General features: G+C 70.7%; 47 protein-coding genes and 2 tRNA genes (1 of these 49 running past the window's edge). 39 read left to right on the top strand and 10 right to left on the bottom strand.

The window, feature by feature from the left end; all coding sequences use genetic code 11:
* The first annotated feature begins 158 nt into the window (after window positions 1-158).
* Window positions 159-1,283 carry a glycosyltransferase gene (locus tag ACWD5F_RS13810; RefSeq protein WP_451254133.1) on the top strand — a complete coding sequence of 375 codons (1,125 nt, stop codon included), beginning with the start codon at window positions 159-161 and terminating at the stop codon, window positions 1,281-1,283.
* A 60-nt stretch (window positions 1,284-1,343) separates the two neighbouring features.
* On the opposite strand, the gene ACWD5F_RS13805 is transcribed toward ACWD5F_RS13810, so the two are convergent.
* Both ACWD5F_RS13805 and ACWD5F_RS13800 read right to left on the bottom strand, forming a co-directional pair.
* Window positions 1,344-2,045, bottom strand: coding sequence for a DUF899 domain-containing protein (locus ACWD5F_RS13805; protein ID WP_451254026.1), 702 nt, complete (start codon window positions 2,043-2,045; stop codon window positions 1,344-1,346).
* Between the two features lie 83 nt (window positions 2,046-2,128).
* Window positions 2,129-2,785: a winged helix-turn-helix transcriptional regulator gene (locus tag ACWD5F_RS13800; RefSeq protein WP_451254024.1), complete on the bottom strand. Its 657-nt coding sequence runs from the start codon at window positions 2,783-2,785 to the stop codon at window positions 2,129-2,131.
* 172 nt (window positions 2,786-2,957) lie between these two features.
* Here ACWD5F_RS13800 and ACWD5F_RS13795 point away from each other — a divergent pair, with 172 nt between their 5' ends.
* The gene (locus ACWD5F_RS13795) at window positions 2,958-3,311 is read left to right on the top strand and encodes a VOC family protein (RefSeq protein ID WP_451254022.1); all 354 of its coding nucleotides are present in this window, start codon (window positions 2,958-2,960) and stop codon (window positions 3,309-3,311) included.
* A gap of 47 nt (window positions 3,312-3,358) precedes the next feature.
* Here ACWD5F_RS13795 and ACWD5F_RS13790 read toward each other — a convergent pair whose 3' ends face one another.
* Both ACWD5F_RS13790 and ACWD5F_RS13785 read right to left on the bottom strand, forming a co-directional pair.
* A complete protein-coding gene (locus ACWD5F_RS13790; RefSeq protein WP_401721041.1) occupies window positions 3,359-3,943 on the bottom strand; it encodes a TerD family protein in 585 nt (194 codons plus the stop codon).
* Between the two features lie 76 nt (window positions 3,944-4,019).
* On the bottom strand, window positions 4,020-4,931 hold the full coding sequence (locus tag ACWD5F_RS13785; RefSeq protein WP_451254020.1) for an alpha/beta hydrolase: 912 nt from the start codon (window positions 4,929-4,931) through the stop codon (window positions 4,020-4,022).
* Window positions 4,932-5,074: 143 nt separating this feature from the next.
* Between ACWD5F_RS13785 and ACWD5F_RS13780 the strand changes: the two genes are divergently transcribed.
* From ACWD5F_RS13780 to ACWD5F_RS13740, 9 genes are all read left to right on the top strand, one after another.
* Entirely contained in the window at window positions 5,075-5,947 is an 873-nt protein-coding gene (locus ACWD5F_RS13780) for a helix-turn-helix transcriptional regulator (protein WP_451254018.1), read from the top strand.
* Window positions 5,948-6,004: 57 nt separating this feature from the next.
* Complete coding sequence (locus ACWD5F_RS13775; RefSeq protein ID WP_451254016.1) at window positions 6,005-7,261, top strand: hypothetical protein; 1,257 nt, start codon at window positions 6,005-6,007, stop codon at window positions 7,259-7,261.
* 48 nt (window positions 7,262-7,309) lie between these two features.
* Window positions 7,310-8,074, top strand: coding sequence for a TIGR03936 family radical SAM-associated protein (locus ACWD5F_RS13770; protein ID WP_451254014.1), 765 nt, complete (start codon window positions 7,310-7,312; stop codon window positions 8,072-8,074).
* 273 nt (window positions 8,075-8,347) lie between these two features.
* On the top strand, window positions 8,348-12,535 hold the full coding sequence (locus ACWD5F_RS13765; protein ID WP_451254012.1) for an Rne/Rng family ribonuclease: 4,188 nt from the start codon (window positions 8,348-8,350) through the stop codon (window positions 12,533-12,535).
* 497 nt (window positions 12,536-13,032) lie between these two features.
* Window positions 13,033-13,281: a hypothetical protein gene (locus ACWD5F_RS13760; RefSeq protein WP_451254010.1), complete on the top strand. Its 249-nt coding sequence runs from the start codon at window positions 13,033-13,035 to the stop codon at window positions 13,279-13,281.
* A 209-nt stretch (window positions 13,282-13,490) separates the two neighbouring features.
* Window positions 13,491-14,558, top strand: coding sequence for a glucose-1-phosphate thymidylyltransferase (locus tag ACWD5F_RS13755; RefSeq protein ID WP_451254008.1), 1,068 nt, complete (start codon window positions 13,491-13,493; stop codon window positions 14,556-14,558).
* Window positions 14,555-15,550: a dTDP-glucose 4,6-dehydratase gene (rfbB, locus tag ACWD5F_RS13750; protein WP_451254006.1), complete on the top strand. Its 996-nt coding sequence runs from the start codon at window positions 14,555-14,557 to the stop codon at window positions 15,548-15,550. The genes ACWD5F_RS13755 and rfbB overlap by 4 nt, the downstream gene beginning before the upstream one ends.
* Window positions 15,547-16,446, top strand: a complete 900-nt coding sequence (gene rfbD, locus ACWD5F_RS13745) for a dTDP-4-dehydrorhamnose reductase (protein WP_451254005.1) — start codon at window positions 15,547-15,549, stop codon at window positions 16,444-16,446. The genes rfbB and rfbD overlap by 4 nt, the downstream gene beginning before the upstream one ends.
* Window positions 16,447-16,488: 42 nt before the next feature.
* A complete protein-coding gene (locus tag ACWD5F_RS13740; protein WP_451254003.1) occupies window positions 16,489-17,826 on the top strand; it encodes an FG-GAP repeat domain-containing protein in 1,338 nt (445 codons plus the stop codon).
* Between the two features lie 75 nt (window positions 17,827-17,901).
* On the opposite strand, the gene rfbC is transcribed toward ACWD5F_RS13740, so the two are convergent.
* A complete protein-coding gene (gene rfbC / locus ACWD5F_RS13735; protein WP_451254002.1) occupies window positions 17,902-18,495 on the bottom strand; it encodes a dTDP-4-dehydrorhamnose 3,5-epimerase in 594 nt (197 codons plus the stop codon).
* 56 nt (window positions 18,496-18,551) lie between these two features.
* Entirely contained in the window at window positions 18,552-20,579 is a 2,028-nt protein-coding gene (locus ACWD5F_RS13730; RefSeq protein ID WP_451254000.1) for a glycosyltransferase family 2 protein, read from the bottom strand.
* Between the two features lie 363 nt (window positions 20,580-20,942).
* Between ACWD5F_RS13730 and rplU the strand changes: the two genes are divergently transcribed.
* The 9 genes from rplU (at window position 20,943) to ACWD5F_RS13685 (ending at window position 33,109) form a co-directional block, all read left to right on the top strand.
* Window positions 20,943-21,263 (top strand): 50S ribosomal protein L21, encoded by a 321-nt coding sequence (gene rplU, locus ACWD5F_RS13725; RefSeq protein ID WP_007381993.1) that lies wholly within the window; start codon window positions 20,943-20,945, stop codon window positions 21,261-21,263.
* 14 nt (window positions 21,264-21,277) lie between these two features.
* Entirely contained in the window at window positions 21,278-21,532 is a 255-nt protein-coding gene (gene rpmA / locus ACWD5F_RS13720; protein ID WP_401720996.1) for a 50S ribosomal protein L27, read from the top strand.
* A gap of 146 nt (window positions 21,533-21,678) precedes the next feature.
* Window positions 21,679-23,118 carry a GTPase ObgE gene (gene obgE, locus ACWD5F_RS13715; RefSeq protein ID WP_451253998.1) on the top strand — a complete coding sequence of 480 codons (1,440 nt, stop codon included), beginning with the start codon at window positions 21,679-21,681 and terminating at the stop codon, window positions 23,116-23,118.
* 173 nt (window positions 23,119-23,291) lie between these two features.
* Window positions 23,292-24,782, top strand: a complete 1,491-nt coding sequence (locus ACWD5F_RS13710) for an FG-GAP and VCBS repeat-containing protein (protein ID WP_451253996.1) — start codon at window positions 23,292-23,294, stop codon at window positions 24,780-24,782.
* A gap of 139 nt (window positions 24,783-24,921) precedes the next feature.
* A complete protein-coding gene (locus ACWD5F_RS13705) occupies window positions 24,922-26,472 on the top strand; it encodes an alkaline phosphatase D family protein (RefSeq protein ID WP_451253994.1) in 1,551 nt (516 codons plus the stop codon).
* Between the two features lie 87 nt (window positions 26,473-26,559).
* A complete protein-coding gene (locus tag ACWD5F_RS13700) occupies window positions 26,560-27,774 on the top strand; it encodes a hypothetical protein (RefSeq protein WP_451253992.1) in 1,215 nt (404 codons plus the stop codon).
* Window positions 27,775-27,999: 225 nt separating this feature from the next.
* The gene (locus ACWD5F_RS13695) at window positions 28,000-29,496 is read left to right on the top strand and encodes an SDR family NAD(P)-dependent oxidoreductase (protein ID WP_401720985.1); all 1,497 of its coding nucleotides are present in this window, start codon (window positions 28,000-28,002) and stop codon (window positions 29,494-29,496) included.
* Window positions 29,497-29,663: 167 nt separating this feature from the next.
* Window positions 29,664-31,748: a hypothetical protein gene (locus tag ACWD5F_RS13690; RefSeq protein ID WP_451253990.1), complete on the top strand. Its 2,085-nt coding sequence runs from the start codon at window positions 29,664-29,666 to the stop codon at window positions 31,746-31,748.
* Window positions 31,749-31,897: 149 nt separating this feature from the next.
* Window positions 31,898-33,109, top strand: coding sequence for a glycosyltransferase family 2 protein (locus tag ACWD5F_RS13685; RefSeq protein WP_451253989.1), 1,212 nt, complete (start codon window positions 31,898-31,900; stop codon window positions 33,107-33,109).
* Window positions 33,110-33,164: 55 nt separating this feature from the next.
* Here the strand turns inward: ACWD5F_RS13685 and ACWD5F_RS13680 are convergent, their stop codons facing one another.
* Window positions 33,165-34,574 carry a polysaccharide pyruvyl transferase family protein gene (locus tag ACWD5F_RS13680; RefSeq protein WP_451253987.1) on the bottom strand — a complete coding sequence of 470 codons (1,410 nt, stop codon included), beginning with the start codon at window positions 34,572-34,574 and terminating at the stop codon, window positions 33,165-33,167.
* A 234-nt stretch (window positions 34,575-34,808) separates the two neighbouring features.
* On the opposite strand from ACWD5F_RS13680, the gene proB reads away from it, so the two are divergent.
* The 5 genes from proB to ACWD5F_RS13655 all read left to right on the top strand — a co-directional run bounded on the left by proB (window position 34,809) and on the right by ACWD5F_RS13655 (window position 39,684).
* Window positions 34,809-35,915, top strand: a complete 1,107-nt coding sequence (gene proB / locus ACWD5F_RS13675) for a glutamate 5-kinase (protein WP_451253985.1) — start codon at window positions 34,809-34,811, stop codon at window positions 35,913-35,915.
* A gap of 134 nt (window positions 35,916-36,049) precedes the next feature.
* A complete protein-coding gene (locus ACWD5F_RS13670) occupies window positions 36,050-36,490 on the top strand; it encodes a hypothetical protein (protein ID WP_401720971.1) in 441 nt (146 codons plus the stop codon).
* 61 nt (window positions 36,491-36,551) lie between these two features.
* On the top strand, window positions 36,552-37,838 hold the full coding sequence (locus ACWD5F_RS13665) for a glutamate-5-semialdehyde dehydrogenase (RefSeq protein ID WP_401720968.1): 1,287 nt from the start codon (window positions 36,552-36,554) through the stop codon (window positions 37,836-37,838).
* 96 nt (window positions 37,839-37,934) lie between these two features.
* Window positions 37,935-38,513: an SCO2584 family spore wall biosynthesis protein gene (locus ACWD5F_RS13660; RefSeq protein ID WP_451253982.1), complete on the top strand. Its 579-nt coding sequence runs from the start codon at window positions 37,935-37,937 to the stop codon at window positions 38,511-38,513.
* A 100-nt stretch (window positions 38,514-38,613) separates the two neighbouring features.
* Window positions 38,614-39,684, top strand: a complete 1,071-nt coding sequence (locus ACWD5F_RS13655; RefSeq protein ID WP_451253981.1) for an SCO2583 family membrane protein — start codon at window positions 38,614-38,616, stop codon at window positions 39,682-39,684.
* Between the two features lie 268 nt (window positions 39,685-39,952).
* Here ACWD5F_RS13655 and ACWD5F_RS13650 read toward each other — a convergent pair whose 3' ends face one another.
* A complete protein-coding gene (locus tag ACWD5F_RS13650; protein ID WP_451253979.1) occupies window positions 39,953-41,092 on the bottom strand; it encodes a M48 family metallopeptidase in 1,140 nt (379 codons plus the stop codon).
* Between the two features lie 124 nt (window positions 41,093-41,216).
* On the opposite strand from ACWD5F_RS13650, the gene ACWD5F_RS13645 reads away from it, so the two are divergent.
* The 9 genes from ACWD5F_RS13645 (at window position 41,217) to ACWD5F_RS13605 (ending at window position 46,273) form a co-directional block, all read left to right on the top strand.
* Complete coding sequence (locus tag ACWD5F_RS13645; protein ID WP_185146190.1) at window positions 41,217-41,378, top strand: hypothetical protein; 162 nt, start codon at window positions 41,217-41,219, stop codon at window positions 41,376-41,378.
* Window positions 41,379-41,488: 110 nt separating this feature from the next.
* Window positions 41,489-41,653, top strand: a complete 165-nt coding sequence (locus ACWD5F_RS13640; RefSeq protein ID WP_401720958.1) for a hypothetical protein — start codon at window positions 41,489-41,491, stop codon at window positions 41,651-41,653.
* 45 nt (window positions 41,654-41,698) lie between these two features.
* Window positions 41,699-42,337 carry a nicotinate-nucleotide adenylyltransferase gene (gene nadD / locus ACWD5F_RS13635; RefSeq protein ID WP_123999920.1) on the top strand — a complete coding sequence of 213 codons (639 nt, stop codon included), beginning with the start codon at window positions 41,699-41,701 and terminating at the stop codon, window positions 42,335-42,337.
* A gap of 16 nt (window positions 42,338-42,353) precedes the next feature.
* Window positions 42,354-44,060, top strand: coding sequence for an LCP family protein (locus ACWD5F_RS13630; RefSeq protein WP_451253976.1), 1,707 nt, complete (start codon window positions 42,354-42,356; stop codon window positions 44,058-44,060).
* Window positions 44,061-44,161: 101 nt separating this feature from the next.
* On the top strand, window positions 44,162-44,605 hold the full coding sequence (gene rsfS / locus ACWD5F_RS13625; protein ID WP_280876625.1) for a ribosome silencing factor: 444 nt from the start codon (window positions 44,162-44,164) through the stop codon (window positions 44,603-44,605).
* A complete protein-coding gene (locus tag ACWD5F_RS13620) occupies window positions 44,605-45,276 on the top strand; it encodes a histidine phosphatase family protein (protein ID WP_451253973.1) in 672 nt (223 codons plus the stop codon). Before rsfS ends, ACWD5F_RS13620 begins: the two co-directional genes overlap by 1 nt.
* Window positions 45,277-45,370: 94 nt before the next feature.
* Window positions 45,371-45,443: transfer RNA gene (locus ACWD5F_RS13615), tRNA-Ala, on the top strand.
* 398 nt (window positions 45,444-45,841) lie between these two features.
* A complete protein-coding gene (locus tag ACWD5F_RS13610) occupies window positions 45,842-46,075 on the top strand; it encodes a hypothetical protein (RefSeq protein ID WP_003976229.1) in 234 nt (77 codons plus the stop codon).
* Window positions 46,076-46,200: 125 nt separating this feature from the next.
* Window positions 46,201-46,273 (top strand) — tRNA-Ala (locus ACWD5F_RS13605).
* Between the two features lie 83 nt (window positions 46,274-46,356).
* Here the strand turns inward: ACWD5F_RS13605 and ACWD5F_RS13600 are convergent.
* Entirely contained in the window at window positions 46,357-47,970 is a 1,614-nt protein-coding gene (locus ACWD5F_RS13600; protein ID WP_401720948.1) for an NADH-ubiquinone oxidoreductase-F iron-sulfur binding region domain-containing protein, read from the bottom strand.
* Window positions 47,967-49,295 carry a cytochrome b/b6 domain-containing protein gene (locus ACWD5F_RS13595; RefSeq protein ID WP_451253970.1) on the bottom strand — a complete coding sequence of 443 codons (1,329 nt, stop codon included), beginning with the start codon at window positions 49,293-49,295 and terminating at the stop codon, window positions 47,967-47,969. The genes ACWD5F_RS13600 and ACWD5F_RS13595 overlap by 4 nt, the downstream gene beginning before the upstream one ends.
* 415 nt (window positions 49,296-49,710) lie before the next feature.
* Here ACWD5F_RS13595 and leuS point away from each other — a divergent pair, with 415 nt between their 5' ends.
* From leuS to ACWD5F_RS13570, 5 genes are all read left to right on the top strand, one after another.
* Window positions 49,711-52,593 (top strand): leucine--tRNA ligase, encoded by a 2,883-nt coding sequence (leuS, locus tag ACWD5F_RS13590; protein WP_451253968.1) that lies wholly within the window; start codon window positions 49,711-49,713, stop codon window positions 52,591-52,593.
* 186 nt (window positions 52,594-52,779) lie between these two features.
* Window positions 52,780-53,514: a hypothetical protein gene (locus ACWD5F_RS13585; RefSeq protein WP_401720940.1), complete on the top strand. Its 735-nt coding sequence runs from the start codon at window positions 52,780-52,782 to the stop codon at window positions 53,512-53,514.
* A gap of 72 nt (window positions 53,515-53,586) precedes the next feature.
* Window positions 53,587-54,432, top strand: a complete 846-nt coding sequence (locus tag ACWD5F_RS13580; RefSeq protein ID WP_401720938.1) for a DegV family protein — start codon at window positions 53,587-53,589, stop codon at window positions 54,430-54,432.
* Window positions 54,433-54,595: 163 nt separating this feature from the next.
* Window positions 54,596-55,687, top strand: a complete 1,092-nt coding sequence (locus tag ACWD5F_RS13575; protein WP_451253966.1) for a helix-hairpin-helix domain-containing protein — start codon at window positions 54,596-54,598, stop codon at window positions 55,685-55,687.
* A protein-coding gene (locus ACWD5F_RS13570) for a ComEC/Rec2 family competence protein (RefSeq protein ID WP_451253964.1) crosses the window boundary here: on the top strand, window positions 55,684-57,671 show its 5' portion. Its footprint extends 604 nt past the window's final position; only the first 1,988 of its 2,592 coding nucleotides appear in the window; the start codon lies at window positions 55,684-55,686; its stop codon lies off the right edge, out of view. The genes ACWD5F_RS13575 and ACWD5F_RS13570 overlap by 4 nt, the downstream gene beginning before the upstream one ends.

The raw sequence follows: 57,671 nt of genomic DNA, 5'->3' as shown, positions 1-57,671 counted from the left end.
ATGCGCCGCTGTTCGGGGCCTGTCCGGCTCGGCCTCCGCGTGGTGGGACGGCCGTGCGACGGGAGCGTGCGACGGTGACGCCCGTGGTTCCGACGGGACGTCAGCAGTCCGGGACGGGTGAGGCCGTGAACGTGAAGCAGCAGACCCTCTGCCTGTGCATGATCGTCAAGAACGAGTCGCTCGTGATCGAGCGCTGTCTGGAGGCCGTCCGTCCGCTCGTCGACTACTGGGTGATCTCCGACACCGGCTCGACGGACGGCACGCAGGACCTGATCCGCAAGGTCCTTGACGGCGTTCCGGGCGAGCTGCGCGAGGACCCCTGGGTCGACTTCGGGCACAACCGGACCCGGAACATCCGGCACGCCCGCGGCAAGGCCGACTACCTGCTCACTCTCGACGCAGACCATGTCCTGCGCCAGGACGCCCCGCTGCCCCGGCTGGCGGCGGGTTCGTACATGCTGCGCTACGCGGGCCCCGGCACCCAGCACCGGTTCAAGCACCTCATGCGGGGCGACTGGCTGTGGCGCTACGAGGGTGTCACGCACGAGTACCCGTGCACCGACGAGCCCGATGTCCAGGAGAACCTGGACGTGCTCGTCATCGAGGACCAGGCCGACGGCGGGTGCCGCGGCGACAAGTTCGAGCGCGACGCACGCCTGTTGAGGCGCGAGCTCGAGCGCGACCCGGACAACCCGCGCACGGTCTTCTACCTGGCCAACACCGAACGCGACCTGGGGCACGCGCAGGAGGCGATCGGTCTCTACGAGCGGCGCGCCCGGATGGGGGGCTGGGGCGAGGAGGTCTACTGCTCGCTCCTGGAGGCGGGGATTCTGCGGGCGGAGAAGACGGACGACTGGCCGGGGGCGATGGATGCGTTCTCCCGGGCCTGGGACGGGCGCCCTCAACGACTCGAAGCCTGCTACGAGTTGGCGTCCCGGCTGCGGCTCGCGGGCCGATACCGCACGGCGTACGCCCTGCTCGTCGATGTCGTGGGCAGGCCGGAACCGGATGACCTGCTGTTCACCAGGCCCTGGGTGTACCGGTGGGGGCTCCTCTTCGAGTTCTCGATCACCGCGTACTGGGTCGGCGAGTTCGCGGCCTCCGTCGAGGCGTGCGACAGACTGCTGGCGCTGCCGGATCTGCCCGCCGTGATTCGCCAACAGACCCTGACCAACCGGGAGTTCGCCGCCCCGAACGTCGTCGCGGTCGCTCGGCCGTCGAACCCCGTACGCAGGCCGAAGGCCTCCCGGGCGGGCAAGGCGGCCAGGAGGAAGAAGGGGTAGGCGGCGCTGGGCGGCGGTGGTCCGGAGGGTGGGCGCGACCACTCGTCGCCCGCCGCCCGTTCAGCTGCCGTCGGCCTCAGGGCCGTAGGACGCGGCGATGTCCTGGGAGTTGGGCCAGCCGCTGTAGGTGGGGGACTGGGGCCAGTTGTCGGGGGAGTCCTGCCATTCCTCCTGGCGGCCGTAGGGCAGGATGTCGATCAACGGGAAGGTGTGGCTGAGCTGTTCGGTGCCGCGGCCCGTGGTGTGCCAGGTGCGGTAGACGGTGTCGCCGTCGCGCAGGAAGACGTTGACCGCGAAGCCGCCGCCGGGGGGTGCGCCGACGTCGGTGCCGAAGGGGCTGTTCGCGGTCGAGTACCACGGCATCCGGTTGCCGACGCGGTGCCGGTAGGCGAGCGCCTCCTTGATCGGGCCCTGGGTGACGACGACGAAGCGGGCGTCGTAGTTGTCCAGGAACTTCAGGCGGGTGTACTGCGAGGTGAGCCCGGTGCAACCCGGGCACTGCCACTCCTTGCCGTCGAACCACATGTGGTTGTAGACGATCAGCTGGCTCTTGCCCTCGAAGACGTCCGCCAGCCGTACGGGGCCGTCCTCGCCCTCAAGGGTGTAGTCCGGCATCTCCACCATCGGCAGCCGCCGACGCTCGGCGGCGATGGCGTCGAGCTCGCGCGTCGCGGCCTTCTCGCGGGCACGCAGGGCTTCGAGGCGGTGTTCCCACGTCGCGGTGTCCACGACGGGGGGCAGTGGCAGTGCGTTGGTGGTCATGTTCCCTCACAGAGCTCGGGCACGGCTTTGGCTCGTGGAGGGGTAGACCTCGGGCGGCGGTGGAACTCATCGGTCGGCGGAGCTCATCGGTCGATGGCCGGCTGCGCGCTGGGGAACACCCGGATGAACGTGTCGAGGAGTTCGCGCGACCCGTCCAGTTCCACCAGCCCGCACTTGGCGGCCTGCATGAGTGCCACGAAGGACGGCAGGTCGTCGGGCTCGAAGGTGATCACGAGATCGGGCCGGACCGGGGGCGGGCCGCTGCCGGCTTCGAGCCGGCCGTCGGTGACGGCGGCGTGGACCACCAGGTCGCCGGCGTGGATCTCCCAGGTCGCGGTCAGTCCGGCCGCCCGGTCCGAGTCGAAGACGGCCCGCAGCGCCATGACGACCGCCGAGGCGGTGACGATCTCACCGGGCCGGGGCTCGCCGAGCTGGGTGGTTCCCCAGCGGCCGAGGGCCCATACGGCCGGTTCGAGGTCGCGGCCGGCGGGCGTGAGGGCGTAGACGACACCGCGTTGTGGCGTCGACACCGCGCGGCGCTCGACGATGCCCGCCTCCTCCAGCTCCTTGAGCCGGGTGGAGAGCACGTTCGTGGGGATGCCGGGCAGCCCGCCGAGCAGGTCGCTGTACCGCTGCGGCCGCACCGCCAGGTCCCGAATGATCAACAGCGCCCACCGCTCACCGACCAGCTCCAGGGCGCGGGAGAGACCGCAGTACTGACCGAAGGCACGACGTTTCATGCAATGAGTGTAGTCAGCTTTGAATTGTGCCTGACGTGGGCTTGTTGCAAGTTAACTTGCAAAGATGAAGTGGACGGGTTTACGGTCGTGACGTGGCCGTGAGCCGGGCTGTGGCTGGCGGCGCGTGACAAGTGACCAGTGACAAGCGCGTGACGACAGAAAGCAGGGCACCATGTCCATCTCCGTGTTGGGTGTCACCTTCGACGCCCGTGACGCCAAGACCGTCGCGACCTTCTGGGCCGAAGCCCTCGGCCGGGCCGTCGACGAGGGTGCGGACGAGGCGGGCGCGGGCGTGGCCGCCGACCCGGCCGTCCCGGGATCCCGTATCGGTTTCCGTCAGGTCCCCGAGGACAAGACGGTCAAGAACCGGATGCACTTCGACTTCGTCACCGAGGACTTCGACGCGGAGGTGACCCGGCTGACCGGCCTGGGCGCCACCCAGCTCAACGAGGTCGAGGCCGGCCGGCTCCACTACGCCACGTTCGCCGACCCCGAGGGCAACGAGTTCGACGTGATCGCCCGCTGATCGGTCAGGCAGGGGTCGAGACGGACCGGGCCCTTTCGTCGCGGGGGCTACTTGCTGGCGGCGAAGCGCATCAGCGCGTGTTCGTCACCCTGCTTGATCTTGCCCGTCGTATTGATCACTTCGAGCTTCCAGGTGGTGCCGACCCGCAGCGCCTTGGCCACGGCGCAGCCGTTGTCCTGGCTGAGCAGGCTCGGCCAGATGTCGGCGACCTGCTGGGCGGTGCCTCCGGTCGCGTCGTAGACCTTGAAGCTGATGTTGCGGGCCTTCTGGAACGAGCTGCCCTTCTTGTAAGCGGCGGCGACGAACACGATGGATGTGATGTTGGCGGGTACGCGGCCGAATTCGACGGTGACCGTCTCGTCGTCGCCGTCTCCGCGTCCGGTCTGGTTGTCGCCGCTGTGGACCAACGAGCCGTTGCCCATGGGGTCCAGCGAATCGAGGCCCGCGAGACGGACCGGGTCCGCGCCCTGCATGGCGATGGCGATCAGGTCGAGGTCGGTGCCGCTCTTGCGGCGGAGCATCCCCATCATCCCGCCGCTGCTGCCGGCGGTGGGGTCCCAGGAGACCCCGATGGACAGGTGGGTCACCCCGTCCAGATCCGCGGGACCGTCTTCCTTCGTGAGCGTGATCATGCGCGAGTCATCCTCTTGGCGATGCGACTGGGACAGGCAAAGTGTGCCTCTCCAGCCGGTACGGCAGGAGAGCGGGTCAGGACAGGTGCGCCGTGAAGAACCGCGTCAGTTCCGTGACCGCCTCGTCGACGGGGCCGTCCTTGTCGTACAGGTCGACGTGCGTGGCCCCCTCGATCCAGTGGAGTTCCTTCGGGCCGGTGGCGCGTCGGAAGGCCTCCACGCTCATCCAGGACGTCACCGCCTCGCGGCCGGTGACGAGGAGGAGGGGGCGTGGGGACAGCAGGGGGAGGGCGTGGAAGGCGTCGAAGAGGGCGAGGTGGTCGACGCTCGTCCAGGTCAGGGACTTGGCCGAGCGGGGGTGGGCGGCGCGGGGCGTGCAGTAGTACTCCCAGCCCTCGTACACGTGCGGGCCGGCCTTGCGGGCCTCCTCCTCCGTGGCCGGGAAGAGGGGGAAGGTCCGCGGGGGTTCGCCGTGGGCCTCTGCCGTACGGGCCGTTGCCGCCGCCGTCAGCATGTCCTGGAAGACCGCCGGGTCCTGCGTGCCGTCCGCGCCCAGGCGGAACTGGCGGGCGATGTCCGCGGCGCTCACCGCGGCCACCGCCCGGACGCGCCGGTCGGTCGCGGCTGCCGTCAGGGCGTAGCCGCCCGAGGCGCAGATGCCGAGGACGCCGATGCGGTCGGGGTCGACGTCGGCGCGGGTGGTGAGGTGGGAGACCGCGGCCTTGAGGTCCTCGACCCGCTGGGCAGGGTCCTCCAGGCCGCGCGGTTCGCCCTCGCTCTCGCCCTGGTGGGCCGCGTCGAAGGCCAGGGCGAGGAAGCCGTGCTCGGCCAGCCGGCGTGCGTACAGGCCCGCCGCCTGTTCCTTCACACCGCTGCCGGGGTGGCCCACGACGATCGCCGGGAGGGGGGTGGGAGCCGCGTGGTCAGGGGTGTAGAGGTGGGCTGCGATCTTCAGGCCCGCGCTGAGGAAGGTGACGTCCGTTCGCATGGAGTGTCCTGCGCTTTCGGTCGGATCGGGACGGTGGGTTCGTGATGCACCGTCGCGCCGGCCCGCACCCCCGTGCCAGGGACGACCCTGCCTATGCAGACCAGTACCAGGCACCCGGGACCGGTCGCGCGGACACTGGAGACATGGTCGACAACCCTGGCAACGAACTCGGCGCCTTTCTGCGCTCCCGTCGCGCCGCTCTCGATCCGCGCGCGGTCGGGATGCCGGACGACGGGCGGTTGCGGCGGGTGCCGGGGCTGCGGCGGGAGGAGTTGGCCCAGCTCGCGCACGTCAGTGTCGACTACGTCGTACGGCTGGAGCAGGGGCGTACCCGGCGGGTCTCGCGGCCGGTGCTCGACGCGCTCGCCGACGCCCTGCAACTCGCTCCGGACGAACGGGACTACCTGTTCGCCGTCGCGGACGTCGCCGACGTCTCCGCCGCCGGTCCCGTGCGGCGGCGGGCAGGGCGTACGGAAGTGGCGCCCCGGCTGCGCGAGTTGCTGGACACCATGTCCGACGTGTCCGCGCTGGTCCTGAGCCGGCGGATGGACGTACTGGCCTGGAACCGCGGGGCCGCCGCGCTGTTGACCGATTTCGGTGAACTGCCCCTGCCCGAGCGCAACCTGATCCGGCTGACCTTCCTCGACGGCGACTTCCGGGCCCTGTACGGGGACTGGCCGCGGGCCGCCCGCGAGTGCGTCGCCGTGCTGCGCATGGAGGCCGGACGCACCCCGCACGACCCCGCGTTGGCCGCCCTGGTCGGTGAACTCGGCGTCCGCGACCCGGACTTCCGTGTCTGGTGGGCCAGTCATCAGGTGCGCGGGCCGCGTCAACTCACCAAGGTCTACCGCCATCCCGTCGCCGGCACCCTCACCCTCGATGTCCAGCAGTTCTCCGTCGACACCCATCCCGACCAGCAGCTGGTCGCCTACACGGCGGAACCCGGCTCGCCGTCCCACGAAGCCCTGCGCTTCCTGTTGCAGTGGTCCTCGGCGCGCACCGACACCAAATCGTGAGCGGGCCGACCGGTCGGGGAGCGCATCCGTAGCGGGGGCCAATGCGTCTAGCTCGGTATGGACCTGGACAAGTTCCCCGCAGAAGGGCCCGCGCGGCAGACGCCCGAGGGGTGTCTCGTCGTGGCGATACGCCTGCCCGTGCGGATCGTCGCGCTGGTGCTGATCGTGCCGGCGCGGATGGTGTGGGACGGGCTCGTCGTCGCCGGGCGGTTCCTGACGGACAGGCTGTTCCGGCCGGTGGGACGGGCACTGGAGTGGCTCGCACGCGCCGTCTTCGTGTGGCCGTTCGTGGCGCTGTGGCGGTACGGGGTGGTGCCCCTGGGGGCGGCGCTGGGGTGGCTGTTCGGCGTGCTCGTCGTCGCGCCGGCGACGGTGGTCTGGGATGCGCTCGTCGTCGCCTGGCGATTCCTCGCGGACAGGGTGTTTCCGCCGGTGGGGCGGGCGCTGGCGTGGCTTGCGCGGGCTGTCTTCGTGTGGCCGTTCGTGGGGCTGTGGCGGTTCGGGGTGGTGCCTTTCGGGAAGGCGCTGGGGTGGCTGTTCGGCGTGCTCGTGGTCGTGCCCCTCACGTGGCTGTACGAGTACGTGCTGACGCCGGTCGGGCATGGTCTCGCCTGGCTGACGCGGAGCTTCGGGGCCGGACTGATGTGGTTCTACGCGCGCGTGCTCACGCCTGTCGGGCACGGTGTGCTGTGGGTCGCGCGGGGTGTGGTGTGGCTGGTGACGCCGGTGGGGCGGGCGGTGGTGTGGTGCGCCAAGGGGCTCGTGTGGCTCGCGAGCACGGTCGTCACCGGGATCGTCCGCGGGATCGGCATCGCGCTGTCGGCGATCGGCGTCGGGCTGTACTGGATCGCGCGCGTGCTGTTCGTCCTGCCCGCGCTCGCCCTGTGGCAGTGGGTGCTCGTGCCCGTCGGGCACCTGCTGGCCGTCGTCGGACGGGAGGTGGCGGACGCGGTCGGGCACGGGTGGCGGATCGCGTCCAGGATCTCGCTCGCCGTCGGACGGTTCCTCGGCACCCTCTTCCGGTGGATCTTCGTAGAACCCGTGCGGTGGGTGTACCAGACCGTGCTGACACCGGTCGGGCACGTCGTACGGGACGCCGTGGTGCGGCCCGTCGCCGAGGTCGCGCGCACGGTGGGACGGGCGAGCAGGGAGGCGCTGACCGCGGCCCGTGAGTCCGTGCGGCAGGCGCGGGCCGACTTCCGGCGGATGCTCTTCGGGGAGCCCGCGCCCGTCGAGATCGTCGGCGCCCGGGAACCGTCGGGGCCCGAGACACGTACTCTAGGTAGCAGTACGACCGCACTCACGAAGGACTGAACGACACTGGGCAAGCGACAGCCCGAAGGCCCGCCTCCCGCACCCGCGGTGCAGCGCATCCGACTGCGCTACACCAAGCGCGGCCGCCTCCGGTTCACCAGCCATCGTGACTTCCAGCGCGCCTTCGAGCGTGCGTTGCGCCGTGCCGAGGTGCCGATGGCCTACTCGGCGGGGTTCACGCCGCATCCGAAGGTGTCGTACGCCAATGCCGCACCCACCGGCACGGGCAGTGAGGCGGAGTACCTGGAGATCGCGCTCACCGCGGCGCGCGATCCCGAGAAACTGAGAGCGCTGCTGGACGAGTCGATGCCCACCGGGCTCGATGTCGTGGACGCGGTCGAGGCCCGGACCTCCGGGCTCGCGGACCGGCTCACGGCTTCCGTGTGGGAGCTGCGGCTGGACGGCGTGGATCCGGCGGAGGCCGAGCGGGCCGTCGGCGCGTTCAACGCCGCCGGTGCCGTCGAGGTCCAGCGCATGACCAAGAACGGCGTTCGAACCTTCGACGCGCGCTCCGCGGTCGTACACTTGGAAACGCACAGTTCGCAGGCAGATAGGCCGACGGACCAGCCCTGTGCGATACTGCGGCTGGTTGTTCGGCACGTGACGCCTGCCGTACGACCCGACGACGTCCTGTCCGGTCTCCGCGCCGTGGCCGACCTGGCGCCGCCGGTCCCCGCAGCGGTGACCAGGCTGGCGCAGGGGCTGCTCGATGAAGAGACCGGCACGGTGACCGACCCGCTCGCGCCCGACCGCGAGGCTGCGACGGCTGTAACCACGGCCGATCCCGCTGCCGCCGCGAAGGCGCCGGTGTAAGGAAGGTCCCGCGAAGGACGGACGTCGTAGCGCCGCCCTCGTACTCGGGAGCCACCTGGGTCGGGCAGTGCACTGACCACAAGACTTTCGCCAGGCCGTACGCAACATGGCGTACGGAACCGGCGAGACAGGACACTAGAGAGTTCCCGTGCGGCGCCCGCGCCCCGGACGGCGGCACCGCGCATCGCGCGAGCCGCGGACGTCAGCGGTGGTCGATGCCATCGACACCGGACCAGGTGCGGCGCCCGGGAGCCTGACGGGAGAAACGCCCGCATGCTCGAACCGACCGAACCCATCGAGGGTTCCGAACAGAACACCCCCAGCGACACACTGCCGCCGCGTCGTCGGCGCCGTGCCGCTTCCCGACCCGCAGGTCCACCGGTCGGCGGTGCCGCCGAGGCATCGGAAGACGTCGTCGCGCCGGCCATACCGGCCGAGGACGACGAGAAGGTCGACGAGACCCTTGAGGTAGCGGCGGCCGAAGAAACGGACGAGACCGAAGAGACGGACGAGGCTGCCGTGGCGGAAGTCGCCGCTGAGGAAGCCGCGCCCGCTGGTCGTCCACGGCGTCGTGCGACCCGTCGTGCCTCCGCGCCCGCCGGTGCGCCCGTGGCCGCCGAGGTGGCCGAGACCGTGGTGCCCGCGACCGCCGAGGTGCCCGCCGTGGCCGCGCCCGAGAGCGTCGAGGAGGCGGACTCCGACGAGGAGGCCGCTCCGCGCCGTACCCGCCGTCGGGCCACCCGCCGGGTGTCCGCGCCGGCCGGTGCGCCGGTGGCCGCTGAGGCTGCCGAGACCGTCCTGCCCGCCACGACCGTGGCGGCGCCCGCCGTCGACGAGATTCCCGCTGCCGCCGAGGCCGCGGTCGAAGAAGCCCCGGACGCCGGTCGTCCCCGCCGCCGCGCCTCACGTCGGGCCTCCGCGCCCGCCGGTGCGCCGAGTGCGGACGCCGCCGAGGCCGAGGTCATTGTCGAAGCGCCCGTCGCTTCCACCGAGGCTGTCGCCGAAGCACCTGCCCCCGCCTCCGCCGACGAGGACGCCGCTCCCCGTCGTACCCGCCGTCGCGCCACCCGCCGGGTGACCGCGCCCGCCGGTGAGCCCACGGAAAGCCGGGCCGACCAGGCGACCGAGTCGGTGGAGACCGCCGACGCACCCGCCGCCGCTCCCGTGAACGGGCGTGACGCCGAGGCCGCTGCCGTCGAGGCGCCCGCCGCCGAAGCCCCTGCTGCTTCCGCCCCTGCCTCCGCTGAGGAGGACGGCGGCCCGCGTCGGGCCCGTCGCCGGTCCGCCCGTAAGGCCGCCGGTGGATTTGCCGCGCCTGCCGCGGTCGCCGACGCGGCCCAGGGCGACGAGGACGGGACGCCGCGCCGGCCCGCGCGCCCCGCGGTCGCCATGTTCCAGGCGCCCGTGTTCACCGAGCCCAGGTTCCAGACGCCCGAGCGCGCCGCGGCCCAGGCCGCCGCCGAGGCCGCGGACACCGACGAGGCCGACGAGATCGACGAGCAGCCGGTGGAGCGTGTGGAGCGCGTCGAGGAGACGCCCGCCGCACCGCGCCGCCGCCGTCGCGGCCGGGGTGCCGCGTTCGCCGAGGAGACCGAGCCGCGGCCCGTCGAGCCCGTCGTCGAGGACGAGCCGGAGGAGGCCGACGAGTCGGCCGAGGACGCCGTCGACGACGACGAGTCCGAGGACACCGGTTCGCGCCGGCGCCGTCGCCGGGGCGGCCGTCGCCGTCGTCGCGGCGAGCTGGCCGAGGCCGGGGGCGAGGATGCCGTCGACGACGACGAGTCCGACGAGCCCGCCGCCGCGCAGGACACCGACCAGACCGACGAGGACGACGACGAGTCCGACGACGACGCGCAGGGCGCCGACTCCGGTGGCTCCAGCTCCAGCAGCCGTCGTCGTCGCCGGCGCCGTCGCCGCGCCGGTGACAGCGGTCCGGACAACGAGCCCACCGAGGGCGACCCGGAGCGCACGGTCGTCAAGGTGCGCGAGCCGCGCAAGCAGTCCGAGCCGTCCGACGAGGTGCAGTCCATCAAGGGCTCGACCCGTCTGGAGGCCAAGAAGCAGCGCCGCCGCGAAGGCCGTGAGCAGGGCCGCCGACGCGTCCCGATCATCACCGAGGCGGAGTTCCTGGCCCGCCGCGAGGCCGTCGAGCGCGTGATGGTGGTCCGCCAGTACGGCGACCGCACGCAGATCGGCGTCCTGGAGGACGGCGTGCTCGTCGAGCACTACGTCAACAAGGAGCAGGCCACCTCGTACGTCGGCAACGTCTACCTGGGCAAGGTCCAGAACGTGCTGCCGTCGATGGAGGCCGCCTTCATCGACATCGGCAAGGGCCGCAACGCCGTCCTGTACGCCGGTGAGGTCAACTTCGAGGCACTGGGCATGGCCAACGGGCCGCGCCGCATCGAGGCCGCCCTGAAGTCCGGCCAGTCCGTGCTCGTCCAGGTGACGAAGGACCCGATCGGACACAAGGGCGCGCGCCTGACCAGCCAGGTCTCCCTCCCCGGGCGCTACCTCGTGTACGTCCCCGAGGGCTCCATGACCGGCATCAGCCGCAAGCTGCCCGACACCGAGCGGGCCCGGCTGAAGACCATCCTCAAGAAGATCGTCCCCGAGGACGCGGGCGTCATCGTGCGCACCGCAGCCGAGGGCGCGAGCGAGGACGAGCTGCGCCGTGACGTCGAGCGGCTGCAGGGTCAGTGGGAGGACATCCAGAAGAAGTCGAAGAACGGCGGCAGCTCGAACGCGCCGACGCTGCTCTACGGCGAGCCCGACATGACGGTCCGGGTCGTCCGCGACATCTTCAACGAGGACTTCACCAAGGTCGTCGTCAGCGGTGACGAGGCGTGGGACACCATCCACGGCTACGTCTCGCACGTCGCCCCCGACCTCGCCGACCGGCTGTCGAAGTGGACCTCCGAGGTCGACGTCTTCGCCACGTACCGGATCGACGAGCAGCTCGCCAAGGCCCTGGACCGCAAGGTCTGGCTGCCCAGCGGCGGTTCGCTGGTGATCGACCGGACCGAGGCGATGGTCGTCGTCGACGTCAACACCGGCAAGTTCACCGGTCAGGGCGGCAACCTCGAAGAGACCGTCACGCGCAACAACCTGGAGGCGGCCGAGGAGATCGTCCGCCAGCTGCGGCTGCGCGACCTCGGCGGCATCATCGTCATCGACTTCATCGACATGGTCCTGGAGTCCAACCGGGACCTGGTGCTGCGGCGCCTGCTCGAATGCCTGGGCCGGGACCGTACGAAGCACCAGGTCGCCGAGGTGACCTCGCTGGGGCTCGTGCAGATGACCCGCAAGCGGGTCGGACAGGGTCTGCTGGAGTCCTTCTCCGAGACCTGCGTCCACTGCAACGGGCGCGGTGTCATCGTGCACATGGAGCAGCCGAGCTCCGCCGGTGGCGGCGGCAAGCGCAAGAAGCGCGGGCGCGGCGGCGACGGGCACACCCACGAGCACGAGCACGAGTCCGCGGGTGCCGTGGACACGCACGAGGAGACCGAGACCGAGGCCGAGGTCGCCGCCGAGGTGGCCGAGCCGATCGCGCTCGACGGACCCGCGTTCACACCCGACGAGGAGCTGTACAGCAGCGTCGCCGAGGCGGAGGCCGCGGTCCGCGGTGGCCGTTCGCGGCGCCGGGCCGGCCGGCGTGCGTCGGCCCCGGCGGGTGCGCCCCGACGGGAGAACAGGTCGGACGAGCACAGGTCTTCGGACGAGCACGGGTCCGACGAGTACGGCACGGGCGAGCAGCGGGCGGAGCAGTCCGCGCCCGAGGCACCGACGGCGCAGTCCGTGACGGCCGAGGCCGCCGCGCAGCGTCCGGTGCGCTCGGAGTCGGCCGCCGAGGCGCTCGCCGAGCCCGCCGCGGTGGCGGACCCGGTCGTCCCGGCCGAGGCTGCCGCTGTCGACGAGGCCGCGCCCAAGGGACGTACCCGCCGTCGCGCCACCCGCAAGGTGTCCGCGCCCGCCGGTTCGCCCGCGGGAGCGGAGGCCGCCGTGGTGACGGTCGCCGAGACGGCGCCCGAGCGGCAGCCGGAGGCGGCTCCGGCCGCGGCCGAGCAGCCCGAGGCGCCGGTCGAGACCGCGGCCCCGGCCCGTCCGCGCCGTCGTGCCGTCCGCAAGGCCACCGCGCCCACCGCGTCCGAGGAGGCGGCCGTCGTGGTCGTCCCGTCGGCGGAGGCGCCGGCCCAGGCCGCGCCCGAGGAGTCCGCGGAGGCGGGCACCGAGGCTCCGGCGGCGGAGAAGACGGCCCGCAAGACGGCCAAGAAGGCCACGGCGAAGAAGGCCGCGACCAAGGCGACCGCCACCAAGAAGACCGCGGCCAAGAAGACGGCCGCGAAGAAGGCGACGGTCAAGAAGGCGGCCAAGACGGCCACCGCGAAGAAGTCCGCGTCGAAGAAGACGGTGGCGGCGGAGCAGTCCCCGTCGGGTGTGTCGGTCTCGACCGAGGACTGACGCGCTTACTGCGCAGTGTGATGGACGGCCCGCCCGGTTCTTACCGGGTGGGCCGTCCTGTTTCTAGGAACTCAACACGTTCCCCAGGCTCCCTTGGAGCGGACGATGACGAGAGAATTTCCACGCCTGGAGAAGTGGCGGGTCGTCTCGGCGATCGTCGTCGAGCGGATGTCGTACGGCCTCAGGGTGCGAGTCCCGTCCGAAGAGGTCGGCGTCGTTGATCGAATTCTGATCCATGACCTTCCGGTGAGAGCCTCCGAGTGGCCCGCGCCGGGAGACGAGTTGCACGTGGTGTCGGGCGGATACACCTCCGGGGGGCAACTGCGACTCAGCGCCCGTGGATCCGACCTGGAGATGGCGAGAGTCCGGAGCGGCGACGTTTCCGACTGAGCGGTTTCCAGAGCGAGGCAGACAGCCCGAAGGATCGCGACAACACTCCGGCACGGTGTTCCGTCCGAGCCCCGGCGCCGGACAGAGATGCCGTACGGAGACGGAAGGTGGTCGTGGACGTGGCCTTCGACTCGGCAGGCCTCGCCCTGTGCTGCGCCGCCGCCGTACGGCTCGGCGGTGCCGTGCGGGTGCTCGCCGCCAGGGCCGGACTCGGCTCGCGGTACGACGTCGTCGCGGCCGGGCTGGAGCACGTCGTGGCTTTTCTCGGCGGGATGGTGATCGCGGAGGAGTGGGAGTGGCTGCGAGAGAGGCGGTCTTCCCGTGGGGTGCCGGAGCTGTCTGATTCGAACTGTTGACGGGGAGCCATGGGCGGATTCCTTGGGCCACTGGCGAAATGGCCGGATCTCACGCCTCCCGAAGCCCCCCGCTCCCCTTTCTCGTGACCTCGACCACGAATTGACCCGCAGCAGGCAACCATGTGAACGAGCGGTGAATCTAGCTTTGTATAGCGCGGCTATGATGTGACCGAGATGATGCTTAATTCAGACAAACGGGGATATATCACGTGAAGGCACTCGTGCTCTCCGGAGGAGCGGGTACCCGCCTCCGTCCCATCACCCACACCTCGGCCAAGCAACTGGTTCCGGTGGCCAACAAGCCCGTGCTGTTCTACGGCCTGGAGGCGATCGCCGAGGCCGGGATCACCGAGGTCGGGATCGTCGTCGGGGACACCGCCGAGGAGATCCGGGAGGCCGTCGGCGACGGCTCGCAGTTCGGGATCGAGGTCACCTACATTCCCCAGGACGCGCCCCTCGGGCTCGCCCACGCCGTGCTCATCTCCCAGGACTTCCTCGGTGACGACGACTTCGTGATGTACCTCGGCGACAACTTCATCGTCGGCGGCATCAAGGGCCTGGTCGAGGAGTTCCGCACCGAACGGCCCGACGCGCAGATCCTGTTGACCAAGGTTCCGAATCCCACTTCCTTCGGTGTCGCCGAACTCGACGCCGACGGGCGGGTGGTGGGCCTCGAGGAGAAGCCGAAGCAGCCCAAGAGCGATCTCGCGCTCGTCGGTGTCTATCTGTTCACCCCGGCCGTGCACGAGGCCGTCCGTTCCATCGAGCCCTCCTGGCGCGGCGAGTTGGAGATCACGCACGCCATCCAGTGGCTGATCGACGACAAGCGCGACGTCCGCTCCACCACCATCTCCGGCTACTGGAAGGACACCGGCAACGTCACCGACATGCTGGAGGTCAACCGGTCCGTCCTGGAGACCGTGCAGCCGCTGATCGAGGGCACGGTCGACGAGGAGAGCGAGATCATCGGCCGGGTACGGATCGAGGCGGGCGCCCACGTCAGCGGCAGCCGCATCGTCGGCCCCGCGATCGTCGGCGCCGGCTCGGTCGTCAAGCACGCCTACATCGGTCCCTTCACATCCGTCTCCGAGGACTGCAGGATCGAGGACAGCGAGATCGAGTACTCCATAGTCCTGCGCGGATCCTCGGTGACCGGCGTGCGCCGCGTGGAGGCCTCGCTCATCGGGCGCGACGTCGAGGTCACGCCCGCGCCCCGCAACCCGTCGGCCCACCGGCTCGTGCTCGGTGATCACAGCAAGGTGCAGATCTCTTCATGACCACCGCTCCCACCCGAATCCTGGTGACCGGCGGCGCCGGATTCATCGGCTCGCACTACGTCCGTACGCTGCTCGGCCCCGAAGGACCCGGTGACGTCGCGATCACCGTGCTGGACAAGCTGACGTACGCAGGCAACCCGGCCAACCTCGACGACGTGCGCGCGCACCCGGGGTTCGCCTTCGTGCAGGGCGACATCTGCGACCCCGAACTGGTCGGCAAGCTGATGGCCGAGCACGACCAGGTCGTGCACTTCGCCGCCGAGTCGCACGTCGACCGCTCCATCGACGGTGGCGCCGAGTTCGTCCGTACGAACGTCGTCGGCACCCACACGCTCATCGACGCCGCCCACCGCGCCGGCATCAAGACCTTCGTGCACATCTCCACTGACGAGGTCTACGGCTCGATCGACGAGGGCTCCTGGCCCGAGACGCACCCGCTGGAGCCCAACTCGCCCTATTCCTCGGCGAAGGCGTCCAGCGACCTGATCGCGCTGTCGTACCACCGCACCCACGGCCTGGACGTCCGCGTCACCCGCTGCTCCAACAACTACGGGCACCACCACTTCCCCGAGAAGGTCATCCCGCTCTTCGTGACCAACCTCCTCGACGGCAAGAAGGTCCCGCTGTACGGCGACGGCGGCAACGTCCGCGACTGGCTGCACATCGACGACCACGTCCAGGGCATCGAACTGGTGCGGACGAAGGGCCGCGCCGGCGAGGTCTACAACATCGGCGGTGGCACCGAGCTCTCCAACAAGGAGCTCACCGGGCTGCTGCTCAAGGCCTGCGGCGCCGACTGGGAGACCAGCGTCGAGTACGTCGAGGACCGCAAGGGCCACGACCGCCGCTACTCCGTCGACTGCACGAAGATCCGCGAGGAGCTCGGGTACGAGCCGCGCAAGAGCTTCGAGCAGGGCCTCGCGGAGACGGTCCAGTGGTACCGCGACAACCGCTCCTGGTGGGAGCCGCTGAAGGAGCGGGCCGCGCTGTGACCCCTCCGCTCCAGAAGCAGAACTGGCTGGTCACCGGCGCAGGCGGCATGCTCGGCCAGGACGTCCTGGCAGCACTCGCCGCCGCCGGGATCCCGGCCGTCGCCGCCGCCCGCGCCGACCTCGACCTCACCGACCCGGCCTCGGTGCGCACGGCACTCGCCGAGCACCGGCCCGCCGTAGTGGTCAACTGCGCCGCCTGGACGGCCGTCGACGACGCCGAGTCCCGCGAGGACGAGGCCCTGGCCGTCAACGGTGACGGCGCCCGGCACCTCGCCGAGGCGTGCGCGGCCGACGGTGCCGTACTCCTCCAGGTCTCCACGGACTACGTGTTCGCGGGCGACGCGGAGAAGCCGTACGCCGAGGACGCGCCCACCGGGCCGCGCGGCGCCTACGGCCGCACCAAGCTCGCGGGCGAGCGCGCGGTCCTCGACACCCTCCCGCGGACCGGCTACGTCGTGCGCACGGCCTGGCTGTACGGCGCGGGCGGCGGCAACTTCGTCCGTACGATGATCAAGCTGGAGGGCGTCAAGGACACCCTCGACGTCGTCGACGACCAGCGGGGCCAGCCCACCTGGACCGCCGACCTCGCCGACCGCCTGGTCCGCCTCGGCCAGGGCGCCCTCGCCGGCACCGCACCGGCCGGCGTCTACCACGGCACCAGCTCCGGCGAGACGACCTGGTACGGCTTCACCCGGGCCATCTTCGAGCGGCTCGGCGCCGACCCGGAGCGGGTCCGGCCCACCACGAGCGCGGCCTTCGTACGCCCCGCGCCCCGGCCCGCGTACAGCGTGCTGGGCCACGACCGGTGGGCGGCGGCCGGCATCGAGCCGATCCGCGACTGGCGCGAGGCGCTCACGGAGGCGTTCCCGGCGCTGGTGACGGCGGAGCGGGGCTGACAGCGGTACAACCCAACACCGGGGCGGAGGGTCGGAGGTGACATGAAGAGACGTCATGTCGTCGGCGCCGCCCTGGTGTTGCTGCTGGCCGCCTGCGGGTCGGACGGCGAGGCACCACCCCAACACCCCGGCGTCCGCTCCGACTTCGACGGGGACGGATACGGCGATCTGGTCGTCTCCGACACCACCGCGACCGTGAACGGGAAGTACGCCGCCGGATACGCGGCCGTCCTGCGCGGCTCCGCGCAGGGCCCCCGGCTCAAGGGAGCGCAGATCGTCACCCAGAACGAGCTCGGGCTCGGCAAGGCGGGCGAGGGCGGTGGCTTCGGCAGCTCAAGCAGCAGCCTCAGTGCCGACCTCGACGGTGACGGGCGGGCCGACTTCATCACCCAGGCGGGCTACCGCACGGTCTTCGTCGTCTGGGGGAGCGACAAGGGGCTCTCCGGTGCGGCCCGGTTGAAGGGGTCCGCGCCGCTCACCGGAGACGTCGACGGGGACGGGCACGCCGATCTGATCCTGTCCGGGGTCGCCGGGAGCCACGACAACGCCGTACGGGTGCTGCTGGGGCCGTTCGACCGCAAAGGCGTGCCGCACAGCACTGTCTCCGTCGACCTGACGCCCAGCGATCCGGCGCACTATGACGCGGTGCCCGCCGCCCTCGGGGACGTCACGGGGGACGGCAAGGACGATCTCCTGGTCTCCTGGGGGATGCTGGTGGACGAGGCACCCATCGCGGAGGCCGCCTATCTGTACCGGGGCGCCGCGGACGGGAAGTTGTCCAAGGGGCCGCGGCTCACGGACGAGCGGGGCGAGGACTTCTACGGCTCCGCGCTCACGACGGCGGACATCGACAAGGACGGGTACGCCGACGTCGTGGTGGGGCGCGACTGCGAGGCGCGGGGCGACCCCGTGACTCCGAAGGGTCGCAGCCGGCTGGGTGTGCTGTACGGAGGGCCCAAGGTGCGAAGTCAGCGGTTCACGGCGGACACGGCGGGGCTGCCGGTCCAAGGACCCTTCTCCTTCTGCTCGTTCGGCGGCCGGCCCGTGGTCGGTGACACGGACGGGGACGGGTACGCCGACGTGGTGTTCTCGGCCGAGGTCGAGAAGGGCCTGAAGCGGGAGCTCCTCGTGCTGCGAGGGAGTGCCGAGGGACTCACTCTCAAGGGGGCGCAGGCCGTGCCCGGCGACTCGGCCGTGCTGCTCGACACCGACCGCGACCGGGCGGCCGAACTGGTGGTCGAGGATCAGGGCGAGGTCCGGGTGCTGCACGGTGGACCGGACGGCGTCGACACCTCCCCGATGCTGACGATCAAGGCGGCCGACCTCGACCTCGGACCGGAGATAACGGGTCTGCGGCGCGGCCTCTGGCCCGTCGGATGACGAGAAGGGCCCTTGCGGACGGATCCGCGAGGGCCCTTCTTCGTGTGTCCCGCCTCTTCGTGCGGCTGCGTCGGCTCAGTCGCGCAGCTCGGCGTAGTACGCCTGGCAGTCCTCCCACGACGGCAGCAGCCCCCGCGCCTCAGCCTCGGCCAGGGTCGGTGCCGCCGCGTCCTTCTCGGAGAGGACCGGCTCCACCGTCGTCGGCCACTCGATGCCGAGATCGGGGTCGAGCGGGTTGATGCCGTGCTCGCGTTCGGGGGCGTAGCCCTCGGAGCACAGGTAGACCACGGTCGCGTCGTCGGTCAGCGCCATGAAGGCGTGCCCGAGCCCCTCGGAGAGGTAGACGGAGTGGTGGTCCACGTCGTCGAGGCGCACGGCCTCCCACTGCTTGTACGTGGGCGAGCCGGTGCGGATGTCGACGATGACGTCCAGGATCGCGCCGCGTACGCACTTCACGTACTTGGCCTGGCTGGGCGGTACGTCGGCGAAGTGGACGCCGCGCAGGGTGCCGCGGCTGGAGACCGAGCAGTTGGCCTGGGCCAGGTTCAGCCGGTGGCCGGTGGCCTCGGCGAAGTCCGGTCCCTTGAACCATTCGTGGAAGCTGCCGCGCGCGTCGGGAAAGACCTTCGGCTCGTGGACCCAGGCGCCGGCGATGCCGAGCTGCCTCATGTCGTTCACATCCTTGGTGTGCTGTGTCGTGCGGTGTGTCCGGGGTGGGGCGGTGGTCAGCCGACGAACTTCGCCGCCAGCCGGCGGACCTTCTTGCGGGCGGAGGACGGCAGCCGGCGCACGATCGGACCGCCGACCACGCGCAGCCTGCGGCGGACCGTCGCCTTGCGCCGCCTGGTCACCGTCGCGCGGACCAACTCCGCGTCCACGACCGGGAGTTCGTTGCCCAGCCGCAGTCGTCCGCCGCCGTTGACGGTCACCGCGCAGAGCGGGAGGGCGGGGTTCTTCTCCCCGTCCAGCCGCACGGAGGCCTGCCAGCGGCCGGCGGGCACGGTCACCCGCTCGGGCAGGAGGAGGTGGCTGCGGCCCTCTATCGGGACGACCTGGGCGGGCACCAGGTGGCTGCGGCCGCCCTCGGCGGTCAGCACCAGCTCCGTCTTCAGCGGCGCGGTCGCCGGGCGGGCGAACACGTCGAGCCGCAGCTCCGGCCGGCTGCCGGGCATCCGGAGCACCGGACGGCCCTCCAGGTACTCCGCCAGCTTCTTGCTGCGGCGGGCCACGTCGAGCGTGAGGTTGCCGTGCGGGTCGGTGAAGTACGGGATGACCGGGCGGGCCGGGGAGCCCAGCAGCGCCGGGCGGCACTCCGCGTCGACCTTCGGGTCGCGGTCGGCACCCAGCCGGGCCTTGCGGACCAGGCCGAGACCGCGCACCGGGACCCACACGTCCCAGAAGCCGCGCGAGACGGGGCCGCGGCCCTTGGCGCCCTGCGGGTTGACCTGGCCGGTGCCGCGCAGGACGACCTCGCAGGCGCCGTCGCCCAGGTCCTCGACGGCGGAGGTGAACTCCATCGCGCAGGGCCACTCGACGGCCGTCTCGCGGTTGCGCAGCGACATCTCGGCCTTGTACTCGGCCAACTCGTCGGTGACGTCGACCAGTTCGCCCTCGCCGAGCAGTCCGTCGGTGTACTCGGGGTGCAGGTAGAAGCGGTCGTCGCGGCGCAGCACCTTGAGCGGCTCACCGTCCTCGCCCTGGGTGAGCCGGGCGGTGACCGTGACGGCCAGCTTGCCGTTCGGCTGCCAGGCGACGTCCTCGAGGCGGGCCACGCCCTTGACGCCCCGGGCGAACTCGGCGAGCCGCAGCAGGGCCTCGCGGTCGTCGCGGCGCAGCAGCGTGGAGCGGATGCGGGAGATCGCCCCGAGCCCGTCGTGCACGCCGTCGCCCATGAAATCCTTGGCCAGCGGCTGGATGGCGTCGACCATCTCGTCGAGATAGGCCTGCTCGTACTTCAGAACGTTCGGTTCGCTGATCCGGCCGAGCATCTCCACCCGGTAGAAACGGCGAAGGAGCATGTCCCGGAATTCACCGGGCTCGGTGTTGGCGATGACGACGTCCAGGACCTCGCGGAGGTTTCCGTAATAGCCGGACGGAACCGGCCTGGCGGAGCCCGCGTTCTTTCCGTCGTCGCGCTTCGAGTAGTAGTAGCAGGTGTAGCTGCCGAGAATGGAGACGACCTTCGCGGGGAAGTACGTCTCCATCATGTAGAGCTGGTCCTCCAGCCGCCGCTTTCCCTCGGGATAGGCGATGTTGTTCTCGCGGAGGAATTCGGTGCGGAACATCTTGTGCGGTGTGAGGCTGTCGTACAGGGGTGCGTCGTGGATGGTGCACTTCTCCCGGTCGACCCGGAAGACCCCGTGCGGCACACCGCGGAAGTTGCTGGCCACCTTGCCGATGACGATGTCCGACCCGTTGCGGTGACCCATCTCGTACAGTCGTCGCAGCGCGTCCGAGGCCAGGTAGTCGTCCTGGTCGACGAACTGGACGTACTCGCCCTTCGCCTCGCCCACGCCGATGTTCCGCGGCTTGCCCGGCCAACCCGAATTCGGTATGTGGACGACCCGGAAATGCGGGTGCTGGGCGGCAAGGGAATCCAGTTCGGCGGGCGTTTCGTCGGTCGACCCGTCATCGACGAAAATGACTTCGAACTCGTCGACGGAGAGGGTCTGCTTCAACAGCGAGTCGATGCAGGGCTGAATGTACTTTCCCGGGTTGTACACCGGGATGATGACGCTCACCTTGGTCGGCATCTGGGGAACCTGTTCTCCTGTCGGGAAGCCCTGCGGGTAGTGACTGTCACGTGGACGTGCGGTGGCCAAGATGTGTATGGCTGGAGTCACAGACTAGCCGCAGTGCTTTGGGGTACAAGAGGAGGATTCGGACCCTCCGGTTCCATGCCGGATCCCCTGCGATTCCGGGGCGGACCAGCCCGGTTTGACCAGGCCGCGAGCGGGCCCGTAGCCTAGACCGTCGGCGTGTCAGAACAGAGACATGCCACATCCCCGTAAACCTCTTACCTTCCGGACGCCTCGGCGACCGGGAGAGGCTGTCCGTGTTCGTACCGGATCGCTGGCCTGCGGGGGTGCCGTTCTCCGAGCGAAAGAGAGATCCGCGTGTACGCCATCGTGCGCAGCGGTGGTCGCCAGCACAAGGTTGCTGTCGGCGACATCGTTGAGGTTGACAAGATTTCCACTGCCAAGGTTGGCGACACGGTCGAGCTCTCGACCCTGCTCGTTGTCGACGGCGACGCTGTGACCAGCGACCCGTGGGTGCTGGCCGGCATCAAGGTCCAGGCCGAGGTCGTGGACCACCACAAGGGCGTCAAGATCGACATCCTTCGCTACAAGAACAAGACCGGTTACCGCCGTCGTCAGGGCCACCGCCAGCAGTACACGGCGATCAAGGTCACTGAGATCCCCGCGGCTGCGAAGTAAGGGACTGAGGAGAGATGGCACACAAGAAGGGCGCATCGTCCACCCGGAACGGTCGCGACTCCAATGCCCAGCGGCTCGGCGTGAAGCGCTTCGGCGGTCAGGTCGTCAACGCGGGTGAGATCCTGGTCCGCCAGCGCGGCACCCACTTCCACCCCGGCGCGGGCGTCGGCCGTGGCGGCGACGACACGCTGTTCGCGCTGAACTCGGGCGCGGTGGAGTTCGGCACCCACCGTGGCCGCAAGGTCGTGAACATCGTTCCGGTCGCCTGACACATCAGGTAGCCGAGTCAGGTGACTGATTCGGACAACTGATCGGAAGCTTTCGCGAGGCGGACCTCACTTCCCTTCCGGGAAGCGGGTCCGCCTTTCGCGTGTTGATCTGGAAACACTGTTGTACGTAACTGGAGGCACATCCCATGACCACCTTCGTGGACCGCGTCGAGCTGCATGTCGCCGCGGGTAGCGGAGGCCACGGCTGTGCCTCCGTCCACCGTGAGAAGTTCAAGCCGCTCGGCGGCCCGGACGGCGGCAACGGCGGCAGGGGTGGGGACGTCATCCTCATCGTCGACCAGTCCGTGACCACGCTGCTCGACTACCACCACTCGCCGCACCGCAAGGCCACCAACGGCAAGCCCGGCGAGGGCGGCAACCGCTCCGGCAAGGACGGCCAGGACCTGATCCTGCCGGTGCCGGACGGCACGGTCGTGCTCGACGGCGCGGGCAACGTGCTCGCCGACCTGGTCGGCGAGGGCACCTCGTTCGTCGCCGCGCAGGGCGGCCGGGGCGGCCTCGGCAACGCGGCGCTGGCCTCGGCCCGCCGCAAGGCCCCCGGCTTCGCGCTGCTCGGCGTGCCCGGTGACTTCCGGGACATCGTCCTGGAGCTGAAGACGGTCGCCGATGTCGCTCTCGTGGGCTACCCGAGCGCCGGCAAGTCCTCGCTGATCTCCGTGCTGAGCGCGGCCAAGCCGAAGATCGCGGACTACCCCTTCACGACCCTGGTCCCGAACCTGGGTGTGGTGACGGCCGGCGAGACCGTCTACACGATCGCCGACGTCCCGGGTCTGATCCCCGGCGCCAGCCAGGGCAAGGGCCTCGGCCTGGAGTTCCTGCGCCACGTCGAGCGGTGCAGCGTCCTCGTGCACATCCTCGACACCGCGACGCTGGAGTCCGAGCGCGACCCGATCTCCGACCTCGACATCATCGAGGAGGAGCTGAAGCAGTACGGCGGTCTCGACCGGCGTCCGCGCATGGTCGTCCTGAACAAGATCGACGTACCGGACGGCAAGGACCTCGCCGAGATGGTGCGGCCCGACCTGGAGGCCCGTGGCTACCGGGTCTTCGAGGTGTCGGCGGTCGCACACACGGGCCTGCGCGAACTCTCCTTCGCGCTCGCGGAGTTGATCTCCGAGTCGCGCGCCGCCAAGCCGAAGGAGGAGGCGACCCGGATCGTCATCCGCCCGAAGGCGGTCGACGACAGCGGCTTCACCGTCGTACTGGAGGAGGACGGTCTCTTCCGCGTGCGCGGCGAGAAGCCCGAACGCTGGGTCCGCCAGACCGACTTCAGCAACGACGAGGCCGTCGGCTACCTCGCCGACCGTCTCAACCGCCTCGGTGTGGAGGACGCGCTGATGAAGGCGGGTGCCCGCTCCGGCGACGGTGTCGCCATCGGCCCCGAGGACAACGCGGTCGTCTTCGACTGGGAGCCGACCGTGATGGCCGGTGCGGAGATGCTCGGCCGACGAGGCGAGGACCACCGCTTCGAGGCGCCGCGGCCCGCGGCCCAGCGCCGTCGGGACCGGGACGCCGAGCGCGACGAAGCGCTTCAGGAGTACGGCGACTTCGACCCGTTCGAGTAGGGGTTTCCGGCGGAAGGGCGGGGTGCCCTCGGCACCCCGGAAGTAAAGACCGGGAAAACTCGCGGTGTATCCCAGGGCAACCACCCTGCCTCATGGCGAGTCGAACCGGGCAGCGTGGACGAGGGAGTTGAGCCTCTCCGCGGTCAACTGCCCTTCCGATTCCCGGAGTCGACATGGCCGAGTCCGTTCTTCCCAGCTCCCGTCGTGCCCTGGCCGTCGCGGTCGCCGTGCTCGCGGCGACCGCGACGGCCTCTCTCGTGGCGCCGTCCGCCCAGGCCGCACCGGTCGCGCCCAAGGTCACGCAGGACTTCAACCGTGACGGCTACGCCGACCTAGCCGTGGCCGCGCCCGGGGCGACCGTCGGCGGCAGGGCGCAGGCCGGGTACGTCGCCGTGCTGTACGGCTCGAAGAACGGGCTGACCACCTCGGGGCGCAAGGTGTTCACGCAGAACAGCGCCGGTGTGCCCGGCACCCCGGAGCAGGGCGACCGCTTCGGCAGCGCGCTCACCACGGCCGACATCGACCGGGACGGATACCTCGACCTGGTCGTCGGCGTCGGCGGCGAGGACACCACGAAAGGCACCGACTCCGGCCTGGTGGAGGTTCTCTGGGGCGGCGCCCACGGCCTGTCGGGCGGGACCTCGCTCATAGCCGGCGCGAGCGCGCACGACGGACTCGGCGCGCAGGGGCGGCTGATCGCGGCGGACATCGACGGCGACGGTGCGAGTGACGTCGTGACCGTACGGGACCAGCGCGACCTGTCCGTGCTGCGCGGCCCCTTCGCCCGCGACGGCTCCGGGATCTACGCCGGCCAGGTGGTGAAGGACCCGTACAACAGCCGCGTCCTCGACCTCGCCGCGGGCGACATCAACGGCGACGGCTTCACCGACCTCGTCGCCGCCGAGAACGACGCCGAGGAGTTCGACTCCCGGCGGATCGTCTACTGGCTGGGCACCGAGGACGGACTCACGCCCTTCACCCTCGTCCACGACGTCGACGGCGCCGGCCTCCAGGGCGGCGAGAACCTCGACGTCGGGGACGTGAACCGGGACGGCTACGCCGACATCGTGGTGGGCCGGGCCGTCGACGGGTACGACAGCGACCTCATGCACAACTGGGTCAAGGGCGGCCGGATCGGCTGGATCCCGGGCACCGCGGAGGGTCCCGACGGCGTGGCGGCCAAGTTCTTCTGGCAGGACACCCCCGGCGTGCCCGGCACCGCCGAGACGGGCGACCGCTTCGGCACCGACGTCCAGATCGCCGACGTCGACGGCGACGGCTATCCCGACGTCGTCACCGGAGTGCCCGGCGAGAACCTCGGGTCCGTCGCCGACGCCGGTTCGGTCGTGGTCCTGCGTGGCACGGCCGCCGGGCCGACCGGGGCCGGCGCGCGGGCGGTCTCGCAGAACACCGCCGGTGTGCCCGGGACCGGGGAGAAGGGCGACGACTTCGGGCGGGCCGTGCACCTCGGGGACGCGAACCACGACGGGAAGGCCGATCTGGTCGTCGGCTCGCCGGGGGAGAACGGCGAGGCCGGTTACGTCTGGTCGTTCCGATCGGGTGCGAGCACCGTCGTGTCGCCGGGCGGAACGATCTCCTTCGGCAACACTCTCCTCGGCACCACCGGCACGAAGGCGAAGTTCGGCTCGGGATTCGCGTACTGACCGTCTGTGGACCGATCGGCCCCGTGCCGACTGTCTGCCTGGTTGTCATGTGCACGAGTGCCTCTGTTCAACGGGTGGACCGCCCGCCTGCGTGAGCCTCTAGGTGTCCAAGAGGCCGGCTAGGCAAGGGAGTTCACCCGTGACCGGAGCAATCTCGCCTGACCGGCGCCGATTTCTGACCACGGGGGCCGCCGTTCTCGGCGCCGCCGCCTCCGCCCAGCTCTGGCTGCCCGGTACCGCCCGGGCGGCCGAAGCCGCCCTGCCCGACGGGGTGTTCAGCCTCGGGGTGGCCTCAGGGGACCCGCTGCCGGACGGGGTCGTGCTGTGGACCCGGCTCGCCCCGGACCCGCTGCACGGCGGCGGAATGCCGGACCGCGTGGTCCAGGTGGAGTGGGAGATCTCGGAGAGCAAGTGGCTCGGCAAGCCGGTGCGCCGGGGCGTCGCCCTGGCCCGGCCCGAGTACGGGCACAGCGTCCACGTGGATGTACGCGGACTGCGCCCGGGCCGCGTGTACTGGTACCGCTTCCGGGCGGGCGGCCGGCTCTCGCGCACCGGCCGCACCCGCACCGCCCCCGCGCCGAACAGCACCGGCGGCTCGCTGCGGGTCACCCTCGCCTCCTGCCAGAACTGGCAGAACGGCTACTTCACGCCGTACGCCGACATGCTCGCCCAGGATCCCGACGTCGTGCTCTTCGTCGGCGACTACATCTACGAGTCGGTGCCGGCCTCGACGGGACCGCGCCGGCACGAGGGCACGGGGGAGCCGTACACCCTGGTCGAGTACCGCAACCGGTACGCGCAGTACCGCAGCGACCCCGATCTCGCCGCGATGCACGCGAACGCCCCCTGGGTGGTCACCTTCGACGACCACGAGGTCGACAACGACTTCGCCGGCGAGATCCCGCAGGACCCCGGCAAACAGACCCACGACGCCTTCGTGGCCCGCCTCACCGCGGCCTACCAGGCCTACTACGAGCACATGCCGGTGCGCGCGAGCGCCGTACCGAGCGGGCCGCACATCCAGATGTACCGGCGCCTGGAATTCGGGCAGTTGGCCCGGCTGAACGTCCTCGACACCCGCCAGTTCCGCAGCGACCAGGCCACCAGCCAGGCCGGCGCCCAGAACCCCTCGTCGACCATGCTGGGCGCGAAGCAGAAGAAGTGGCTGCTCGACGGGCTGCACGGTTCGCCCGCGCGCTGGAACCTCATCGCCTCGCAGATCATGATGGCCGAGACCGACCTCCAGGTCGGCGAAGGCAAGCTCTGGTACTACGACGCCTGGGACGGCTACCAGACCGAACGCAACGCGCTGATGCGGGAGTTCGCGCAGATCCGCAACCCCGTCGTGCTCACCGGCGACCGCCATCTGACGATGATCAGCGACCTCAAGAAGGACTTCGCCGATCCGCGGTCCGCCGTCGTGGGCGCCGAGTTCGTGGGCACGTCCATCTCCAGCAACGGCGACCAGAACCAGGCCGCCTTCCACACCGAGTGGGACCCGCGCATGCCGGACAACCCGCACTGGAAGCTGATCGACGCCCACCGCGGCTACCACCTCTTCGACATCCGGCACGACGGCATCGACGCGCAGGTGAGAGTGGTCGACACGGTCCTGAGCCCGCGGGCGACGCCGAGCACGCTGGGCCGGCTGCGGGTGGAGGCGGGACGGCCGGGGGTCGAGCCGGTGTGACCTCCGTACGAGGGAAGCCCGGGGCTCATCGGCGTCCCAGGCGTCTCTCAGGCCAATCTCAGGTACTCCTCTTACCCTCCGTTAACCATGGAGATCGACTGTACGAGTGATGACGACAGGGTGAACGGCAGTCGCGCAGGCCTCGCCCCACAGCCCGCCCCGCTGCCCGCCGGCACCCGGCTGCTGCACATAGGTCCGCACAAGACGGGGACCACCTCGATCCAGGGCGCGTTGTTCGCCGTGAAGGAGCGACTCCCCGAGTACGGGATCGTGTTCCCGGCGAGCACCAGGCATCCGATGGAGGCGGCGCTGGCCGCCTGTGCCCGGCCGGCGATGATGGGCGACACCGCGCCGACCGACAGGCACTGGACGCGGCTGCTGGATCAGGTGGCGGCCACCAAGGGGAGCACCTCGGTGGTGAGCAGCGAGTTCTTCGCCGACGCCGAGGACGAGGCGACCGTACGCCGGATCGTGGAGCAGCTCGGCGGGGACCGCGTGCACATCCTGGTCACCCTGCGCCCGCTGGCCCGGATCATGCCCTCGCAGTGGCAGCAGTACGTGCAGAACGGGCTGCGCATGGGTTACGAGAACTGGCTGGAGCACATGCTCCGCAAGGCCCCGTACGAGAAGCCCAACCCCAGTTTCTGGCGTCGGCACCGGCACGACCGGCTGGTGGAGCGGTGGGCCGGGGTGGTCGGGCCCGAGCGGGTCACCGTCGTCGTGGTGGACGACGCGGACCGGGACGGGCTGATGCGGACCTTCGAGGCGCTGCTCGGACTGCCCGCGGGGCTGCTGCGGCCGGTTCCGGACGCGGCGAACCGTTCCCTCACCCTCGCCGAGACCGAAATGCTGCGGAATCTTAATATGGAATTCCGCGGCAATGGACTTCCCGACGAGCTGTATTCCAAGCTCGTGCGCAACGGCGCCGTCATGCATATGAAGAACTCGTGCAGCCCCTCGCCGGAGGACGTGAAGATCGCCACCCCGGGCTGGGCCCTCGACGCGGCCGCCGGGATCGGCGCCGAGATGGCCGGCCGGATCGGCGCGCTGGGCGTCCGCGTGATCGGTGATCCGGACGTTCTCTCGGCCCGGCCGAAACCGCCCGCCTGGGAGCCGCCGGCCGAGCCGCGGATCGCTCCCGAGGTGGCCGCCCAGGCGCTCTACGGCGTGCTCGCCGCGGCCGCCGAGGTGCCGGTCAGACACACCACCCCGGCGAAGGCGCGCACGGTTCACCAGACCTCTTCCAAGGAGCTGGTGAAGGTGCTCGGGCACCGCTGCCTGAACAAGCTGCGGCGTCACTGAGCCGCGCGGCCGTCACCACAGGCGTCACACTGTGTGGATTTCCGGCTCCTGTGGAGTTACTCACAGCGATAACGCGGGAACCCGGACAACGCTTCCCGCGTCACCAGCAGTGCAAGGTGAATGCCAGGTAGCGGGCACATATGCAGCGAACGGCGCTCGCCTTGCACTGCGGTTACCGCAAGTGGGACCATTTCCCCGTTCCCAATCGCCCAAGGTAGGTCCTCTGTGTCCCAGCACATAGCCAAGCCCCGTACCACCGCAGTGATCCTGGCGGGTGGCACCGGCCAGCGCGTGGGTCTGTCGATCCCCAAGCAGCTGCTGAAGATCGCCGGCAAGGCAGTCATCGAGCACACCCTCACCACCTTCGAGAGGGCCGACTCGATCGACGACATCATCGTGCTGATGGCGCCGGGATACGTGCCCGACATCGAGAAGATCGTCGCCAAGGCCGGATTCACCAAGGTCAAGAAGATCATCGAGGGCGGCTCCACGCGGAACGAGACCACCGAGCGCGCCATCGCGGCCCTCGGCGAGGGCCTGGCCGAGGGCGAGGACCTGAACGTCCTCTTCCACGACGCCGTGCGCCCCCTGCTGTCGCGGCGCGTCATCGACGACTGCGTGGTCGCCCTGGAGCGCTTCCAGGCCGTCGACGTCGCCATCCCGTCCGCGGACACGATCATCGTGACCCGCACGCACGGCGACGACGGCGAGTTCATCACCGAGATCCCCGACCGCGCCCGGCTGCGCCGCGGTCAGACCCCGCAGGCCTTCAAGCTGGCCACGATCAAGCGCGCCTACGAGGTCGCCGCCGGTGACCCCAACTTCCAGGCCACGGACGACTGTTCGGTCGTGCTCAAGTACCTGCCGGACGTGCCGATCCACGTCGTCGCGGGCGACGAGTACAACATGAAGGTCACCCAGCCCGTCGACGTCTTCATCGCCGACAAGCTCTTCCAGCTCGCCTCCACCGCCACGCCCGAGCAGATGGACGAGGCGACCTACCGCGAGCTGCTCACCGGCAAGACGGTCGTCATCTTCGGCGGCTCCTACGGCATCGGCAAGGACATCGCCGCGCTCGCCGAGTCCTACGGCTCCAAGGTCTACGCGCTGGGCCGCTCCACCACCGGCACCCACGTGGAGAACCCGGAGGAGGTCGACGACGCGCTGTCCAAGGCGTACGCGGAGACCGGCCGGATCGACTACGTCGTGAACACCGCGGGCGTGCTGCGCATCGGCAAGCTGGCCGAGACCGACAACGCGACCATCGAGGAAGCGCTCAAGGTCAACTACCTGGCTCCCGTGCAGATCGCTCGTTCGGCGTACAAGTACCTGGCCGAGACCAAGGGCCAGCTGCTGCTGTACACCTCCAGCAGCTACACCCGGGGCCGCGCCGAGTACAGCCTCTACTCCTCGACCAAGGCCGCCATGGTGAACCTCACCCAGGCCCTGTCCGACGAGTGGGCCGGCGACTCCATCCGGGTCAACTGCGTCAACCCCGAGCGCACCGCGACGCCCATGCGCACCAAGGCCTTCGGACAGGAGCCGACGGGCAGCCTGCTGTCCTCCGAGGCCGTCGCGCGCACCTCGCTCGACGTGCTGCTGTCCGAGCTGACCGGGCACGTCATCGACGTCCGCCAGCAGGACCCGACGGCGGGCGCCGCGCAGGCCTCCGGCTTCGAGGCGGCGCTGGCCTCGGTGCTCGACCGCCAGGACGGCGTGTAATAATTGGCGCCAATTCTTCTTCGTCGGTAATTCAGGCCTCTGCGATCGCTCGTTAACCGAGTGTTCGCAGAGGCCTGAATCCGTACCTCCGGCGAATTACTACCGAATAACCACAAACCCTGCGCACCCCCAGACCAAACGGCACTCCCTCGCAGAGCAGGTTCTCAGTGATATCCACCGCTATTCGCGTCGCCCGCGTCGGCAGCGCGGCCGAGCTGGCCGCGGCGGCCCTGATGATGCTGGGCTACCCGGCCCTCATGCTGGCCGCGCTCGTCCCGAACGTGTACGCCTTCGCGGCCGCCGCCGCCGTGACGTATCTGGCGGACCACTATCTGCACCGCAAGGGCAGCTACCTCGTCAACCGGCTCAGCAAGGTCCGCGCCGGCCTGTCGATCCGCTTCCTGATCAGGCAGCTCCTGCTGATCCTGCTGCTGGCCCGCATGGACCTCGCGGACAACCTGATCTACTACGGCGCCATAGCGTGCTTCATCGCGTTCTACGGCCTCCAGGCCCCGCACGGCGCGCTGGTCACGCTGATCCGCAACCGCCGCCGGATGCCGGTCGCCACCCGCAACGTCGACCTCGAGTCGCGCATCCGCATCCCGGACGCCCCGCCGCCCGGCCTGCTGAACCGCTCGGCCGAGAAGATGCTCCACCTCGACCTCTTCGCCGTCATCGGCATCCTGGTCTCCTGCGCCGTGGACAACTCCGTCGCCGGCTTCGTCGGCATCGGCATCACCCTGCTCCTGGGCTCCCTCTACGTCCTGGCGCTGGTCCCGTACGTCCGCGGCAGCAAGATCCCGCCGAACGCGGACAAGGTGCTGGCCGCCGTCGACGAGTGGCTGCGCGACTACCGGCCCGACACGGTGCTGTACTTCTCCGGCTCCAAGGACTCCACGTACCAGGTCAACATGTGGCTGGAGACGATGGAGGAGCTGGACTCCAAGCCGCTGATCATCCTGCGCGAGCGGGTCATACTGCAGACCCTCGCGCCCACCACCGTCCCCGTCATCTGCGTGCCCGGCGGTGTGCACCTGATGAACATGGACCTGAACACCGTGCGCGTCGCCCTGTACGCGGCGAACGTCGGCAAGAACATCCACCTGCTGCGCGTGCCCACCATGAAGCACGTCTTCATCGGCCACGGCGACAGCGACAAGCTGGCCAGCGTCAACCCGTTCAGCAAGGTCTACGACGAGGTGTGGACCGCGGGCCGGGCCGGCCGCGACCGCTACGCCATCGCCGACGTCGGCGTCCGCGACGAGGACATCGTCGAGGTCGGCCGCCCGCAGCTGGCGCCGATCGAGACCCGGCAGGGTGCCGTGGACGGTCGTATCCCCACGATCCTGTACGCGCCCACCTGGGAGGGCTGGGACGGCGACCCCGGCAACACCTCCCTCGTGCTGGCCGGCGAGAACATCGTCAAGAAGCTGATCAAGGCCGACCCGCCGGTCCGCGTCCTGTACAAGCCGCACCCCTTCACCGGCACCGTCTCCGCCGCGGCCGGCGCCGCGCACCGGCGCATCACGGCCCTGGTCGAGAAGGCCGCCCTGGAGCGCACCACCGACTCCCGCTTCACCGCCGACGCGGCCGAGCAGGACACGGCCAAGGCCGACCTGGTCCGCATCGAGGCCCGGATCGCCGAACTGTCCGGCACCGTCGGTGAGAAGGGCGACGAGGCCGAGGCCACCCGCGACGGCGTGGTCGACGTCGAGCGGCACGCGGAGGTCGCCCGGCTGCGCGCCGAGTGGAACGACGCCTACTGGCGCTCCTTCGGCAGCTTCGAGCACCGGGTCGTCACGGGCGCCGAGCCGCGCCTGTACGACTGCTTCAACGTGTCCGACGCGATGGTCTCCGACATCTCCAGCGTGGTCTCCGACTTCATCGCGAGCGGCAAGCCGTACGCGGTCGCGGACTCCGCCGGGCTGGGCGTGGAGGAGTTCAAGCGGCAGAACACCGCGGTGCGCGCGGCCGTGATCCTCTCCAACAAGGCCACGGAGCTGGGCGAGCTGCTGGCCGCCGTCCGCGACCCGGCCGCCGACAAGCTGGCGGCGGACCGCAAGGAGCTCAAGCAGTACCTGCTCGGCCCGGACGAGCCGACCTCCATCGAGCAGTTCAACACCGCGGTGGCGGACCTGGCCCGCAAGGCCGGCACCCGCAACCTCGGCCAGGAGTCCCGCAACGCGGCCGGTGTCCCCGGCGCGGACGAGCTCTCCGACGCGTTGTCGACGCCACAGCCGCCGACCGTGTGAAAAAGGTGAGAAGGGCCCGGTTTTCGCGGAGTGACCGTCGAAAACCGGGCTCTTTTACGTATCTCCAGGCAACCGTCCCGGCCGGTCGTCCGTCTTGCAGGTGTCGAGCGGATCGACCAGGGGGAAACAGCCCGTGACCAAGGGGAGACGTGACCGTGGCGCAGCCTGATGTGAGCGTGATCATCGGGGCGTACGAAGCGATGCCGTACCTGCTCGAGTGCCTGGCCTCCGTCGAGGCGCAGACCATCGACCCGGCGCGCATCGAGGTCATCGCGGTCGACGACGGTTCCACGGACGGCACGGGGGAGTGCCTGGAGGCCTTCGCGGCCCGGGCGCCGATGCCGGTCACCGTGATCCGGCAGGACAACTCGGGCGGCCCCAGCGGCCCGCGCAACGTGGGCCTCGGCAAGGCGGCCGGGCGCTACGTCTTCTTCCTCGACGCCGACGACCGGCTCGGCACCGAGGCGCTGGAGCGGATGGTCGCGGCGGCCGACCGCAACCGCACGGACGTGGTCCTGGGCCGGGTCGAGGGCGTCAACCGCAAGCCGCCGACGACGATGTGGGACCGGTCCTTCGACCGCACCGACGTCTTCTCCTCCAACATCAAGTTCACGCTGAGCGCGCAGAAGCTGTTCCGCCGGGAGTTCCTGGAGCGGCACGGCATGCGCTTCGACGAGTCGCTGTGGACCGGCGAGGACGCGCTGTTCACCATGGAGGCGTACCTGCGCGCCGACGGCGTCTCCGTGATCGCCGACTACACCTGCTACTACCTGGTGGGCCGCGACGACGGCAAGCACGTGACGAAGACCGGGAGTTACATCCTGCGCTTCGACTCCGCGCGCGCCCTGATGCGCCTGATCGCCGAGTACGTGCCCCCGGGGGAGCGGCGGGACGCGCTGTTGGTGAGGCCCTTCCTGGTGACGCTGCTGCCGCAGTTCGGCGTCAAGTACCTGAGGAACAGCGAGAAGGTCAGGCGGCACAAGTTCGAGCTGGCGAAGCCGCTGATGGAGGAGTACTGGAGCGAGGGCATCGCCGCCCGGCTCCGGGTCGAGGAGCGCCTCAGGCTGCACCTGGTGGCCGAGCGGCGGCCCGAACTCCTGCTGCCCGTCATAGAGTTCGTACAGGACAAGCAGGAGGCCGCCAGGCTCCTGGAGCGCAAGGGCCACCACCTCTACTTCGGCTACCCGTACTTCCGTGACACGGCGATCGGCATACCCGACTGGATATACCTCGCCGCCCCGCGCGAGGCCCGCGGCTTCCCCGGCTACCGCGAGCACTCCGTCGGCTCGGTGCTGAAACGGGCGGCCAAGAAGGCCCGCAAGGTGCTCGCGACCCCGGGCCGCACGGCCTCGGCCGCATGACGACGGCAACGGCCGTACAGCCAGGGGCTGTACGGCCGTATCGCTGCTGGTGTCTCTACTTGCCCGACTGAAGTGCCCGGCGGATCGGGCGGGCCACCACCCGGCGGGCCCGGCGGTAGACGGACGGTGTCGCGACCGCCTTCGCCGCCGCCGCCGGCTTGGCCGCCTTGGCCGCACCTCGGGCCAGCTCCCGTCTCAACTGGGCGTTGTCCAGCGACAGTTCGGCGATACGGCTCTGCAGCCAGCCGAACCGGGAGGTCAGCGAGGAGATGTCCGCGTCGTTCCAGGGGCGGACGCCGGCCGGGAAGGACAGCTCCTTCATGCGGGCGTCGTGGGCGGCGCCGCCGTCGCCGTGCGCGAAGGTGTTCTCCAGGCCGTTGCGGTCCAGGAACCCGGTGAACCGTTCGAAGCGCTCCTGGTGGTTGCCGACCAGGCCGCTGAAGTCGGCCTCCGCGTACAGCGCGGCCGGGTCCGCGGCCTCGGGGTGCTCGCGCAGCTTGTCGATCCGGCGGTGCGGGATCTCGAAGTAGCGGCACAGCTCCAGCGTCCGCGAGTCGCTGCACAGCACCGTGGCGGGCGTCCCCGCGAGCAGCGCCGCGATGTTGCCGTGGATGCGGGAGCCGAAGGAGAAGTCGTAGCCGCGCAGGTCGTCGATCCAGGTGATCGGGTCGATGTAGACGCGGGCCTTGCCCTCCCGGTACATCGGGTGGTCCGGGTGGGTGGGCATCGCGGTCACCGCCGCGTTCGGGTGGGACAGGTCCCGCCAGTGCAGCTGCTGCGCGTCGCTGAGGTTCTGGCCGATGAAGGTCAGGTGCGGATAGCGGGCGTGGGCGCGGGTGATGACCTGGTCCAGGCCCTGCTTCTGCACCGCGCTGTGCGAGCCGTTGACGGCGATCCGGGACTCGGTGGTGAGCTCCGCCGCGCCCTTCTGCACGGTCAGTTCCTTGCCGTACATGAACAGAGAGGGGCAGCCGATCAGTTCGACGTCCTGGAAGCCCAGGTCGCGCAGGTACTTCTCGGTGAACTCGCCGCGCACCCCGATCGAGGCGCTGCGGTCGAGGACGGCGGAGACGAAGGCGCGTACCGACTCCTCCATGGGCTTCAGCCGCGCCGCGTTGTAGTTCAGGCCCGCCTGCGCGCCTATGCCCAGCACCACGACCGGGATCTTCAGCCGGGATATCAGCCGGGTCAGCCGCTGAAGCTGGGGCTCGAAGGAGGGCCGGAACGCGTTGGCGAGGGGCACGACGAAGGCGTCGTACTCCTCGTTGATACGGTCGGCCGCCGCGATGTCGGTCCTGATCCCGTTCGAGACGACCTCGGTGTCCGGCGTCTGCAGGATCTTGTGGGAGGCGTCGCTGAAGATCAGGTTGCCCGAGTTTGTGGCGAAGACGTCTTGGTGGAGGGCCTGTTCGACCGGCACGACGTCGTACGGGCTCTTGCCCGACCTGAGGAGTATGCGCTTCACGCGGCGAACTGTAGGGGGCACAGAGTTCAACTTATGTTTGTGTTGCCTTTAATTTCTATAAGCAACCGGTGCAACCTTTTTGCCGTACGCGGGGCGTGAGGATGCCGTTACGCGATGATGTCCGGGGACTGGAATGCCCGCGCGCCGGGAAGCCCCGTTCGCGTAGATTGCCGGGCGGTGCAGCCCGAGCAGGCGAGGGGACGGAAGAGCAAGGTGGCAGGGGCAAGGCAGGCCGTGGCGCAAGCCCGCAGGATCGTCGTCAAGGTGGGCTCCTCGTCGCTGACCACCGCGGCCGGCGGTCTGGACGCCGACCGGGTGGACGCGCTCGTCGACGTCCTCGCCAAGAGCCGCGGCGGCGGGGAGCGGGAGGTCGTCCTCGTCTCCTCCGGGGCCATCGCCGCCGGACTCGCCCCGCTGGGCCTGCGCCGCCGCCCCCGGGACCTGGCCCGCCAGCAGGCCGCCGCCAGCGTCGGCCAGGGCCTCCTGGTCGCCCGCTACACCGCCTCCTTCGCCCGCTACGGCGTCCGCGTCGGACAGGTCCTGCTCACCAGCGACGACATGAGCCGCCGCGCCCACCACCGCAACGCCTCCCGCACCCTCGACAAGCTGCTCGCCATGGGCGCGCTGCCCGTCGTCAACGAGAACGACACCGTCGCCACCGACGAGATCCGCTTCGGCGACAACGACCGCCTCGCCGCCCTCGTCGCCCACCTCGTCCACGCCGACCTCCTGGTCCTGCTCTCCGACGTCGACGGCGTCTACGACGGCGACCCGAGCAGGCCCGGCACCTCGCGGATAGCGGAGGTCCGCCGGCCCGAGGACCTCGCGCACGTCGAGATCGGCAGCTCCGGCAAGGCAGGCGTCGGCACCGGCGGCATGGTCACCAAGGTCGAGGCGGCCCGGATCGCCGCCGCCGCCGGCATCCCCGTGGTGCTGACCAGCGCGGTGCACGCGGCCGAGGCGCTGTCCGGCGGCGACACCGGCACCTACTTCCACGCCACCGGCAAGCGCTCCGCCGACCGCCTGCTGTGGCTCCAGCACGCCTCCACCCCACAGGGCTCGATCACCCTGGACGACGGCGCGGTCCGGGCCGTCGTGGAGCGGCGCACCTCGCTGCTGCCGGCCGGGATCGCCTCCGTCGAGGGCGAGTTCAGCGCCGGGGACCCGGTCGAGCTGCGCGACTCCACCGGGCGCGCGGTCGCCCGGGGGCTCGTCAACTTCGACGCCAAGGAGATCCCCCAGCTGATCGGACGTTCGACGCGGGAGCTCGCGCGCGAGCTGGGCGCCGCGTACGAGCGTGAGGTCGTACACAGGGACGACCTCGTCGTCCTGCACCCGTAATTGGGCCGAAACGTCCGTCCCCCGGTGGTGGACGTTCCGCAAAAGTGCCACGCGGCGGCCCCCGGCCTGCTCAACTTTGTCCCAGGGACACAATCCGCGCGAGCACCGCTCGACCTTTGGTGAAGGAGGCCGTCGTGAGACGAGTGCGCCCCGGGGCCGCCTCCCGCGCGACCGGCGAGGAGCGGGCCCTGACCAGCGTCGCGGCCGGCGAGCGGTACACGGAGCCGGCGGACCTGCCCCGCCTGTGGCACATCACCCTCAGCGTCTCCGGCGACGAGACCCCGCTCACCGAGGTCCGCCGGGGCCTGGAGCAGCTCGCGCACGACCACCCCTTCCTGCTGACCAGCCGCTACGCCAACGACCACGCGGAGATCCGCTACTGGGAGGAGGCCCGCGACCTGCACGACGCGGCCGCCGTCGCGCTGCGCCTGTGGGGCGAGCACCGCCAGACCGCCAAGCTGCCGCCCTGGGAGATCGTCGGCCTGGAGGTCATCGACCGCCAGACCTACCACCAGCGCCTCGCCGAGGGATACGGCCCACCACCCGCCAGCCCGGTGGGGGTTCACCCCTTTTGAGCCCGTCTCGGGGTATGGGATACGCGCTGGACGCACCCGTCCGGAGCATTACGCTGCGGGCATGACCACGCTTTCGCCGTACGACTCCATGTCCCCGGTCACCCGGGCCGCCTACCGCGCCAAGTCCGCCGCCGCCGACCTCGCCCCGCTGCCGCGCGCGGACAAGGACGACGCGCTGCTCGCCGTCGCGGACGCGCTGGAGGTCCGCACGAGCGAGATCGTCGAGGCCAACGCCAAGGACATCGCCAAGGCCCGCGCGGCCGGCACCAGCGAGACGGTCATCGACCGGCTCACCCTCACCCCGGAGCGGGTGCGCGCCATCGCCTCCGACGTCCGGGACGTCGTCGCGCTGCCCGACCCGGTCGGCGAGGTCGTCCGCGGCTCGACCCTCCCGAACGGCATCGACCTGCGCCAGGTCCGCGTCCCGCTCGGCGTCGTCGGCATCATCTACGAGGCCCGCCCGAACGTGACGGTCGACGCCGCCGCCCTCTGCCTGAAGTCCGGCAACGCGGTCCTGCTGCGCGGCTCCGCCTCCGCCTACGAGTCGAACACCGCCCTCGTACGGGTCCTGCGGGACGCCGTGGGCGGCGCCGGCCTGCCCGCCGACGCCGTGCAGCTGGTGCCCGGCGAGAGCCGCGAGAGCGTGCGCGAGCTGATGCGCGCCCGCGGCCTGGTCGACGTCCTCATCCCGCGCGGCGGCGCCTCCCTGATCCAGACCGTCGTCACCGAGTCCACGGTCCCCGTGATCGAGACCGGCGTCGGCAACTGCCACGTCTACGTCGACGCCCACGCCGACCTCGACATGGCCGTCGACATCCTGATCAACTCCAAGGCCCAGCGGCCCAGCGTCTGCAACGCCGCCGAGACCCTCCTGGTCCACCAGGACATCGCCGCCGAGTTCCTGCCGCGCGCCCTGGACGCGCTCGCCGAGGCCGGAGTGACCGTGCACGCCGACCCGCGGGTGCTGGCGTACGCGAAGGACTCCGAGGCGACCGTCGTCGAGGCCACCCTGGAGGACTGGGACACCGAGTACCTCTCCTACGACATCGCCGCCGCCGTGGTGGACTCCCTGGACAAGGCCGTCGAGCACATCCGGCTGTGGAGCTCCGGGCACACCGAGGCGATCGTCACCACCTCCCAGCAGGCCGCCCGCCGCTTCACCCAGTTGGTCGACTCCACCACGGTCGCCGTGAACGCCTCCACGCGCTTCACCGACGGCGGCCAGTTCGGCTTCGGCGCGGAGATCGGCATCTCCACCCAGAAGCTGCACGCCCGGGGCCCCATGGGCCTGCCGGAGCTGACCAGCACCAAGTACATCGTCACCGGCGACGGCCACATCCGGCGCTGAGCCGGCCATCGGCCGCCCGCCGACCGGGCGTCTCAGCAGGCGGATGAATTTCCATACCGTCTGCCCAAATTGACCCCCCAGGTCTACTCTGGAGAGGTGCCGGAGGACGTGGGGGGCACGCCGTTCCCTGACGGCTGGGAGCCCGACGACGACCACGACCGCGGAATGTCGGACGAAGAGTTCGCATCCGTGGTCTTCGACGAGGCCTTCGTCCGGGCGGCCGTGGTGCACGAGCCGACCGCCGTCGAACGCCTGCTGGCCGCCGCCCAGGCGAGAGCAGAGGCCTCCGAGGCGGAAGCCCGCCGGACGCACGGCACGGGCGAGCGCTACGAGGACGGCTACGGCCGCACCGGTTTCGGCCAAGATCCCGAGCTCGACGACCTGGACGACACCGACGACCCACAGGGCTGGGAGCGTCGCTACGGCGCCCCGGGGACGTACGGCAAACAGGTCCGCTGGCACCGTCCCGTCGCCTGGATGCTCGCCCTCGTGATGGGCATCGGCATGGTCGCGCTGGCTTTCTCGGCGGTCTACCGGGGTGCCTCCTCGGGCGGCAGCCGCGACCGGGTGCCGGCGCCCGCCTCGACCGGTCTGGAGCAGGGCAGCGCACCGCCGCCGTCCGCGTCCGCCGACTACTCCCAGCCACCCGTCTCGGTCATCCCGCGCTCGCCCTGAGCGGCCCCCGGCCGCCGGTGTGCGGTCCTGGTGAGAACCTGTCAGAAGTTGTCGCACATCAGGGCGTTTACCTGAGCCTCCTGAGACCTACCCTGAAGATATGGGCGGGCCTGGAAACCCACCTGAGGGGACTCCCGAGGGCGGCCCCGGAGGTGGCGAGGACGAGTACCGATCCGTCGTCTTCGACGAGTCGTTCGTCCGTGCTGCCCGGCTCCAGGAGTTCTCCGCGCAGGAGCGCATCGCCGACCACGCGCCCGCCGTCCGCCGCCGCCCGCCGCTGCGCCGGGGCCTGTCCCGGCAGGCGCTGGTCCTGGTCCTGCTGATCGCGGTGGCCTTCGGCACCGCGATCTACATGGGCGTACGGCATCCCTACCAGTCACCCGCGACCGCGCAGCCCGTCGAGCCCCTGCGGATGACCGTCATCCCGCTCGCCCCGCAGACCGAGGTGCCCGGGGCGGCCGATCCCGAGTCGCTGTACGCGCACAGCCCCGCCGCGCAGTACCTGGTCGGTGCCGAGGGCATACCGCTGCCCGCCTCGCGGCGCACCGCGCACTTCTCCGACAGCCAGGTCGTCACCGCGCTGACCACGGCCAAGGACTATCTCGTACGGTCCTCGCTCTACCCCGACGTGATCAGCGGGCAGGACGTCCGGCCCGTACGGGTCATCCTCGACGGCGCCCAACTCGACCAGTTCGACCAGAGTTTCGAGCACCCGACCGCGGACGGGCGGCACGCGCCCACCGGATGGCTGGTTCGCTTCGACGCGCGCGAGGCGCAGCTCGCCGACCGGAAGATCCGGGTCCAGGGCACGCTCCAGGCCGCCGAGACGGACTCCTCCACCCTCGAGGTCACCGCCGACCACACCTTCGTCTACGCGTTGCGGCCGGCCGGCGCGGACGCCAAGACCCCGGCCTCGCTCTTCACCGTCCGGCGCGAGCTCCAGTTCCGCTTCGACCGCGACGACCTGCGCCTGCACCAGGCCCAGCTGGTCGTCTCCTACGTCCAGGCGGGCCCCCTGTCCTGCACGGACGACTCCACCAACCACCTCCACCCCCTGCTGGCCGGCGAGACGGCGAAGGCGGGCGGCCCGGCCGGCACGAACCCCTACGCCACGGGCAGCGCGACGGCCCTGTGCGGAACGCTGGCGACGAGCGCGCAGCCGAGGGTGTAGCGGGCGGTCGAGAGTGTCGAGCGCGGCTCAAGGAGTGGCGGAGCCGCCGAAGCGGGGCGGGGCACGCTCCGCCGGGCCGGTCGTCCGGCGGACGGGCTGGGCCCGGACGTCTTCGTCGGCAGGCGGCCCGGCGCGCGACGACTGTCGCTTGCGACGGCGCGTTCGGGCGTGGCGGACCCGCGCCAGGCCCTCCCGGCCGGACCTTCGGGCCGAGGCCGAGCGGGCTCGGGACTCCCGGGCCCGCTCGGCCGAGTGCCGCGCCGTCCGGTCAGTCGCCGTTCCGCGGCGGGGTGTCCGTCGGGGGCTCGTCCGTGGGCGGGGTGCCGTTGGACGGCTCGTCCGGGGTGCCGTTTCCGCTCGGGGCGGAGGAGCCGAAGCCGCCGAAGCCGCGGCGGACCCGGCCGCCCAGGTCGCCGGCGCCGCCGGCGATGTCGCTGACGAGCTTCATCAGCGGGTCCTTGGAGGTCTTCACGTTGGTCGCGTAGCTCGCGGCGGACTCGCGGAAGGAGTCGGTGACCGAGGTGTTCTTGTCCTCGTCGCGGCGCGGGTAGTGGCCGTCCATCAGCCGCTGGAAGTCGCGGGACTCGGCCCACTTCTTCAGCTCGGCCGCGCGGACCGTGGTGAAGGGGTGGGTGCGCGGCAGCACGTTCAGGATCTTCAGCACCGAGTCGCGCAGGTCGCCGCCGGCCTCGTACTCCTCGGCCTGCTTCAGGAAGGCGTCCACGTTCATCTCGTGCAGGTGGTTGCCGCCCGCGATCTTCATCAGGCCGCGCATCGAGGCCGTCACGTCCTGGCCGACCAGCAGGCCCGCCCGGTCCGCCGACAGCTCCGACTTGCGGAACCACTCGCGCAGCGCCGTCACGATCGCCATGATCGCCACGTTGCCCAGCGGGATCCAGGCGACCCGGAGCGCCAGGTTGGTCAGGAACAGCAGGATCGTGCGGTACACCGAGTGACCGGACAGCGCGTGGCCCACCTCGTGGCCGACGACCGCCCGCATCTCCTCCTCGTCGAGCAGCTCGACCAGGCCGGTGGTGACGACGATGATCGGCTCGTCCAGGCCGATGCACATCGCGTTGGGCTGCGGGTCCTGGCTGACGTACATCGGCGGGACCTTCTCCAGGTCCAGGATGTAACACGCGTCCCGCAGCATGTCGTTGAGGTGGGCGAACTGCTGGTCCGACACCCGCACGGAGTCGGACAGGAACAGCAGCCTGAGGCTGCGCTCGGGCAGCAGCCCGCTGAGTGCCTTGAAGACCGTGTCGAAACCGCTGAGCTTGCGCAGCGCCACCAGGGCGGAGCGGTCGGCCGGGTGCTCGTACGCCCGTGAGGAGATACCCGGGAAACGCCTGCGCTGCCTGCTCGGCACGTTCTCGTGTCCGTTGTGCTCGTGGCTGTCGTCGGACATGTCTTCCCCCAGCTGCCTGTGAGTGGCCCTTTGCTGACCCTTGTGCGGTCCTTTGCGCCCCCGAAGCCGGTCCCAGCCTAGGCGGAGTTACGGTGGACGGGCACTACACCGAAGGAGTCCCCGCATGCCGCACAACCCCCCGGCCGCCTGGCTCACCGACGCCGCGAGCGCGGCCGAGCAGCAAGGCGCCGGGAACCTGCTCCGGGTCGTACTGATCGTGATGATGCTGGGCTGTGTGCTGACCGCGTGGTTCCTGCTGCGTGGCTACAAGCGGAAAGACGACTGAGAGCCGTCCGAAGTTCCCTGACGGCGGAGTCGGCGTGATCGCCGCGCGGCCGCCCGCTTACCATGGGCCCGACATCTCTGTCCGCCCACACCGGATTGGTCCTGCCGAAGATGAGCTTCCACAGCACCGCAGCCCAGTTGGCCACCCTCGCAGCCGAGGGCGAGGAGCACGGCGGCAACCACGAGAGCCTCAGCCCCTACGTGACCGGCGGCGGCGCCTTCGTCCTCCTGATGCTCCTGCTGTGGATCACCACCCGCTTCAACCGTGACCGCTGAGCGGCCGGACGGGGTTCTCAGGCCGGGCCGGTAGGGTCTGCACGCATGGGAGAGCAGGACATGCCTACCGGTCCCGGCAACGCGCCGTCGACCCCCGGCAAGCGCCGTCTCGGCGTCATGGGCGGAACGTTCGACCCGATCCACCACGGGCACCTCGTGGCGGCCAGTGAGGTCGTCGCGCAGTTCGCCCTGGACCAAGTGGTGTTCGTCCCGACCGGCCAGCCGTGGCAGAAGACGCACCGCGACGTCTCGCCGGCCGAGGACCGCTATCTGATGACGGTGATCGCGACCGCGGAGAACCCCCAGTTCTCGGTGAGCCGCATCGACATCGACCGCGGTGGTCCGACCTACACCGTGGACACCCTGCGCGACCTGCGCGCGCTCAACCCGGACGCGGACCTCTTCTTCATCACCGGCGCCGACGCCCTGGGCCAGATCCTCACGTGGCGGGACTCGGAGGAGCTGTTCTCCCTCGCGCACTTCATCGGTTGCACCCGGCCCGGCCATCAACTGACCGACCGCGGACTCCCCGAGGGTGGTGTCTCTCTCGTGGAGGTTCCCGCACTCGCCATCTCCTCGACGGACTGCCGTGCGAGAGTCGCCAAGGGAGACCCCATCTGGTACATGGTGCCGGACGGAGTCGTGCGCTACATCGACAAGCGCGAGCTGTACGGCGGCGAGTGAGCCGAGAGGGGCACCGGTGAACGACTCATACGACCCGGGGTACGGGGGCGACCAGTACGAACTCGTCGGCTACGACGAGTACGGACAGCCCGTGTACCGCCAGGTCCCGCCGCAACAGCAGGCTCCGCAGCAGCCGTACGACCCGTACGCGCAGCAGCAGGGCTACGGCTACGACCCGTACGCGACGGGCCAGCAGGCCCCGACGGACCAGCAGCAGGCCGCGCCGTCCTACGACCCCTACGGCACCGGACAGCAGCCCGTCACGCCGTCCTACGACACCTACGGCGGCGGTGCCTCCTACGACCCCTACGGCCGGGCGGCGGCCGGCGCGCAGCAACAGCCGCGGACCGCCGAGCAGACCGCCTACATCCCGCAACAGGCGGGGCCGCCGGAGACGGACGAGGAGACGGAGGGCCCCGCGCGGGCCGACCGGGACTACCGCACCGAGCAGTTCGCCTTCGTGGAGGAGCCCGACGGCAACTCCGAGGACGTCATCGACTGGCTCAACTTCACCGAGAACCGCACCGAGCGCCGCGAGGAGGCCAAGCGCCGCGCCCACAGCCGGCTGGTCGCCCTGGTCGTGGTCCTCGCCCTGGTGGCGGCCGGCGGGGTCGGCTACCTCTGGTACGCCGGGAAGCTGCCGGGGCTCTCGGACTCGGACGGCACGAAGACCGGCACGGCGACGTCGGTGGCCGCCCAGAAGCGGGACGTCATCGTCGTACACCTGCACAACACCAAGAAGGGCGGCACCTCCACGGCGCTGCTCGTCGACAACACCACCACCAAGCAGGGCACCACCGTCCTGCTGCCCAACTCCCTGTCCGTGACGGACGACGACGGCAACTCGACCACGCTGGCCAAGTCCGTCGACGGCGACGGCTCCTCCGGCACCCGGGACGCGCTCGACACGGTCCTGGGCACCGACATCGAGGGCACGTGGCGGCTGGACACCCCCTATCTGCAGAACCTGGTCGACCTGGTCGGCAACATCGACGTCGACACCAATGCCGACGTCCCCGACCCGGCCGCCACCAAGAAGGGCACCGCGCCGCTCGTCCGCAAGGGCAAGGACCAGACCCTCAGCGGCGCCATGGCCATCGCCTACGCCACCTACCGCGGCTCGGGCGAGGCACAGAACGCGCAGCTGGAGCGGTTCGGGCAGGTCATGCAGGGCGTGCTGCGCAAGGTCTCCTCGGACGCGGGGGCCGCGACGACCACGGTGCAGACGCTCGCGCAGATCCTCGACCCCTCGCTCACCGACAAGGACCTCGGCACCTTCCTCGCCAAGCTCTCCGACCTCGCCAAGAGCGGCGACTACAAGACCGCGCTGCTGCCCGTCCAGAGCGACGGCACACTGAGCGCGCAGACCAGCGCCAGCGTCGTCAAGGACGTCCTCGGCGGCAGCGCCAAGAGCCCCGACCAGGGCTCCGCGGTGCGGGTGTCCGTGCAGAACGCCAGCGGCGTCAAGGACAACACCGAGAAGACCCGGGTCGTCCTCCTCAACGGCGGCTTCACCTTCCTGGAGGGCGGCACCCCGGCCACCACCCAGGCCACCACCAAGGTCGTCTACTCGGATGCCGCCGACAAGGAGAACGCCACCGAGGTCGCCAAGACCCTGGGCCTGTCCACCTCGGCGGTGAGCAAGGGCGACGCCTCCGCGAGCGCGGACGTCACGGTGATCCTGGGCCAGGACTACAAGCCCGCGTCGGCCGACGGGACGTAGTACCGGGCGTGGTGCCCCGCGTGATCCAACAATCACGTGGGGTACCCCCGGCGGTCCGTGAGACCCTTGGGGTCAAGTGCCCGCCGACCGAAAGCCATGTAGTGACCGCCACGGACCGCTCCACCGAGCTCATCACCGCCGCCGCTCAGGCGGCCGCCGACAAGCTCGCGCACGACATCATCGCCTACGACGTCAGCGACGTGCTGTCGATCACGGACGCCTTCCTGCTCGCCTCCGCGCCCAACGACCGCCAGGTCAAGTCGATCGTGGACGAGATCGAGGAGCGGCTCAACAAGGAGCTCGGCGCCAAGCCGGTGCGCCGCGAGGGGGACCGCGACGCCCGCTGGATCCTGCTCGACTACGTCGACATCGTCGTCCACGTCCAGCACAGCGAGGAGCGCGTCTTCTACGCCCTGGAGCGGCTGTGGAAGGACTGCCCCGAGCTGAAGCTGCCGGCCGACGCCGAGGCCACCCGCGGCAAGGCCGCCGAGCACGCCAAGGTGCGCGCCGCCGAGGAGGCGGCCGACCAGGGCGGTGATTGGTGATGAGCGCCACAGGTGAGGTCGCCGCGGGCCGTCCCGGCCGGGGCCGCCGCGTCATCCTGTGGCGGCACGGCCAGACCTCCTGGAACGTGGAGCGCCGCTTCCAGGGCACCACGGACGTCCCGCTCACCGAGACGGGCGTCGCCCAGGCCCGTCGCGCCGCCCGGCTGCTCGCCTCGCTGAACCCGGACGCGATCGTCGCCTCCGACCTCCAGCGCGCCGCGAACACGGCGGCCGAGCTCGCCGAACTCACCGGCCTGGAGGTCACCCACGACGAGGGGCTGCGCGAGACCTACGCGGGCGTCTGGCAGGGGCTGACCCACGAGGAGATCATCGGGCGGCACGGCGCGGAGTACGCGGCGTGGAAGCGCGGCGAGCCGGTCCGTCGCGGTGGCGGTGAACTGGAGTCCGAGGTCGCCGACCGGGCCGCCCCCGTGGTGCTGAAGCACGCCGAGAAGCTGCCCGACGACGGCACGCTCGTCGTGGTCAGCCACGGCGGCACGATCCGCACCACCATCGGCCGGCTGCTCGGCCTGGAGTCCCACCACTGGGAGAGCCTGGGCGGTCTCTCCAACTGCTGCTGGTCCGTCCTGGGCGAGGGCGCCCGCGGCTGGCGGCTGATGGAGCACAACGCCGGCACGCTGCCGGAACCGGTGCTCGGCGACGACGACTGAAGCCCTGGTGGCCTGCCTGCCACCGGATTTCACTTTCCGGCAGGTCGCAGGCTAAAGTTCTTCTTGTTCGCCCCGCCGGTCGGGGAGGACGCGAGGGGCTATAGCTCAGTTGGTAGAGCGCCTGCATGGCATGCAGGAGGTCAGGAGTTCAATTCTCCTTAGCTCCACAGGAGACGATCGACAAGATCCCGTCCACCCACGAGGGGGGCGGGATTTTTCGTCACCGCTCTCTTGAGCGCTTCGAGGTCCGCAGGCGTATACCTCTTTGAGAGGGCGCCCCGGGTGAGCCGTGTCCGGACTGGTACTGAGGCGTCGCTGACCGTATAGGTCCGGCCGTGGCAGAATCAAACGGCCGGAAGGGGTCGCGGCCCGACGGGAGGGAGCAGTGATGCCTGCGAGCATCCTCAGGGAGGTCGGCCACCTCCCTGATGCAGCGTCGACACGGGACACGGTCACCCGGCTCAGCTGCCCTTCCTGTGGTTCCGCGCATGTCGCGCAAGTCCTCGGCGACAACGGCGGAATTTCCTACGTGTGCACGGCCTGCGGCCACAGCTGGAGCTGATCGATGGGTGCACACAGGCGAAAGTGCGACTGGTGCGGCAGTGGGACGCCGATCGTCCGCGACATGGAACCGGTCAATCCCGACTACCAGTACTGGTGCGAGGAGTGCGCGCGGGCGCTGATCATAAAAGGCGACCCGATCGAGACGTACCGCGAACTGGAGGGCGAGCCGATCTACGGCCGGCTTCTGGAGGAGCACTGCACGCTCAAGCGGTTCTACTCGTTCGTGACCGCTTGACGCGCGGGGCCGCTCGACGTCCGGTGGCGCTCGACCTCGTGGAGGACGGAAACGATTTGGTGCTCCACCGGGTCCACCGGTAATGTTGGCGTCGCCGCCGGGGGAACCCGGACGGAGCGTCACAAGGGGCTATAGCTCAGTTGGTAGAGCGCCTGCATGGCATGCAGGAGGTCAGGAGTTCAATTCTCCTTAGCTCCACAGAAGTTGGACAACTTCACAGCTGGTGAACGAAGAAGGCGGACCATCCGATCGGATGGCCCGCCTTCTTCGTGTCCCGACTCTCAGCGGCCGAGCGCCCGTCGGCCACGGCCCTGGGAGAGGACCGGGAGGTTGCGGGCGGGTGCCTGCGGACGGGTGTCCTCCTCGATGCGCAGGGCGAGCGCCGGGCAACGGCGCACCGCGCGCAGCGCCTTGGCCTCCGCGTACTGCGGCACCTTCGCCTGGGCGACGGTGGGGAAGCCGTCGGCGCCGAGCTGGAACACCTCGGGGAGGATGTCCGCGCACAGGCCGTGGCCCCGGCACAGCGTCCAGTCGACGAAGATCTTCTGCCGGCTGCCGCCGCTGTCCTCTCCGGCGCCCTCGCCGCTCGTGATGCCCGCAGGGGTCCTGCCGCCCTCGAAGAGCGGCAGAACGCCCTCCACGGGCCGTCCGCAGCCATTCCCGAGGACGTGCGCCGCGAGGTCGTCGGTGAACGCCTTGATGGTCGACTCCAGGAACATCGCGGAGCCGTCGGGGTGCGAGCAGGCGCCGCGCCGCTTCACGTTCTTGGCGACCTGCTTGAGGGCTTCCAGGGCGGCCGGGCCGCCGCCGTTGATGATGTCCTCCATGCCGCGCGCGGCGGCGGGCAGGCCGAGGTAGCAGGGACCGCACTGGCCCGCGCTCTCCTCCGCCAGCCACTGCGCCACGCGCAGCGACTCGCCCAGCGGACAGGTCTCCTGGGTGATGGGCAGGATGGCGCCGGCGCCGAGCGCACCGCCCACCGCGTCCAGGGAGTTGCGGGAGACGATCGCCTCGTTGACCGTCGCCGCGTCGATCCACTTGCCGTGGTAACCGCCCGTCAGCACACCCTGCGGCACCGGCGGGGCGCCGGCCAACTGCAGGACGTAGCGCAGCGGTACGCCCGTGGGGACCTCGATCACCATGGGGCGCGCGACCGCGCCGGAGACCGTCAGCATGACGGTGCCCGGCTCGTCGTACAGGCCGGTGTTGCCGTAGCGCTCGGGGCCTATGCGGGCGGCGATGGCGAGTTGGGCGAACGTCTCGGCGTTGGAGAGCAGGGTCGGGGCGCCGCCGACGCCGTTCTGCGAGGCGCTCACCTTGCGGCCGGGCGGGATCGCCGGGCCGCCGTCGATCGAGCGGATCAGCGACGCGGCGGCGCCGGTGACCATGCGGACCGGGTTGCGCTGGACGAACGCCTTGAGCGCGGAGCGACGGCTGTTGCTCAGGCCGCGTTCGGCGAGCGCGGCCTCCATCGAGCGCTGCGTCGACTCCCGGGTGACCCCCACCACGAGCGTGCGGGCACCCAGGGCCTCGGCGACCAACAGGGCGCCGTCCAGGATGAGATGCGGGGCACGGTTGATGAGCACCGTGTCCTTGCGGCAGGCCGGCTCGTCCTCGCTGCCGTTGACGACGACGACCGGCCGTACACCGCGCTTGATCGCCGCTTCGGCGACCGAGCGCAGCTTCTTGTGGAAGGGGAAGCCCGCGCCGCCGCGGCCCTTCAGGTTGATGGCTTCGGACAGCTTCGCGAGCTGTTCGCCGCCCAGGGGTTCAAGCGGCCCGTGCACCTTGAGGTGCATGGGCAGGTCGAGTCGTTCGACAAGGTCGAAGCCTGACGTGAGCTGGGGAAGTCCGACCACGCGGACTTCTGGTACGTCGGGCAGGGCCTCGTTCACCTATAGCCTCCGGAAGGCGTGTTCCAAGGTTCGCCCGATCCCGGATTGTCGAAGGACGATCCGGGTGATGGTTCATTGGCGGGACCGCTGTTGTACGTGTCGTCCGGGTTATACGTGCCATAGGCACCAGTTGACTCACCGGTGTTGTACGCATCACTTCCGCCGTACCCGGCGTTGCCCGAATTGCCATAGGTCGGGATGTTGTATCCCGTGTCCTGGAGCGGGTCGTACGCCGACGGGGGCGCCTCACTGAGCGGCGGCGGGGACGGCACGGGCCAACTGCCCGTGGCGTTGGTGCCGTTGTCGACGCGCTGGAAGGACCCCGTGTCCTGCACGTCCATGGGCAGGTTCATGCGGGCGGTCTGGTCGAAGGGCTGCCGGCCGTCCTGCGGGGGCGTGGCGGCCCGGTAGGCGGCCGCGAAACCGCCGGTGGACTCCGGGCTCATCGTGCGCGACGGGGCGTCGTAGTACGAGGGGGAGGGGCGGTTCATCGGGTCGCCCTGCTGTGCCCTCGCGTTCTCGTAGCCCGGCAGCGCCGAGCCGGAGCGGGAGTCGGACCGGGAGTCGGAGCGAGGGCCGCCGGAGGTCTCCGCCATCCGGGCCCGGCTCGCCTCCAACTCGTCGCGGCCGGACCGCTCTTCGGTGCCGAGGACGGCCATGATCCGGTCGGTGATCTTGCGCTTGACCGGACGCGGCGCGGCGCGCAGCGCCAGGGCCACGATGACGCCGATCAGGCAGAGGCTGTACATGATCGTGAACTGGGGCTTCGCCGCGCGACCCGCGTAGAGGCCGTGCACCAGCGAGAGGCCCCAGGCCGGGTACGCCAGCATGTGCATGGCGCGCCAGCGGGCCGCGACGGGGGCCGGGGCCGCGAAGTTGCTGCGCAGGGCGCCGGTGATGCCCACGAAGATCATCAGCAGGCCGGCCAGCGAGCCCATGCCGATCAGTCCGGCGCTTCCGGAGACGCCGAGCGAGAACGGGACGAGGGCGGCGATCAACTGGGTGTGGTCCAGCGCGATCTTCGTGGTGATGTGCAGCAGCAGGAACGCGATCGAGGCGACCGCGGTCGTCCGGTGCACCGCTTGCCCGATGATGCGCTGGCGCGTGTTCAGCAGGATCCGGTCCTGGGCGACCAGGCCCCAGATCACCGAACAGCTGAGGGAGACGAGGCACAGGACTCCCGCGCCGAAGTTCAGGAAGTCGCGGAACCGGTTACCTCCCACCAGCACGATCACGGGTATGAGGAGCAGGACGACAGCCGACGCCACCCCATAGGCCGACCGGCCTGTCTTGGGGAGCGAGCTGTTACTACGACGAGCGTTCATGGGGGCAACTCCGAGCAGTTCGGGAAGGCGGTCCCGCTGCCGCACTCTAAGTGGAGCCATACCGATCGGTACGAGGTTTGAGTTATTGCGTTGTTACCAAAGGGGCATGCGCTTGTTGCGATGTCCCTTTAGCGTCTGTTACGCGAAGTAACCATTGGCCATGGTTCGGTTCTCCTGCCGTGCGGCGGTCGTGTCTCACAGCCATACGGAAGCGCGTCGCGGCTTGCTCAACCGCTGCGGTACTCTGACCGCATGCGTGCCGTACGCCTTCTGCTTAGCGAGCCGCGCTGATCAGTCCCGACCGCCACTACCGGCAGGTCGGCATCGGCGCGGCATCCCCTCCTGTGCGAGGGGATTTTTCGTTTCCGAACGATACAGCCGCCGGGCAGAGACGATCGATGGAGCTTTGAGGATCATGAGCGAGATGAACCCCGCTGCCGCCGCCGAGGCGGCGGCGCCGCACCGCTACACGGCCGCCATGGCCGCTGACATCGAGGCACGCTGGCAGGACTTCTGGGACGCCGAGGGCACCTACGCGGCGCCGAACCCCAAGGGCGACCTGGCCGGTGACCCGGCGATCGTCGCGCGGCCCAAGAAGTTCATCATGGACATGTTCCCGTACCCCTCCGGTGCGGGCCTGCACGTCGGCCACCCGCTGGGCTACATCGCGACCGACGTCTTCGCCCGCTTCCAGCGCATGACCGGGCACAACGTCCTGCACACCCTGGGCTTCGACGCCTTCGGCCTGCCCGCCGAGCAGTACGCGGTGCAGACCGGCACGCACCCGCGCGTGTCCACCGAGTCCAACATCCTGAGCATGAAGGCCCAGCTGCGCCGGCTGGGCCTGGGCCACGACCGGCGCCGGTCGTTCGCCACGATCGACCCCGAGTACTACAAGTGGACCCAGTGGATCTTCCTGCAGATCTTCAACTCCTGGTACGACACCGAGGCGGACAAGGCCCGTCCGATCGCCGAACTGATCGCCCAGTTCGAGACCGGTGAGCGCGCCGTACCGAGCGCCGACGGCACCACGCGCGCGTGGCAGGAGCTGAGCGCCGTCGAGCGCGCCGACATCCTGGGCGAGTACCGCCTGGCGTACGCCTCGGACGCGCCGGTCAACTGGTGCCCCGGTCTGGGCACCGTGCTGGCCAACGAGGAGGTCACCGCCGACGGCCGCTCCGAGCGCGGCAACTTCCCGGTCTTCAAGGCCAAGCTGCGCCAGTGGAACATGCGGATCACCGCGTACGCCGACCGGCTGCTGGACGACCTGACCGAGCTGGACTGGCCCGAGGCCATCAAGCTGCAGCAGCGCAACTGGATCGGCCGCTCCGAGGGCGCCCGCGTCGACTTCCCCGTGGACGGCGAGGACATCACCGTCTTCACCACGCGCCCCGACACCCTGTTCGGCGCGACCTACATGGTGCTGGCGCCCGAGCACCCGCTGGTCGACAAGTTCACCCCGGCCGCCTGGCCCGAGTCCACGCACGACGTGTGGACCGGCGGCCACGCCACCCCGGTGGAGGCCGTCGCCGCGTACCGCGCGCAGGCCGGCGCCAAGTCCGACGTCGAGCGGCAGGCCGAGGCCAAGGACAAGACCGGTGTCTTCACCGGCGCGTTCGCGACCAACCCCGTCAACGGCGAGCGGATCCCCGTCTTCATCGCCGACTACGTGCTGATGGGCTACGGCACCGGCGCGATCATGGCCGTCCCCGCGGGCGACCAGCGCGACTTCGACTTCGCGCGCGCCTTCGAGCTGCCCATCCACTGCATCGTGGAGCCGACCGACGGCCGCGGCACCGACACCTCGACATGGGAGAACGCCTTCGGGTCCTACGACGCGAAGATCATCAACTCCTCGAACGACGACATCTCCCTGGACGGCCTGCCCGTCGCCGAGGCCAAGGCACGCATCACCGAGTGGCTGGCCCGCAAGGGCATCGGCGAAGGCACCGTCAACTTCCGCCTGCGCGACTGGCTGTTCAGCCGCCAGCGCTACTGGGGCGAGCCCTTCCCGATCGTCTACGACGAGGACGGCACCGCCCGCGCCCTGCCCGAGTCGATGCTGCCGCTGGAGCTGCCCGAGGTCGAGGACTACTCGCCGCGCACCTTCGACCCGGACGACGCCGACACCCAGCCCGAGACACCGCTGTCGCGCAACGCGGACTGGGTCAACGTCACCCTGGACCTGGGCGACGGCCCCAAGAAGTACCGCCGCGAGACCAACACCATGCCCAACTGGGCCGGTTCGTGCTGGTACGAGCTGCGCTACCTGGACCCGCACAACAGCGAGCAGCTGGTCGACCCCGAGATCGAGCGCTACTGGATGGGCCCGCGCGAGGGCCAGCCGCACGGCGGTGTCGACCTGTACGTCGGCGGCGCCGAACACGCCGTACTGCACCTGCTGTACGCCCGCTTCTGGTCCAAGGTGCTGTTCGACCTGGGACACGTCTCCTCGGCCGAGCCCTTCCACAAGCTGTACAACCAGGGCATGATCCAGGCCTTCGTCTACCGCGACAGCCGCGGCTTCGCCGTACCGGCGGCCGAGGTGGAGGAGCGCGACGGCGCCTACTACTACGAGGGCGAGCAGGTCTCCCGGCTGCTGGGCAAGATGGGCAAGTCGCTGAAGAACGCGGTCACTCCGGACGAGATCTGCGCCGAGTACGGCGCCGACACCCTGCGCCTGTACGAGATGGCCATGGGCCCCCTGGACGTCTCGCGGCCGTGGGACACGCGCGCGGTGGTGGGCCAGTTCCGGCTGCTGCAGCGGCTGTGGCGCAACATCGTCGACGAGGCGACCGGCGAGATCACCGTCACCGGCGCCGAGCCCGACGAGGAGACGCTGCGCGCCCTGCACAAGGCGATCGACGGCGTGCGCCAGGACCTGGAGGGCCTGCGCTTCAACACCGCCATCGCCAAGGTCACCGAGCTGAACAACCACCTGACCAAGACGCGCGGTTCGCTGCCGCGGACGATCGCCGAGCCGCTGGTGCTGCTGATCGCGCCGCTGGCCCCGCACATCGCCGAGGAGCTGTGGCGCCTGCTGGGCCACACCGACTCGGTCGTCCACCAGGACTTCCCGGTGGCCGACCCGGCGTACGTCGTCGACGAGACCATCACCTGTGTCGTGCAGATCCGCGGCAAGGTCAAGGCCCGCCTGGAGGTCCCGCCGACCATCTCCGACGAGGAGCTGGAGAAGGTCGCGCTGGCCGACGAGAAGGTCGTGGCGGCGCTGGAGGGCGCGGGCATCCGCAAGGTGATCGTGCGGGCGCCGAAGCTGGTGAACATCGTTCCGGCGTAGCGCTCCGCGATGGCGCCCGGCGCTGGACGCGATGGGCAGCGGTAGGCATGGGCACCGGAGTCGTGGGTACGGCTCCGGGTAGTCCCCTACGGGCAGGTTCGGGGTTTTTCTGGAACTCCGGGTCTGCCCTTTGCGTTTACCGTGGAAGAGCGGCGCGACGACCGTCGCGACGCCGGAGGAGGAGTGGTGGAAGCCGTGATCGCAGTGCTCGCCCTGCTCTTCGTTCTCTTCCTGGTGCTCGGCGCCTACGCGACGGTGAAGGTGATCGGCGCCGCCAAGCGCGGCGTGGACCGCACCATCGGCGAGGCCCGCCGCACGGTCGAGGACCACACCCTGCGCGCCAAGACGTTCGTCCAGCAGGGCCCGGCGGGCGAGGTCGCCCAGCTGCGCCTCAAGTTGCGTACGTCGATGCGCGCCACCCAGGACGCCCTGCGCGCGGGTGCGAGCGCGGACGAGTCCCTCAAGGAGTCCCTCGCCCTCTTCCAGCGGCTCAGCGCGCACGGCCACGAGCTGGACGGCGAGCTCAAGCGCCTGGAGTCCGACCCCGATCGCGCCACCCTCACCCAGCGGCTGCCCGACCTGCGCGCCCGCACCGCGCGCATCACGGAGTCGGCCGACTCCCTGCGCTGGGCGGTCCGCGACCGGGCCCACCGGTTCGCCGAGGACGACCTGGACTCGCTGAGCTCACAGATAGACATGGAGGCCGGCGCCCTGCGGCACTGGACGAAGGCGGAGCCGCACAGCACCCCGACGCCGTGGCCCGAGGCCCCGGCCGCCGACGCGGCGGCCTCTCAGCAGACCTGGCCGGAGACACCCGGCTCGCGCTCCGCCGAGGAACCGACCCGGACCGCGATCACCCCGCCCGGCAGGCGCCCCACCTACCCCTGGCAGAAGAAGCCCCGCCCGGAGAGCACGACTTGATCCGGTCAAAGGCTGCCCAGGTGAGCGGGCCCGGGCTGCCGTCCAGGCGCTACGGCAGGTAACCTCCAGCTCATGTCCCGCCATGTCGCGATCGTCACCGATTCAACGGCCTACCTACCGCCGCGGACGATGGAGCGTCATGGCATCACAGCGGTTCCGCTGACCGTGGTCCTCGGCAATCAGGCGCTCGACGAGGGCACCGAGATCTCGACCCGCTCGCTGGCCCAGGCGCTCCAGAAGCGGCGCCCCGTCACCACCTCGCGCCCCAGCCCCCAGCTCTTCGCCGAGACCTACCGCAAGGTAGCGGAAGCCGGCGCCACCGGCATCGTCTCCCTCCATCTCTCCGCCGAACTGTCCGGCACCTACGACGCGGCCGTCCTCGCCGCGCGCGAGGCACCGGTGCCGGTGCGCGTCGTGGACACCGGGATGATCGCGATGGCCCTCGGTTTCTGCGCACTCGCCGCCGCGGAGACCGCGGAGGCGGGCGGCACGGTGGACGAGGCGGTCACGGCGGCCGAGAAGCGCGCCGCCGGCACGTCCGCCTACTTCTACGTCGACACCCTCGACTATCTGCGCCGCGGCGGCCGGATCGGCGCCGCGCAGGCCCTGCTGGGCTCGGCACTGGCCGTGAAGCCGCTGCTGAAGCTGGAGAACGGCCGGATCGAACCCCTGGAGAAGGTCCGCACGGCGTCCAGGGCGATCGCCCGCCTGGAGGAGATCGTGGCCGACCGGGCCGGCAACGCGCAGGTCGACATCGCGGTCCACCACCTCGCCGCGCCGGACCGTGCGGCGGCCTTGGCGGACCGGTTGCGGGCGCGGGTGCCGGGGCTGGCGGATCTGCATGTGAGCGAGGTGGGGGCGGTGATCGGGGCGCACACTGGGCCCGGGTTGTTGGGGGCGGTGGTCTCGCCTCGGTGAGGTGAAGTGGTGTGGGGTGAGGTGGGGGCGGGGCGCCGGTGACAGGGCGTCGGTAGTGCTGAGGCTCACCCGTGTGGGTGGTGGAGTTATCCACAACTCGGCGGTCGTCCACGGGAATTGAGCAAGATCATCGCGATGCCGGCGGGTGCCCGATCCTCGTCGCATGGCACTTCGATCACGATCACGCACAGCGACGCCGACCAGCGGACCGGGGCGCGGTCCCGCCTCCGACGGCAGGAGCCGCCATCGCCGCCGACCGTCCCGGAGCAGGGGCGGGGCCCGCCAGCGGCATGCGTCGGCTCAGGAACTCCGGCGTCGGGCCGAGGTGTTGTTTCCTGGGCGCGCGGGTGTGGGTGCGGGTGCGGTTGCGGGTGTTGGCACGGAGGGGTGGCGGGGGCCGGAGGCCGGGCCGCCGCTGGAGGAGGACCTGGCGGAGGACGACGCCCGCGTCGATGCCGGGGGCGCGCGGCCTGCGGATGCTTGGCGTGGACGGCTCGGGGCGTCGGTGCGGGAACGGATGCCCTTGTGGGTGCAGACGCGGTGCGGGCTGGAGCGGCGGAGTGTGGTCGCGCTCGGGGTGCTGCTCGTGGTGGCGGCCGTGTTCGCGGTGCAGCACTTCTGGACGGGTCGGACTGAGTCCGTAAGGGCGCCTGAGGTGGTGCGGGCGGGGGCGCCGTTCGGGGCGGCGGGGAGGGAGAGCGGGGCGCCGGGGTCGACGGGGTCGGGAGGCTCGGCGGGCGTTGCGGGCTCGGCGGGTGCGTCGAATGCGGTGGGTGCGGCCGGTGCGGCGGGCGTGGCCGGTGCCGAGATCGTGGTGGACGTCAGCGGCAAGGTCCGGGAACCCGGGATCCATCGGCTGCCGGCGGGTTCGCGTGTCGAGGATGCGCTGCGTGCGGCGGGTGGGGTGCGGCCCGGTACGCGTACGGACGGGCTCAATCGGGCGCGGTTCCTCGTGGACGGGGAGCAGGTGGTCGTCGGGGGTCCGGCCGGCGCCGCTGCTCCGGGCGCGGTGCCGGGAGCAGCGGCAGGGTCGGTCGGCTCGGCTGCCGGAGCGGCTCCCGTGGCCCCGGTCGCTCTGAACACGGCCACCGTGGACCAGCTCGACACACTGCCGGGCGTCGGACCGGTGCTGGCCCAGCACATCATCGACTACCGCACCCAGCACGGCGGCTTCCGGTCGGTGGATGAGCTGCGGGAAGTGAACGGCATCGGCGACCGCCGCTTCGCCGATCTTCGGAATCTCGTACGGCCATGAGGGCGTCCGGTTCCGATGAGCGGACGCCGGTTCGCGGTGAGTTGGAGCGGTCGGCCGTTCACGCCGCCTCCGGGAAACGGCTCGGCGATGCCCATCCCCGGCAGGAAGGCCCGACGGATCTACGGCTCGTGCCGCCCGCGCTGGCGACCTGGGCGACGGCGGCGCTGATGTTGGACGCGTCGGAGGGGTGGGTCACCGGGGTCACCGTCGGATGCCTGGTGGTGGCGGGAGTACTGCTGCTCCTGCGTCGGCGCGGGTCGGTCGAGGGCGGGGCATGGCAGCGCGTCTCGGTCGCCGCCGTCCTGCTCTGCGTCGCCGCGGCCGCGCTCTCGGCCGGGCTGCACGGGGCCGACGTGCGGCGGGGGCCGGTGCCTGGTCTGGCCGAGCAGTACGCCACCGTCGGGGCCGAGGTCGAGGTGACCGGCGATCCACGGCTCACCCGGCCTCGGACCGACGGGGATCACGCGGCACCGGAGTCCGTGCTGATCGAGGGGGAGGTACGGCGGGTTCGGGAGACGGGCGGGACGGAGGTGAGGACGCGGGCGCCGGTGTTGGTGATCGTTGATGTCGGTGCGGGTGCGGGTGCGGGTGCGGGTGCGGGTGCTGGTGGCGGTGGCGGTGCCGGTGAGACGTCCTCCGTCAGTGGCCCGGCGCAGTCGCCGTGGCTTGGTGTGCTGCCCTCCACGCGGTTGTGGGTCGTCGGGCGGCTGGTGCCGGCGTTGGTCGGTGGTGATCGGGTCGCGGGGGTGGTGCGGGTGCGCGGGCAGGCGGTGCCTCAGGTGGTGGAGGGGCCGTCGGGGGCGCAGCGGTTCGCGGGGCGGTTGCGGGGTGGGTTGCGTGAGGCGACCGACGGGTTGCCGGCGGATGCCAGGGCGTTGCTGCCGGGGCTGGTCGTCGGGGACACCTCGCGGATCACGCCCGAGTTGGACGAGGCTTTCAAGGAGACGGACCTGGCGCACACGCTCGCCGTGTCCGGGAGCAACCTCACGATCATCCTCGCGCTGCTCATCGGTCCACCAGGACTGGCCCAGCGGGCGGAGCGCCGGGGGCTCGCCCCGCGGCTCGGCATCTCGCTGCGGACGACGGCGCTGTTCGGCGGAGCCCTGACGCTGGCGTTCGTCGTCGTGTGCCGGCCCGACCCGAGCGTGCTGCGGGCCGCGGCCTGCGGGGCGGTCGCGTTGCTCGCGCTGGCGACCGGGCGCCGCAGATCGCTGATCCCGGCCCTCGCGACGGCCGTACTGCTGCTGGTGCTGTACGACCCCTGGCTGGCCCGGAGTTACGGCTTCCTGCTCTCGGTGCTGGCCACCGGCGCCCTGCTCACGCTCGCGCCGCGCTGGAGCGAGGCGTTGCGACGGCGCGGGGTGCCCGCGAGGTTGGCGGAGGGGCTGGCCGCGGCGGCCGCGGCGCAGGCGCTGTGCGCGCCGGTCGTCGCCGTGCTGTCGGCGCGGGTGAGCCTGGTGGCCGTGCCGTGCAACTTGCTCGCGGAGGTGGCGGTGGCCCCGGCGACAGTGCTGGGGTTCGCGGCGCTGGCGACGGCTCCGTCGGCGCTGCCGGTGGCCAAGGTGCTGGCCTGGTGCGCGAGTTGGCCCGCCGGGTGGATCGCGGGGGTCGCCCGCACCGGGGCCGCGCTGCCCGGCGGGGGAGTGGACTGGCCGGGGAGCTGGGGCGGGGCGGCGCTGCTTGGACTCGTCACGGTGGTCGTCCTGTTCGCCGGCCGCCGGCTGCTGCGGCATCCGTGGTGGTGCGGGGCGTGCGGGGTGCTGCTCGTCCTGGTCGTGGTGCAGCCACCGCCGTTGGCCAGGGTGGTGACGGGGTGGCCGCCGCCGGGCTGGCGGTTCGCGATGTGTGACGTCGGCCAGGGCGACGCGACGGTGCTCGCGGCGGGCGAGGGCACAGGGGTCGTCGTGGACGCGGGACCCGACCCGGCGCTGGTCGACCGGTGTCTGCGCACGCTCGGCATCACCAGGATCCCGCTGGTCGTACT

This window comes from Streptomyces sp. NPDC002499, from assembly GCF_053595415.1.
The sequence above is the reverse complement of the archived record's forward strand: the minus strand, read 5'-3'. Positions and strand labels throughout refer to the sequence as shown.

What these genes read in the sequence shown, in the direction of transcription:
- ACWD5F_RS13740 (WP_451254003.1), top strand. Translation starts at nt 16,489, where the DNA reads ATGAAGAGACGTCATGTCGTCGGCGCCGCCCTGGTGTTGCTGCTGGCC.
- ACWD5F_RS13810 (WP_451254133.1), top strand. Translation starts at nt 159, where the DNA reads ATGATCGTCAAGAACGAGTCGCTCGTGATCGAGCGCTGTCTGGAGGCC.
- ACWD5F_RS13640 (WP_401720958.1), top strand. Translation starts at nt 41,489, where the DNA reads ATGAGCTTCCACAGCACCGCAGCCCAGTTGGCCACCCTCGCAGCCGAG.
- ACWD5F_RS13790 (WP_401721041.1), bottom strand. Translation starts at nt 3,943, where the DNA reads ATGATCACGCTCACGAAGGAAGACGGTCCCGCGGATCTGGACGGGGTG.
- ACWD5F_RS13620 (WP_451253973.1), top strand. Translation starts at nt 44,605, where the DNA reads ATGAGCGCCACAGGTGAGGTCGCCGCGGGCCGTCCCGGCCGGGGCCGC.
- rpmA (WP_401720996.1), top strand. Translation starts at nt 21,278, where the DNA reads ATGGCACACAAGAAGGGCGCATCGTCCACCCGGAACGGTCGCGACTCC.
- ACWD5F_RS13775 (WP_451254016.1), top strand. Translation starts at nt 6,005, where the DNA reads ATGGACCTGGACAAGTTCCCCGCAGAAGGGCCCGCGCGGCAGACGCCC.
- ACWD5F_RS13765 (WP_451254012.1), top strand. Translation starts at nt 8,348, where the DNA reads ATGCTCGAACCGACCGAACCCATCGAGGGTTCCGAACAGAACACCCCC.
- ACWD5F_RS13650 (WP_451253979.1), bottom strand. Translation starts at nt 41,092, where the DNA reads ATGTCCGACGACAGCCACGAGCACAACGGACACGAGAACGTGCCGAGC.
- ACWD5F_RS13780 (WP_451254018.1), top strand. Translation starts at nt 5,075, where the DNA reads ATGGTCGACAACCCTGGCAACGAACTCGGCGCCTTTCTGCGCTCCCGT.
- ACWD5F_RS13795 (WP_451254022.1), top strand. Translation starts at nt 2,958, where the DNA reads ATGTCCATCTCCGTGTTGGGTGTCACCTTCGACGCCCGTGACGCCAAG.
- ACWD5F_RS13655 (WP_451253981.1), top strand. Translation starts at nt 38,614, where the DNA reads ATGGGCGGGCCTGGAAACCCACCTGAGGGGACTCCCGAGGGCGGCCCC.
- rfbB (WP_451254006.1), top strand. Translation starts at nt 14,555, where the DNA reads ATGACCACCGCTCCCACCCGAATCCTGGTGACCGGCGGCGCCGGATTC.
- nadD (WP_123999920.1), top strand. Translation starts at nt 41,699, where the DNA reads ATGGGAGAGCAGGACATGCCTACCGGTCCCGGCAACGCGCCGTCGACC.
- ACWD5F_RS13665 (WP_401720968.1), top strand. Translation starts at nt 36,552, where the DNA reads ATGACCACGCTTTCGCCGTACGACTCCATGTCCCCGGTCACCCGGGCC.
- ACWD5F_RS13575 (WP_451253966.1), top strand. Translation starts at nt 54,596, where the DNA reads ATGGCACTTCGATCACGATCACGCACAGCGACGCCGACCAGCGGACCG.
- ACWD5F_RS13785 (WP_451254020.1), bottom strand. Translation starts at nt 4,931, where the DNA reads ATGCGAACGGACGTCACCTTCCTCAGCGCGGGCCTGAAGATCGCAGCC.
- rfbC (WP_451254002.1), bottom strand. Translation starts at nt 18,495, where the DNA reads ATGAGGCAGCTCGGCATCGCCGGCGCCTGGGTCCACGAGCCGAAGGTC.
- obgE (WP_451253998.1), top strand. Translation starts at nt 21,679, where the DNA reads ATGACCACCTTCGTGGACCGCGTCGAGCTGCATGTCGCCGCGGGTAGC.
- ACWD5F_RS13710 (WP_451253996.1), top strand. Translation starts at nt 23,292, where the DNA reads ATGGCCGAGTCCGTTCTTCCCAGCTCCCGTCGTGCCCTGGCCGTCGCG.
- leuS (WP_451253968.1), top strand. Translation starts at nt 49,711, where the DNA reads ATGAGCGAGATGAACCCCGCTGCCGCCGCCGAGGCGGCGGCGCCGCAC.
- ACWD5F_RS13700 (WP_451253992.1), top strand. Translation starts at nt 26,560, where the DNA reads ATGGAGATCGACTGTACGAGTGATGACGACAGGGTGAACGGCAGTCGC.
- ACWD5F_RS13610 (WP_003976229.1), top strand. Translation starts at nt 45,842, where the DNA reads ATGGGTGCACACAGGCGAAAGTGCGACTGGTGCGGCAGTGGGACGCCG.
- ACWD5F_RS13730 (WP_451254000.1), bottom strand. Translation starts at nt 20,579, where the DNA reads ATGCCGACCAAGGTGAGCGTCATCATCCCGGTGTACAACCCGGGAAAG.
- ACWD5F_RS13595 (WP_451253970.1), bottom strand. Translation starts at nt 49,295, where the DNA reads ATGAACGCTCGTCGTAGTAACAGCTCGCTCCCCAAGACAGGCCGGTCG.
- ACWD5F_RS13645 (WP_185146190.1), top strand. Translation starts at nt 41,217, where the DNA reads ATGCCGCACAACCCCCCGGCCGCCTGGCTCACCGACGCCGCGAGCGCG.
- ACWD5F_RS13580 (WP_401720938.1), top strand. Translation starts at nt 53,587, where the DNA reads ATGTCCCGCCATGTCGCGATCGTCACCGATTCAACGGCCTACCTACCG.
- ACWD5F_RS13800 (WP_451254024.1), bottom strand. Translation starts at nt 2,785, where the DNA reads ATGAAACGTCGTGCCTTCGGTCAGTACTGCGGTCTCTCCCGCGCCCTG.
- ACWD5F_RS13805 (WP_451254026.1), bottom strand. Translation starts at nt 2,045, where the DNA reads ATGACCACCAACGCACTGCCACTGCCCCCCGTCGTGGACACCGCGACG.